The organism is Oceanospirillum sp. (assembly GCF_982874595.1).
In genome coordinates this window covers 171,943-229,613 of record NZ_CEYNZH010000001.1, presented here as the reverse complement: position 1 = coordinate 229,613, position 57,671 = coordinate 171,943, and the positions used below count along the sequence as shown (strand labels likewise).

At 50.0% G+C, this 57,671-nt stretch carries 47 protein-coding genes (1 of these 47 running past the window's edge); 32 read left to right on the top strand and 15 right to left on the bottom strand.

The genetic code is table 11. The annotated features are described in order from the left end of the window. From gyrB to dnaA, 4 genes are all read right to left on the bottom strand, one after another. Nucleotides 1–2,348 carry the 5' portion of a DNA topoisomerase (ATP-hydrolyzing) subunit B gene (gene gyrB, locus AC4GL5_RS01020; protein ID WP_490380922.1) on the bottom strand. Its footprint begins 73 nt before the window's first position, so only the first 2,348 of its 2,421 coding nucleotides appear in the window; its start codon is at nucleotides 2,346–2,348; the stop codon falls past the left edge of the window. 43 nt (nucleotides 2,349–2,391) lie between these two features. Next, on the bottom strand, nucleotides 2,392–3,498 hold the full coding sequence (recF, locus tag AC4GL5_RS01015) for a DNA replication/repair protein RecF (protein WP_490380921.1): 1,107 nt from the start codon (nucleotides 3,496–3,498) through the stop codon (nucleotides 2,392–2,394). A 138-nt stretch (nucleotides 3,499–3,636) separates the two neighbouring features. Then, nucleotides 3,637–4,749, bottom strand: a complete 1,113-nt coding sequence (dnaN, locus tag AC4GL5_RS01010; RefSeq protein ID WP_490380920.1) for a DNA polymerase III subunit beta — start codon at nucleotides 4,747–4,749, stop codon at nucleotides 3,637–3,639. Between the two features lie 94 nt (nucleotides 4,750–4,843). Beyond that, entirely contained in the window at nucleotides 4,844–6,370 is a 1,527-nt protein-coding gene (dnaA, locus tag AC4GL5_RS01005; RefSeq protein WP_490380919.1) for a chromosomal replication initiator protein DnaA, read from the bottom strand. A gap of 673 nt (nucleotides 6,371–7,043) precedes the next feature. On the opposite strand from dnaA, the gene rpmH reads away from it, so the two are divergent. From rpmH to AC4GL5_RS00980, 5 genes are all read left to right on the top strand, one after another. Further along, complete coding sequence (rpmH, locus tag AC4GL5_RS01000) at nucleotides 7,044–7,178, top strand: 50S ribosomal protein L34 (protein WP_490380918.1); 135 nt, start codon at nucleotides 7,044–7,046, stop codon at nucleotides 7,176–7,178. 27 nt (nucleotides 7,179–7,205) lie between these two features. Beyond that, entirely contained in the window at nucleotides 7,206–7,628 is a 423-nt protein-coding gene (gene rnpA, locus AC4GL5_RS00995) for a ribonuclease P protein component (protein ID WP_490380917.1), read from the top strand. A 111-nt stretch (nucleotides 7,629–7,739) separates the two neighbouring features. After that, nucleotides 7,740–9,404 carry a membrane protein insertase YidC gene (gene yidC / locus AC4GL5_RS00990; protein ID WP_490380916.1) on the top strand — a complete coding sequence of 555 codons (1,665 nt, stop codon included), beginning with the start codon at nucleotides 7,740–7,742 and terminating at the stop codon, nucleotides 9,402–9,404. A gap of 141 nt (nucleotides 9,405–9,545) precedes the next feature. Beyond that, nucleotides 9,546–10,922, top strand: a complete 1,377-nt coding sequence (gene mnmE, locus AC4GL5_RS00985) for a tRNA uridine-5-carboxymethylaminomethyl(34) synthesis GTPase MnmE (protein ID WP_490380915.1) — start codon at nucleotides 9,546–9,548, stop codon at nucleotides 10,920–10,922. A gap of 33 nt (nucleotides 10,923–10,955) precedes the next feature. Next, entirely contained in the window at nucleotides 10,956–11,819 is an 864-nt protein-coding gene (locus tag AC4GL5_RS00980) for a DMT family transporter (protein ID WP_490380914.1), read from the top strand. Between the two features lie 39 nt (nucleotides 11,820–11,858). Here AC4GL5_RS00980 and AC4GL5_RS00975 read toward each other — a convergent pair whose 3' ends face one another. Both AC4GL5_RS00975 and AC4GL5_RS00970 read right to left on the bottom strand, forming a co-directional pair. Further along, the gene (locus tag AC4GL5_RS00975) at nucleotides 11,859–12,311 is read right to left on the bottom strand and encodes a PaaI family thioesterase (protein WP_490380913.1); all 453 of its coding nucleotides are present in this window, start codon (nucleotides 12,309–12,311) and stop codon (nucleotides 11,859–11,861) included. A 122-nt stretch (nucleotides 12,312–12,433) separates the two neighbouring features. Continuing rightward, the gene (locus tag AC4GL5_RS00970; RefSeq protein WP_490380912.1) at nucleotides 12,434–13,699 is read right to left on the bottom strand and encodes a methyltransferase; all 1,266 of its coding nucleotides are present in this window, start codon (nucleotides 13,697–13,699) and stop codon (nucleotides 12,434–12,436) included. A gap of 432 nt (nucleotides 13,700–14,131) precedes the next feature. Here AC4GL5_RS00970 and AC4GL5_RS00965 point away from each other — a divergent pair, with 432 nt between their 5' ends. The 16 genes from AC4GL5_RS00965 (at nucleotide 14,132) to glmS (ending at nucleotide 31,540) form a co-directional block, all read left to right on the top strand. Further along, nucleotides 14,132–15,970 carry a DEAD/DEAH box helicase gene (locus tag AC4GL5_RS00965; RefSeq protein WP_490380911.1) on the top strand — a complete coding sequence of 613 codons (1,839 nt, stop codon included), beginning with the start codon at nucleotides 14,132–14,134 and terminating at the stop codon, nucleotides 15,968–15,970. A gap of 569 nt (nucleotides 15,971–16,539) precedes the next feature. Next, nucleotides 16,540–18,456, top strand: a complete 1,917-nt coding sequence (gene mnmG, locus AC4GL5_RS00960) for a tRNA uridine-5-carboxymethylaminomethyl(34) synthesis enzyme MnmG (protein WP_490380910.1) — start codon at nucleotides 16,540–16,542, stop codon at nucleotides 18,454–18,456. 35 nt (nucleotides 18,457–18,491) lie between these two features. Continuing rightward, a complete protein-coding gene (rsmG, locus tag AC4GL5_RS00955; protein ID WP_490380909.1) occupies nucleotides 18,492–19,136 on the top strand; it encodes a 16S rRNA (guanine(527)-N(7))-methyltransferase RsmG in 645 nt (214 codons plus the stop codon). Between the two features lie 54 nt (nucleotides 19,137–19,190). After that, nucleotides 19,191–19,964, top strand: coding sequence for a ParA family protein (locus tag AC4GL5_RS00950; protein WP_490380908.1), 774 nt, complete (start codon nucleotides 19,191–19,193; stop codon nucleotides 19,962–19,964). Between the two features lie 56 nt (nucleotides 19,965–20,020). Continuing rightward, nucleotides 20,021–20,941, top strand: coding sequence for a ParB/RepB/Spo0J family partition protein (locus AC4GL5_RS00945; RefSeq protein ID WP_490380907.1), 921 nt, complete (start codon nucleotides 20,021–20,023; stop codon nucleotides 20,939–20,941). 200 nt (nucleotides 20,942–21,141) lie between these two features. Further along, the gene (locus AC4GL5_RS00940; RefSeq protein ID WP_490380906.1) at nucleotides 21,142–21,525 is read left to right on the top strand and encodes an ATP synthase subunit I; all 384 of its coding nucleotides are present in this window, start codon (nucleotides 21,142–21,144) and stop codon (nucleotides 21,523–21,525) included. Between the two features lie 64 nt (nucleotides 21,526–21,589). Continuing rightward, on the top strand, nucleotides 21,590–22,411 hold the full coding sequence (gene atpB / locus AC4GL5_RS00935) for a F0F1 ATP synthase subunit A (protein ID WP_490380905.1): 822 nt from the start codon (nucleotides 21,590–21,592) through the stop codon (nucleotides 22,409–22,411). Nucleotides 22,412–22,480: 69 nt separating this feature from the next. Beyond that, nucleotides 22,481–22,738: a F0F1 ATP synthase subunit C gene (gene atpE / locus AC4GL5_RS00930; RefSeq protein ID WP_028299499.1), complete on the top strand. Its 258-nt coding sequence runs from the start codon at nucleotides 22,481–22,483 to the stop codon at nucleotides 22,736–22,738. 59 nt (nucleotides 22,739–22,797) lie between these two features. Continuing rightward, nucleotides 22,798–23,268 carry a F0F1 ATP synthase subunit B gene (locus AC4GL5_RS00925; RefSeq protein ID WP_490380904.1) on the top strand — a complete coding sequence of 157 codons (471 nt, stop codon included), beginning with the start codon at nucleotides 22,798–22,800 and terminating at the stop codon, nucleotides 23,266–23,268. A gap of 12 nt (nucleotides 23,269–23,280) precedes the next feature. Further along, a complete protein-coding gene (locus AC4GL5_RS00920; RefSeq protein WP_490380903.1) occupies nucleotides 23,281–23,814 on the top strand; it encodes a F0F1 ATP synthase subunit delta in 534 nt (177 codons plus the stop codon). Nucleotides 23,815–23,830: 16 nt separating this feature from the next. Further along, entirely contained in the window at nucleotides 23,831–25,375 is a 1,545-nt protein-coding gene (atpA, locus tag AC4GL5_RS00915; RefSeq protein WP_490380902.1) for a F0F1 ATP synthase subunit alpha, read from the top strand. A gap of 71 nt (nucleotides 25,376–25,446) precedes the next feature. Continuing rightward, nucleotides 25,447–26,304, top strand: a complete 858-nt coding sequence (gene atpG, locus AC4GL5_RS00910; RefSeq protein ID WP_490380901.1) for a F0F1 ATP synthase subunit gamma — start codon at nucleotides 25,447–25,449, stop codon at nucleotides 26,302–26,304. Between the two features lie 51 nt (nucleotides 26,305–26,355). After that, complete coding sequence (atpD, locus tag AC4GL5_RS00905) at nucleotides 26,356–27,729, top strand: F0F1 ATP synthase subunit beta (protein WP_490380900.1); 1,374 nt, start codon at nucleotides 26,356–26,358, stop codon at nucleotides 27,727–27,729. A 35-nt stretch (nucleotides 27,730–27,764) separates the two neighbouring features. Further along, nucleotides 27,765–28,190 carry a F0F1 ATP synthase subunit epsilon gene (locus tag AC4GL5_RS00900; RefSeq protein ID WP_490380899.1) on the top strand — a complete coding sequence of 142 codons (426 nt, stop codon included), beginning with the start codon at nucleotides 27,765–27,767 and terminating at the stop codon, nucleotides 28,188–28,190. A gap of 111 nt (nucleotides 28,191–28,301) precedes the next feature. After that, complete coding sequence (gene glmU, locus AC4GL5_RS00895) at nucleotides 28,302–29,651, top strand: bifunctional UDP-N-acetylglucosamine diphosphorylase/glucosamine-1-phosphate N-acetyltransferase GlmU (protein WP_490380898.1); 1,350 nt, start codon at nucleotides 28,302–28,304, stop codon at nucleotides 29,649–29,651. A 65-nt stretch (nucleotides 29,652–29,716) separates the two neighbouring features. Continuing rightward, complete coding sequence (gene glmS / locus AC4GL5_RS00890) at nucleotides 29,717–31,540, top strand: glutamine--fructose-6-phosphate transaminase (isomerizing) (protein WP_490380897.1); 1,824 nt, start codon at nucleotides 29,717–29,719, stop codon at nucleotides 31,538–31,540. A gap of 109 nt (nucleotides 31,541–31,649) precedes the next feature. Here glmS and AC4GL5_RS00885 read toward each other — a convergent pair whose 3' ends face one another. Beyond that, nucleotides 31,650–31,871, bottom strand: a complete 222-nt coding sequence (locus tag AC4GL5_RS00885; protein ID WP_490380896.1) for a PA3496 family putative envelope integrity protein — start codon at nucleotides 31,869–31,871, stop codon at nucleotides 31,650–31,652. A gap of 211 nt (nucleotides 31,872–32,082) precedes the next feature. On the opposite strand from AC4GL5_RS00885, the gene hexR reads away from it, so the two are divergent. Then, entirely contained in the window at nucleotides 32,083–32,934 is an 852-nt protein-coding gene (gene hexR / locus AC4GL5_RS00880; RefSeq protein ID WP_490380895.1) for a transcriptional regulator HexR, read from the top strand. Between the two features lie 86 nt (nucleotides 32,935–33,020). Here the strand turns inward: hexR and AC4GL5_RS00875 are convergent, their stop codons facing one another. Continuing rightward, a complete protein-coding gene (locus AC4GL5_RS00875; RefSeq protein ID WP_490380894.1) occupies nucleotides 33,021–35,948 on the bottom strand; it encodes an EAL domain-containing protein in 2,928 nt (975 codons plus the stop codon). A 181-nt stretch (nucleotides 35,949–36,129) separates the two neighbouring features. Between AC4GL5_RS00875 and uvrD the strand changes: the two genes are divergently transcribed. Both uvrD and AC4GL5_RS00865 read left to right on the top strand, forming a co-directional pair. Then, a complete protein-coding gene (gene uvrD, locus AC4GL5_RS00870) occupies nucleotides 36,130–38,388 on the top strand; it encodes a DNA helicase II (protein ID WP_490380893.1) in 2,259 nt (752 codons plus the stop codon). Nucleotides 38,389–38,641: 253 nt separating this feature from the next. Continuing rightward, a complete protein-coding gene (locus AC4GL5_RS00865) occupies nucleotides 38,642–39,757 on the top strand; it encodes a TRAP transporter substrate-binding protein (RefSeq protein WP_490380892.1) in 1,116 nt (371 codons plus the stop codon). Nucleotides 39,758–39,850: 93 nt separating this feature from the next. Here AC4GL5_RS00865 and AC4GL5_RS00860 read toward each other — a convergent pair whose 3' ends face one another. Continuing rightward, nucleotides 39,851–40,264 carry an acyl-CoA thioesterase gene (locus AC4GL5_RS00860; protein WP_490380891.1) on the bottom strand — a complete coding sequence of 138 codons (414 nt, stop codon included), beginning with the start codon at nucleotides 40,262–40,264 and terminating at the stop codon, nucleotides 39,851–39,853. Nucleotides 40,265–40,655: 391 nt separating this feature from the next. Between AC4GL5_RS00860 and AC4GL5_RS00855 the strand changes: the two genes are divergently transcribed. The 7 genes from AC4GL5_RS00855 (at nucleotide 40,656) to AC4GL5_RS00825 (ending at nucleotide 49,658) form a co-directional block, all read left to right on the top strand. Continuing rightward, a complete protein-coding gene (locus AC4GL5_RS00855) occupies nucleotides 40,656–41,639 on the top strand; it encodes a PstS family phosphate ABC transporter substrate-binding protein (RefSeq protein WP_490380890.1) in 984 nt (327 codons plus the stop codon). Nucleotides 41,640–41,795: 156 nt separating this feature from the next. Next, nucleotides 41,796–44,084: an ABC transporter permease subunit gene (locus AC4GL5_RS00850; RefSeq protein WP_490380889.1), complete on the top strand. Its 2,289-nt coding sequence runs from the start codon at nucleotides 41,796–41,798 to the stop codon at nucleotides 44,082–44,084. Nucleotides 44,085–44,111: 27 nt separating this feature from the next. Next, nucleotides 44,112–45,785 (top strand): phosphate ABC transporter permease PstA, encoded by a 1,674-nt coding sequence (pstA, locus tag AC4GL5_RS00845; protein ID WP_490380888.1) that lies wholly within the window; start codon nucleotides 44,112–44,114, stop codon nucleotides 45,783–45,785. 197 nt (nucleotides 45,786–45,982) lie between these two features. Continuing rightward, a complete protein-coding gene (gene pstB / locus AC4GL5_RS00840) occupies nucleotides 45,983–46,861 on the top strand; it encodes a phosphate ABC transporter ATP-binding protein PstB (RefSeq protein ID WP_490380987.1) in 879 nt (292 codons plus the stop codon). 151 nt (nucleotides 46,862–47,012) lie between these two features. Then, nucleotides 47,013–47,735 (top strand): phosphate signaling complex protein PhoU, encoded by a 723-nt coding sequence (gene phoU, locus AC4GL5_RS00835; protein ID WP_490380887.1) that lies wholly within the window; start codon nucleotides 47,013–47,015, stop codon nucleotides 47,733–47,735. Between the two features lie 308 nt (nucleotides 47,736–48,043). After that, on the top strand, nucleotides 48,044–48,811 hold the full coding sequence (gene cysZ / locus AC4GL5_RS00830) for a sulfate transporter CysZ (RefSeq protein ID WP_490380886.1): 768 nt from the start codon (nucleotides 48,044–48,046) through the stop codon (nucleotides 48,809–48,811). A 7-nt stretch (nucleotides 48,812–48,818) separates the two neighbouring features. Continuing rightward, nucleotides 48,819–49,658, top strand: a complete 840-nt coding sequence (locus tag AC4GL5_RS00825) for a response regulator (protein WP_490380885.1) — start codon at nucleotides 48,819–48,821, stop codon at nucleotides 49,656–49,658. Here the strand turns inward: AC4GL5_RS00825 and phoR are convergent. The 4 genes from phoR to AC4GL5_RS00805 all read right to left on the bottom strand — a co-directional run bounded on the left by phoR (nucleotide 49,623) and on the right by AC4GL5_RS00805 (nucleotide 53,452). Further along, the gene (phoR, locus tag AC4GL5_RS00820) at nucleotides 49,623–51,014 is read right to left on the bottom strand and encodes a phosphate regulon sensor histidine kinase PhoR (RefSeq protein ID WP_490380884.1); all 1,392 of its coding nucleotides are present in this window, start codon (nucleotides 51,012–51,014) and stop codon (nucleotides 49,623–49,625) included. The two genes, AC4GL5_RS00825 and phoR, sit on opposite strands and share 36 nt — an antisense overlap. Nucleotides 51,015–51,123: 109 nt before the next feature. Next, entirely contained in the window at nucleotides 51,124–51,813 is a 690-nt protein-coding gene (phoB, locus tag AC4GL5_RS00815) for a phosphate regulon transcriptional regulator PhoB (protein WP_490380883.1), read from the bottom strand. Nucleotides 51,814–51,955: 142 nt separating this feature from the next. Next, on the bottom strand, nucleotides 51,956–52,831 hold the full coding sequence (ubiA, locus tag AC4GL5_RS00810) for a 4-hydroxybenzoate octaprenyltransferase (protein ID WP_490380882.1): 876 nt from the start codon (nucleotides 52,829–52,831) through the stop codon (nucleotides 51,956–51,958). Nucleotides 52,832–52,882: 51 nt separating this feature from the next. Continuing rightward, a complete protein-coding gene (locus tag AC4GL5_RS00805; protein WP_490380881.1) occupies nucleotides 52,883–53,452 on the bottom strand; it encodes a chorismate--pyruvate lyase family protein in 570 nt (189 codons plus the stop codon). Between the two features lie 140 nt (nucleotides 53,453–53,592). Between AC4GL5_RS00805 and AC4GL5_RS00800 the strand changes: the two genes are divergently transcribed. Then, nucleotides 53,593–53,868: an HU family DNA-binding protein gene (locus AC4GL5_RS00800; RefSeq protein ID WP_078319698.1), complete on the top strand. Its 276-nt coding sequence runs from the start codon at nucleotides 53,593–53,595 to the stop codon at nucleotides 53,866–53,868. 120 nt (nucleotides 53,869–53,988) lie between these two features. Here AC4GL5_RS00800 and AC4GL5_RS00795 read toward each other — a convergent pair whose 3' ends face one another. Together AC4GL5_RS00795 and recG are read right to left on the bottom strand one after the other, a co-directional pair. Beyond that, nucleotides 53,989–55,350 carry an HDOD domain-containing protein gene (locus tag AC4GL5_RS00795; RefSeq protein WP_490380880.1) on the bottom strand — a complete coding sequence of 454 codons (1,362 nt, stop codon included), beginning with the start codon at nucleotides 55,348–55,350 and terminating at the stop codon, nucleotides 53,989–53,991. Between the two features lie 149 nt (nucleotides 55,351–55,499). Continuing rightward, nucleotides 55,500–57,632 (bottom strand): ATP-dependent DNA helicase RecG, encoded by a 2,133-nt coding sequence (recG, locus tag AC4GL5_RS00790; protein WP_490380879.1) that lies wholly within the window; start codon nucleotides 57,630–57,632, stop codon nucleotides 55,500–55,502. Nucleotides 57,633–57,671 lie beyond the last annotated feature (39 nt).

Sequence of the window (57,671 nt, the reverse complement as noted above, 5' to 3'; positions counted from 1 at the left end):
ATCAGGGTAGTAAAGATCTGATCAGCCGCTACCGCATCCTCAATATTAACCCGCAGCATTCGACGGGTATCAGGGTCCATAGTGGTTTCCCAAAGCTGGTCCGGGTTCATCTCACCCAGACCTTTATAACGCTGAATACTGAAACCACGGCGTGCTTCACCCAGCAACCATGTCAGGACATCGGAAAAGCGGCTGGCATCGTGCTTACGCTCTCCACGCTGAATAAAGGCACCCTCTTCCAACAAACCGTCCAAGCGGCCTGCAAGTTCGCTGATCGCTTTATAATCCTGTGACTTAAAGAAGTCCAAACCAAAGCGATAATCGGTCGGCACACCATGAGCAACGATTGTCACTTCGGGCAGATAAACGCTGCGTTCACTATCATGGGCAACACGCCACTCAAAGCGCATAGCCGGGTGGCGACCAGCATTCTCTTCCAGAACAGCTTTAAGCTGATCAATCCAAGCCTGAACTTTAGTTTCATCTGCCAGAGCGGCATCATCCAGCAGAGGCAGATCAAGCATCTGATCCAGAACAGGCTGCGGATAGGCCCGATACAGACGGGTTATACGGCGAATCACATCCTGATAACTGGAAACTAAACTACCTAAACCTTCACCACTGATACCCGGTGCCTGCGGATTGACATAAAGAGCTGCACCATCCAGAGCCGTGTTGGTCAAATACTCTTCCAAAGCCAGTTCATCTTTCAGGTATTGCTCATGCTTACCGCGCTTAATTTTATACAGCGGTGGTTGAGCAATAAAGATATGGCCCCGTTCGATCAACTCCGGCATCTGGCGGAAGAAGAACGTCAGCAGCAGTGTACGAATGTGAGAACCATCCACGTCAGCATCCGTCATGATGATAATGGAGTGATAACGTAGCTTGTCCGGATTAAACTCTTCACGACCGATACCGCAGCCCATTGCCGTAATCAGTGTGCCTACCTCAGCAGATGACAGCATCTTATCAAAACGGGCTTTCTCAACGTTCAGGATCTTACCTTTCAGTGGCAGAATCGCCTGAGTTTTACGATTACGTCCCTGCTTAGCAGAACCGCCTGCAGAGTCACCCTCCACCAGGTAAAGTTCAGACAGGGCCGGATCTTTCTCCTGACAATCCGCCAGTTTGCCCGGCAGACCGGCGATATCCAGAGCCCCTTTACGTCGGGTCATCTCACGGGCTTTACGGGCTGCCTCACGGGCACGGGCCGCATCCAGCATCTTATTGACGATTGCTTTGGCTTCGTTAGGTTTTTCCAACAGGTAATCCGCAAACAGGCGCCCCATCTCCTGCTCAACCGCAGACTTCACCTCAGAGGAAACCAACTTATCTTTGGTCTGTGAGGAGAACTTAGGGTCCGGAACTTTAACCGAGATAATCGCCGTCAGGCCTTCACGAGCATCTTCGCCGGAGGTATTGGCCTTATCTTTCTTAACCTTGGGGTCTTGTTCGATGTAGCTGTTCAATGTACGGGTCAGAGCTGCACGGAAACCTGCAAGGTGGGTACCACCATCACGCTGCGGGATGTTATTGGTAAAGCAGTAGATGTTTTCCTGGTAGGAATCATTCCACTGCAACGCCACCTCAACCCCCACACCATCTTCACGTTCAGTAGAGAAGTGAAAAACATCGTTCAACGCAGTCTTATTCTGATTCAGATAACTAACAAAGGCACTCAAACCGCCTTCATATTTAAAGTTATCCGTGCGACCAGAACGTTCATCCAGCAGTGTAATGCTGACACCTGAGTTCAGGAAAGAGAGTTCACGCAGACGTTTTGCCAAAATATCGTAGTGGAATTCTACGTTGGTGAAGGTTTCTTCAGACGGGTGGAAGCGGGTCTCTGTACCGGTTTTGTCAGTCTCACCGATCACTTTCAGTGGTTCCTGAGGCACACCGTGCACATAAACCTGTTCGTGCACCTTACCGTTACGCCAGATAGTCAGCGTTAGTTTTTCAGACAGAGCGTTTACTACAGAAACACCTACGCCGTGCAAACCACCGGAAACCTTATAACTGTTATCGTCAAACTTACCGCCAGCGTGTAACACCGTCATAATTACTTCGGCAGCTGACACACCTTCTTCTTCATGCATATCCACAGGAATACCACGGCCGTCGTCTGATACGGTGATCGACTCGTCCGGGTGGATAATAACTTTAATATCAGAACAGTGTCCTGCCAGTGCCTCGTCGATCGAGTTATCGACCAATTCGAACACCATATGGTGCAAGCCAGTTCCATCATCGGTATCGCCGATATACATCCCTGGACGCTTACGAACCGCATCGAGACCTTTAAGAACCTTAATGCTGGATGAATCGTATGATTGTTCGCTCATATCCTGTTCCTGTGTTTTACAGCTAACCCGATACCAGACAGTATCAGGTCGGGGTGTGTTCTAGCTGACCATGTTTCACGTGAAACACACTCATTGGCGTTGATGCCGACCAAGACGCGATCAGGGCATCCGCCTCCACACTGGTAATAAAAACCTGGCACTGCATCTCTTCCAGTACCCGGCATAAATAATTTCGGTGTTCACTATCAAGCTCAGCGGGCAGATCATCAACCAGATAGATACTTTGCTTCCCGGTCATTTTCTGCATAAGCCGCCCCTGTGCCAGTAACAGAGCACACACCACTAATTTTTGTTGTCCACGGGATAACACATCCACCGCTGGAAGTTTATTAACCCGAATCCTCAGATCCGCTCGATGCGGCCCTGATTGAGTAAAGCCTAAAGCCCAGTCCTTCTCACGATTCTGTCGAAGAACCTCAAGACAGCCAGAGCTTCTTTCCCAACCACGATAGTAACTCAGTGACACCTGATCAGAGAAAGACAACTCAGAAAGCGTCTGTTCAAATTCGGGAGTCAGTTGCTCAATGTATCGGGAACGGTACTGATCAATTTGTTCGGCATACCCGGCCAGGGACTTATCCCAGATGTCCAGCTGTGCAGAGCCCTGCATTTTACCATATTTCAGTAGTTTATTGCGCTGTTTGAGTGCTTTTTGCCCAGCCTGCCATACCGGGAAAAAACCATGTTCCACGTGAAACACACCCCAATCAACATACTGACGGCGCACTTTTGGGGAACCTTCGAGCAGCTGAAAGGATTCTGAGTTAATGGTCTGCACCGGTAATAGCTCTGCCAGCTGCGACGCCGATCGCGCCTGCTGACCAGAAATACGAATCTGCTGCTCGCTTAGCCGATTACGGGAAATGCCCACTGGAACAATCTGCTGGTGCTCTGCCAAGGCGTTAAAAACCTCTGCGAAGAGCGTGTAGGCATCCTGCTCAAAATTAATAATAGCGGGCGTTCGACTGGCCCGGAATGAGCGGCCGGTTGAAAGAACAGAAATAGCTTCCAGAATAGAAGTCTTTCCGGCACCGTTCTCACCGATGATGAGGTTAACTCCAGGAGCTGGCTGCAATCGAACCGATTGGAGATTCCGAAAATTTGCGATGTCTAGCCGTCGGAGACTCATTCAAAAATTCTCCGTGCCGGATATGAGCCGATAAAAACAAATAAAGCCTCACCGAGAATTCGGTAAGGCTTTATCTCAGTTCGAAAAAAAATCTGCATGTTCTCGCACAGACCAAGATCAAAACTAAAGTGATATGTCTTACAGACGCATCGGCATCACAACATAGAGAGAATCATCTTCGGTACCGAACTCTTCTATCAGGGCACTGCTATTTGCATCAGAGGCAGTGATTTTAACCTGGTCGTTATTCAGGACATCAAGCACGTCAAGCACATAAGTGACGTTGAACCCAATTTCCAGAGAATCGCCCTGGTAATTCACGCTGATATTTTCTTCCGCTTCTTCCTGCTCAGTCGGGTTATTAGCTGTAACTTCAAGATTACTGTCAGTCAGACAAAGCCTGACGCCACGGTATTTCTCATTAGAAAGAATAGAGGCACGATGCAACACTTCACGCAATTCCAGGCGGTCTGCAACAACAACTTTATTACCGTTACGCGGGATCACACGCTCATAGTCCGGGAACTTGCCATCAACCAGCTTAGAGGTGAAAACGTAGTCACCAGTTTTAACACGGATATGGTTACTGCCCAAGACGACCTGAACCGGCGTATCTGAATCATCAAACAGACGACCCAGACCGACAATCCCCTTATGAGGAACAATAGAGCGTACCACGCTGGTCGCTCCATGATCGATCGGCAGAGAACAGGTCGCCAGACGGTGGCCATCAGTGGCAACACTGCGCAGCATGCCGGGGCTCAGTTCTAACAACAGACCATTCAGATAATAACGAACATCGTTTTGTGCCATGGCAAAAGAGGAGCGATCCAACAGACGCTTGAACTCTTTCTGAGTCAGCTCGAAAGAGAGGTCCTGCTGACTCTCTTCCACTTTCGGGAATTCCGCTGCCGGAAGGGTTGAAAGCGAGAAGCGACTACGGCCTGAACGGATGATAACCTTTTGATCTTGAAGGGAAAATTCAATCTGAGACTGATCCGGAAGCGACTTACAGATATCAAACAGTTTCTTCGCGGGAACCGTTGTTGCACCAGGTACTTCCACTGCGCCATCAATAGAAAGGTGACTCAGAATTTCCACTTCCAGATCCGTACCTGTCAGAGACAGCCCCTGAGGATCGGCAACAACCAATACATTAGACAGTACTGGTAACGTCTGACGACGCTCAACAACACCATTCAAAAGTTGCAACGGGCGCAGCAGTGCTTCACGGGAGACGGTAAATTTCATAACAGGCTATTCCATAAACAGTTAACTGATGCCGAAACTAACAAGGCTCCGGTCATAGGTAAATTCTTTTTTCGTGAGAAATATTGTCCAAGATTTAGCTGGTCAATGCTCTTAACAAACTCTTGTAGTCTTCACGGATCTCAGCATTCTCTTCCTGCAGCTCTTTTACCTTACGACAGGCATGTAAAACCGTGGTGTGATCACGCCCGCCAAAGGCATCACCGATCTCGGGATAGCTGTGATTGGTCAGCTCTTTTGCCAATGCCATGGCTACCTGGCGAGGACGAGCAACAGAACGGCTACGGCGTTTAGAAAGAAGGTCCGGGACCTTAATACTGTAATACTCGGCAACCGTGCGCTGGATGTTATCGATACCCACCTGCTTATCCTGAACCGCAAAAAGGTCGCGTAGAGATTCACGAATAAAATCGGTGGTAATCGGCTGACCACGGAAATGCGAGTCCGCAATCACCTTCTTAAGAGCACCTTCCAGATCACGAACATTGGAGCGGATCTTCTGTGCAATAAAGAAGGCCGCATCATCGGACAGCAATACCCGCGCCTGATCCGCTTTTTTCTTCAGAATCGCAACACGGGTTTCCAGTTCCGGAGGGTCAATCGCTACAGTCAAACCCCACCCGAAACGGGATTTAAGACGCTCTTCCATGCCGCTGATCTCTTTCGGGAAGCGGTCACTGGTCAGAATCATCTGCTGACCACCCTCAAGCAGAGCATTAAAGGTATGGAAAAACTCTTCCTGGGAGCGCTCTTTACCGGCAAAGAACTGAATATCATCAATCAGCAAAGCATCAACGCTGCGATACAGACGTTTAAAATCATTGATCGCATTCAACTGTAGCGCTTTCACCATATCCGCCACAAAGCGCTCTGAGTGCAGGTACATCACCTTCGCATTAGGGTTTTGCTGTACCAGAAAGTTACCCACAGCGTGCATAAGGTGCGTTTTACCTAAACCGACACCACCGTATAGGAACAGGGGGTTATAGGCGCCACCGGGATTTTCAGCAACCTGACGTGAAGCCGCACGGGCCAGCTGGTTCGACTTACCTTCTACAAAGGTTTCAAAGGTGTGATTCGGGTTCAGGGCACTTTGGTGCTTAAGAGCACCATCAACCTGAACCGTACGCTCCGTTTTCATGCCGGAGCCGGAATGACTGTGACCGTATCCGGAAGATGCTGAACCGGAGCCTGAGGCATTCTGATTAGAGGACGGAGCCTTCGTAATGATCTCTACCGGAGGTTCATCACCGGGAGCTTCCGGTTCCTGAATAAAGTGAGGTCGAGGGGCAGCTGTACGCACAATAACACCGGGAGGTGTTGCTGGTTTCGCAGCGACATCCGGAGCTGCAGCAGTTCGCTTACTGCCGATCTCAAGAATCAGCTGAGGTGGCTGATTGTTACTCAGTTCATTGAGCAATTCAGAGATTCGCGCCAGATACTTATCAGAAACCCATTGGAGAACGAAACGGTTAGGCGCTAACAGTTTAAGACTTTGCCCTTCAGTGTCGGCCTGAAGAGGGCGAATCCAGGTATTAAACTGCTGCGAAGGCAGTTCATCCTGCAGGTAACCTAAGCATTTCTGCCAAAGAGCTAAAGACACAGTCGATCCCCAAGAAAAACAAAGCAGCATTTTATCGGTTAAGGCTCAGGTTATCCACACAGAGACTTTGAAATTACCGAATTTCATCGCTTTTGCTGCTGTGGATAACAGGGGTTGCTAGTAACATTGAGCCCTGGGGAGCAATCAAGGGATAATCTGGCATGTGCATAAGCCTTATTTTTATCCACAGCTCGCACCGAACATGCTGACAGTTAAAACCGTTTTTATCATCCTGCTTATACAATCCGTAAAGCCAGAGCTACCCTGAGCTGAAAGTCCTTATCCACAGAAAAGTCTTCCCTCTATATATATCACTACAATTATCTTTCTTTATTTAATAAATCTATATTGCTTCTGTTTAGAACTTTGGATAACTCAAGCCTGTACGATTTGAGTGGAATGAATCCCTGAAAATGTGAACCAGGAACAACCTTGGCAAATCTCATTGCAGACTTTTAAGATCCTGCAGAACGCTTTAGTCTGTTGAAATGGAATTTAATGTTTTAAATTCAGTCTGGTTACGCTTGTTTACGAGCTGAAAACTTATACACAACCACTTTTTCTTCAGGAAATATTTGAAGTCTCGGACTTAATTCACTAGAATCTCCGCCCTGATCAAAGACTAGGCGCACTTTCTGCGCCATTTTGAAAGTGAAAGTGTGGGAATACAGTCATGAAAAGAACTTTTCAACCAAGCGTTCTGAAACGCAAGCGCAACCACGGATTCCGTGCCCGTATGGCTACTAAAAATGGTCGTAAAATCATCACTCGTCGTCGTGCCAAAGGCCGTGCGCGTCTGAGTGCCTGATTTCTGGTCTGCTGATTTTTTAGCGTAATGACCAGTTACGGATTTCCCCGGAATGTCAGGTTATTGACAGCCGGGGATTACCGCTGCGTTTTTGATGACGTCCAGATCAAAGTATTTGGCCGTTGTTTTATGATTCTTGCCCGTCCTAATACTCTGCCCCACCCTCGCATCGGCCAGATTCTGGCTAAAAAAAATCTTCGTCGAGCAGTCGATCGAAATCGGATTAGACGTCTAACCCGCGAATCGTTCCGGTTGAATAAGCATCAGATGCCCGCGATGGATCTAGTATTGCTCACCCAGAAAGGTCTCAGCGATCTCTCTTCAGAAGAATATGCTCATCAGCTCGATTTGGCTTGGAAACGGCTAGAGACGTTATATCGCAAGAAGTCATCCGGTCAAAAGTCCGGCCACAACAATCGTGGTAAGCGGAAACCTCGTCCGGAAAAATAATAATCCTGATGCTATTTCTTAGATTTATCCTTGGTTTGGCTTGCCAGAGAGCAATGCCACACTCAAAATAGCATTTCATTTTTTCAACACGAATCCGGTAAGAGCATACCCATGGACGTGAAACGTTTATTTTTGATCATCTCCCTGGCCTTAGTGTCTTATCTGATGGTCGTACAGTGGAATAAGGATTATGGTCCTCAGGCACAGACGCCTGTGGTTCAGAATACTTTACCTTCTACTGACGCACCTTCAGCGACAAACTCGGGCAACGACGATATCCCACAAAATTCTGCCCGTGGCGATCTGGCCGTGAGCCCTGCTGAAGCCAGTACTTCACTGATTGAAGTGCATACTGATGTTCTGGATCTGCGCATTGATCCAAAAGGTGGTGACATTGTTTATGCCGCGCTACCTCAGCACACGGCTCGCGTCGATACCCCTGAGATTCCTTTTGTTCTGCTTGAGCGAAGCAAGGCACGTACTTACGTTGCTCAAAGTGGGCTGGCAGGTGTGAATGGGCCTGATGCTTCCCGTAAAGGGCGTCCATTATTCAGTACTGAGCAGTCCAGCTATCAGTTGAGCGAAGGCGCTGATTCACTGCAGGTTGATCTGAACTTCGTTCAGGAATCCGGTGTGCAGATCACTAAGCGCTTTACCTTAAAGCGTGACAGCTACAACATCCGTGTTGAATATCTGATCAACAATACCAGTTCAGAGGTTTGGTCCGGCTATCACTTTGCCCAGCTGAAACGGGATAATTCCCCTGACCCGACTCAGGCTGAAGGCATGGGAATGGTGTCCTATCTTGGTGCTGCGATCTCCACTCAGGCTGAGAAGTACGAGAAGATCACTTTTAAAGATATTCAGGAAAAAGACGTCAAGCGTGAGTCCGTGGGTGGCTGGGTCGCTATGATTCAGCATTACTTTGTCAGTGCCTGGATTCCGGATCAGAGTGCTAAACAGGAATACAGCACCCGTAGTACTTCCCGTGGCGATAATATTGTTGGTTTCTCAAGTCCTGAAACGGTTCTGCAGCCGGGTGAACAAACCACACTGGGTAGTAATCTGTTTGTCGGTCCCAAGGTTCAGGAACGTCTGGAGGCCGCTGCACCTAACCTGGAGCTGACGGTAGACTTCGGCTGGTTGTGGTTTATCGCACAGCCTCTGTTCTGGATGCTGAACCTGATTCACGGTTTCCTGGGCAATTGGGGTTGGGCCATTATTATCCTGACGGTGATGATCAAAGCCGCTTTCTTCCATCTGTCCGCATCAGCGTACCGCTCCATGGCTAATATGCGCCGTGTGGGTCCTGAACTGCAGCGCATGAAAGAGAAGTACGGTGACGATCGCCAGAAAATGTCTCAGGCGATGATGGAGCTGTATAAGAAAGAGAAGATCAATCCGATTGGTGGCTGTCTGCCAATTCTGATCCAGATGCCGGTATTTATCGCGCTGTACTGGATGCTGATGGAAAGTGTAGAACTACGTCATGCGCCGTTTATGCTCTGGATTGACGATCTGTCCGTTAAAGATCCGTACTTTGTACTGCCGATCATCATGGGCGCATCCATGTTTATCCAGCAGTTGCTGAACCCGACACCTCCTGATCCGATGCAGGCGAAACTGATGAAGATGCTGCCAGTGGTCTTCACGGTATTCTTCCTGTGGTTCCCGGCGGGTCTGGTTGTTTACTGGGTTGTGAATAACATTCTGTCGATTGCCCAGCAGTACGTGATTACCAAACGTATTGAGCAAGGTGATGGTAAGAAAGCTTAGCGTCAGTGAAGACTGAGTTTTAGCTTCAGAAAACAGCCCCTTCGGGGGCTTTTTTCGTTTTATCCACATACACTTTTGATTTAAACCCCTCTTCGCCGGATAATGCGGCAACTATTCAGACAGGGTCTAACGGGAGACGCCATGACACAGGCTACGGCATCCAGCATCGATACCATTGCAGCACAGGCAACGCCACCGGGACGCGGCGGTGTTGGAATTATCCGTATCTCAGGCCCTGAATCTGCCCGGGTGGCTGAAACCCTATTGGGAACACTGCCTAAGCCACGCTTTGCTCACTATGGCCCCTTCTATGGTGAAGACGGTGCGGTTATGGATGAAGGTATTGCGCTCTGGTTCCCCGGACCTAACTCCTTCACCGGGGAAGATGTTCTGGAGCTTCAGGGTCACGGCGGCCCCATCATTATGGATATGATGCTGAAGCGTGTGCTGAGCTGTGGAATTCGTATGGCGCGACCCGGTGAATTCTCTGAACGCGCCTTTCTGAATGACAAGATGGATCTGGCTCAGGCGGAAGCGATCGCTGATCTGATCGACAGTGTTTCTGAGCAGGCTGCTCGTAATGCCGTTCGTTCTTTGCAGGGGGCATTCTCCGATAAAGTCCATCAGCTTGTGGATAAGCTCACTCACCTGCGTATGTACGTAGAAGCCGCTATCGATTTCCCTGAAGAGGAGATCGACTTTCTGGCGGATGGCAAAGTGATGGCGGATCTGGAAGCGATTCAGGCAGAGCTGCAGGCGGTTCAGAACAGCGCCAGCCAGGGCGCACTGATGCAGGAAGGTATGACCGTGGTAATCGCCGGTCGCCCGAATGCCGGTAAATCCAGCCTGCTGAACTGTCTGTCCGGTAAAGACAGCGCCATCGTCACCGATATTGCCGGTACTACCCGGGATGTGCTGCGGGAACAGATCCATATCGACGGTATGCCGCTGCATATTGTTGATACCGCAGGTCTCAGGGAAACCCCGGATCAGGTGGAGCAGATCGGTGTGGAACGGGCCTGGAATGAGATCAAACAAGCCGACCGTGTACTGCTGATGGTCGACAGTACCGCGACTCAGGTTAACGACCCCCACACCTTATGGCCGGAGTTTATCGACCAGCTGCCCCCTTCCGTACCGGTAACCGTCGTCCGCAACAAGATTGACCAGAGCGGTGAAACAGCAGGCATTGATTTATCCACAGAGCGACCGGTGATCCGGCTTTGTGCCCGTTCCGGCGAGGGTGTGGATAATTTGACGCAGCACCTGAAGGAAACTGTGGGTTATACCGGCAGTACCGAAGGTGGTTTCAGTGCCCGTCGCCGTCATCTGGATGCACTGGAACAGGCAGGTGAGTTTATTAATAACGGCCACTATCAGCTACTGAATATGGGCGCGGGTGAATTACTGGCAGAAGACCTGCGCATGGCGCAACAGGCTTTGGGCGAGATCACAGGTCAGATGAGTGCCGACGACCTGCTGGGTAAGATCTTCGGTTCCTTCTGTATCGGTAAATAAACGATTAATAGATTAAGACAAGGAAGATAAGTGATGGCATTCAGTGCACCTGTTCGCGCCGCTTTCTGGATGTCCGGTGCACTCCTGTCCTTTATGGCGATGGCGGTTTCCGGGCGGGAGCTGTCCGCAGCCTTTGAGACCTATCATATTCTCTTCTACCGCAGTGTGATTGGTGTCGTTCTGATCGGTGCTCTAATCGCCTGGAAGGGAACGCATCTGCTGAAGACCGAACATCTGATGCGCCACGGCCTGCGCAATATCGCCCATTACGCCGGTCAGTACGGCTGGTTTTATGGGCTGGCCTATATCTCATTGGCGGAGGTGATCGCCATTGAATTTACAACACCGGTCTGGACCGCGCTGTTTGCCTTCTTTCTGCTGGGTGAGCGACTTACACCGGCACGACTTATGGCTCTGGTGCTCGGCCTGACCGGGCTGGTCATGATATTAAGACCCACAAGTGAAGGTCTTAATCCCGCTGCTTTTGCGGTTCTGGCAGGAGCCGTTGGCTACGCTTTTTCGTATATCCAGACCAAGGCGCTTTCCGCCACTGATTCCCCGCTGACGATCCTTTTCTATATGACACTGATGCAGTTGCCTTTCGGCATGGTGCCCAGCGTTTTGGACTGGCAGTCTCCAAGCTGGGAGATGATGCCCTGGATTGTTCTTGTGGGGGTAACGGCGATGAGTGCTCATTACTGCATGACCTGCGCCTTTAAACTGGCAGATGCCACCGTGGTTGTGCCGATGGATTTTCTGCGTTTGCCGCTGATTATGTGTGTCGGTTATCTGTTGTATCAGGAATCGGTGGATATCTGGGTACTGGCAGGTGCCGCCGTGATGCTCAGCGGCAACCTGATCAATGTGCGGGCCGAACAGAAGAAACTGAAAGCCTGACACCTGCCTTCCGGCAACACGCAACTTAAAACATCAGATCTATACAACCGCCAGCGTTACCGTCGCTTTTGCTACCAGGGTGCGCTGGTTATCCTTATCTGCCCAAAGCTCAGACTCGACAATCGTGAGTGTATTGCCGGGCTTCAGTACCTCGGCTTTACAGATCAGAACGTCACCGGATGCGGGACGCAGCAGATTGATTTTAAACTCAGCGGTCAGTACACGTTTGCCTTCCGCAATCAGGGTTGCTCCTGCAGCACCAGCAGTATGGTCACAAAGAGTGGCCTGAACACCGGCATGGACAAAACCATCCTGTTGCTGATGATCTTGTCTGATCCTAAGCCGGGTATCGCATATTCCCGGTTCGATACGCTCCGCTTCCATACCGAGTGACTGAATAAAGGGCGCGCTGTTAAGTACCCGTTCGACTTCCTGACGGTAATGTTCATTTTTAGGGGCAAACGGGTTCTTGTGGAGAGGTGCTGAGCTCATAGGATGCCTTCTTGTATTTATAGTGTGCTGACATACTAGAGGCTCAACGGGAGTTGGTGCAGTGTCCTGTGTGAATACCGGGTCGAACGGGTACCACGGGCAGCATCTAATAACACCATGTTTTATCGCGTAGCTCTGATCAGCAGATTTCTGGGGCTGACAGACTTGTCGCAGAACTGATGAAGTTCCACGTGAAACCCCGCTTCCTGAAGTGCCAGTGCCCGGTCCGCCACCAGCCAAATTTCCAGCACTCGGCGAAAATGGCTTTGCAACCATTCCAGCTTACGAACCATAAGCTGTTTTTCTGCCCCTTGCGCTAAGGCTTGAGATAGTTCGGTTTCACCGATAGGTAAGTTATCGCAGGCTTGATCATCGCTTAGTAGCTTGCGATTAATCAGGGCCCAGCGAACAAACTCTTTGAATCCACCGGAGAGCAGTTTCTTCGGGAAAGCCGGAAGAGGTTTATAGTGAGTTTCCCCTGTCAGAGACTGGCGTAAAAAGTCGAAGCTTAAACGCCAGTGCAGTTCAATATCCCGTAAGCGGCTGACACGCTGACCACCGGTCACGGTTTCCTGCAGCGGAATTTTCAGATCCTGACGACTAAGGCGTAACCGGCTGCTCTGCCCCACCTTTGACAACGGCTGATAAAACGCATCTGCGGTCAGATGATAACAACAGGGAGCAATAGCAAGCTGTTTGACTGTTTGCGAAGCGTTGCAACACAGAGTGATCAGTCGGGTATGAAGATCGCCACAGGCATGAAGGGCAACTGCTGCATGATGCTGGTGTAAAAGTTTTTCGGCTTGATTCGAAAGAGCATCACCCTGCAGTAATGATTGCCGCAATTGTGGATAACGCTTTTTTTGCTGAGAAACCAACACGTCTCCCTGAGCACAGAGGCTTTGCTGCCATTCGAGACTTGTGACCTGATAACCTTGTCGAATCGACAGCAGCCGGCCCAGATGGCCTTTGCCGGCACACCATTCGAGTAATTTGCGCTTCGGATTGTCTTCAGCCATTGGTAGAAAACAAGCAAACTGCTCAATCTGACTCCATTTGCGTCCGGGAACTCCTGTGCTCAAATGTTTTATCCACATCGGGTCCTGCGGAGAGGATTTTTTTGAGTTATCCACACCAGGAATGCCTTGCTGAATCTGTTCTAACTCGTCAAGACAAGGAATCCATCTCTCCAGCCACTGCTGTCCTGCTTCATGATGGCCACTTAATTGTTCGAACTGATCCGAATCCAGTTTCTCCAGCTCTGTCAGAAGACCTTCCGGTAACTGACGACACTCATTGAGTTGCTGAACATGGAACGGCTGCATCTGCCAGTAGGAGCGATATTGAGTAAGTAGTTGATCAGCATGAAGAAAAAGAGAGTGCAGCACATCAACCTCAGAAATGCGGTAAGAAAAGACAAACCTACCCGTACAGGGCTAAAAATCAGCTCTGGGAACAGGAAAATTTAATTTTACCGCTTAAAGGCTAAATAAGTGCCGATAAATGGAAACTAAATTGGATTTTACCCCCAAATGCAGGCACAATGCGTGCCCCTCAGGGTGTAAACAGCTGTTTTCTCCGTATCTGATCCTCGAATCAGCCCCGATTGCGCACAGCGCGTACCCTGCCATATGAGATAGCCATTTTCAGGCTATATGAAATTGTGAGTAGCCGGGCACAACAGAATGTGTGCCGCTGACTCCATGAAGCGAAAGTGGAACCCGTAATTGATATTGAGCGATATTTTTCCGCGTCAGTATGCTTGGATGAGATGCCAGGGGTTCCGTCATTTATACCTTAACGACTCAGGTAACCCTTGAATGTCATCAGAAGAAACTGTTGTATCCAGCTTTGATGAGCTGGGCCTTCCCGAAGCACTTGTTGCGACTGTAAAAGAAATTGGCTACGAAACACCTTCCCCTATTCAGGCCGCGAGTATTCCGGTTCTACTGAAAGGCGACAGCTTATTAGGTCAGGCACAAACCGGTACGGGTAAAACCGCATCTTTTGCTCTGCCTCTGCTATCCCGCGTGGATATCCGTCAGAACAGTCCTCAGGTATTAGTCCTGACCCCCACCCGTGAATTGGCGATTCAGGTCGCAGAAGCGTTCCAACGCTATGCACGTGATATGCGCGGATTCCACGTACTGCCAATTTATGGTGGTCACAGCATGACCCTTCAGCTGAAGCAGCTGAAACGTGGCCCACAGGTGATTGTGGGTACTCCAGGTCGTGTCATGGATCACCTGCGTCGTGGCACGCTGGACACCTCAACCATGAAAGCTGTGGTTCTGGATGAAGCCGATGAGATGCTGAAAATGGGCTTCATCGACGACGTAGACTGGATTCTGGAGCAGGTTCCGCAGCCACGTCAGGTTGCTCTGTTCTCTGCCACGATGCCGAACGAGATCCGTAAGGTGGCTCGTCGTCATATCCAGGGCGCTCAGGAGATCAGTATCGCGGCGAAAACCTCAACCGTTGATACCATCAACCAGCGTTACTGGCAGGTAAGCGGCGTTAACAAAATGGACGCCCTGACCCGCATTATGGAAACCGAAGATTTTGATGCGGCGATTATCTTCGTACGTACCAAAACCGCTACGGTTGAGCTGGCTGAGAAGCTGGAAGCCCGTGGTTACAGTGCCTCTGCACTGAACGGTGATATGAATCAGTCGCTGCGTGAGCGTACCGTTAATCAGCTGAAAAACCGTAAGCTGGATATCGTTATCGCAACAGACGTTGCTGCCCGTGGTCTGGACGTTGAGCGTATTACTCACGTTATCAACTACGACATTCCTTATGACACCGAAGCTTACGTTCACCGTATTGGCCGTACCGGTCGTGCGGGTCGTATCGGTGATGCGATTCTGTTCGTAACGCCACGTGAGCGCGGCATGCTGCGTGCTATTGAACGTGCTACCCGTCAGCGCATTGAGCGCATGGATCTGCCAACCCGTGAAATGGTGGCTGATCAGCGTGTTAAGCAGTTCAAAGACAGCGTTGTTGAGATGTCTGCAGCCGTTGGCGCTGAGATGGATTTCTTCCGTAAGCTGGTTCAGGAGCTGACCGAAGAGAACGAAATGTCTCTGGAAGATATCGCTGCGACTCTGGCATGGAAGGTTCAGGAGAAGCGTCCGCTGATTCTGCCACCAGAGCCTGAGCGTCCGCATCGTGAGCGTAACGACCGCCGTGATCGTAACGAACGTGGTGGAGAGCGCGGCGAGCGTCGTCCACGCCGTGAGCGTCCTACAGACGTTAACTTTATCCGTTACCGTATCGAAGTAGGCCGTGGTGATGGTCTGCAGCCAGGTGATGTTGTTGGTGCTATCGCTAACGAAGCGGGTATCGAGAGCAAGTACATCGGTAATATCCGTCTGTACGATCAGTTCAGTACCGTTGAGCTGCCGGAAGGCATGCCTCAGGACGTTCTGAACCACCTGCAGAAGACCCGTGTACGTCAGGTAGCAATGAACATCAGCGTGGATAAAGGTCCGGCTCCTAAAGATGAGCCACGTGGTGACCGTCCGCGTCGTCCACGCAATGATCGTCCACGTGGCGACCGTCCTCGCGGTGATCGTCCACGTGGCGACCGTCCTCGCGGTGATCGCCCACGTCGCAACGATGGCCCTCGTAAGCCTCGTAGTAACGACGAAGGCTAACCGACATCTGAGCTGAATCAGATGGCTGTTGCCGTTTAAAACCTTTCAGGTTTGAGAAACCCGCCCTTAAAAAGGCGGGTTTTTTTTCGTCTGAAGAAAAGTTTTTGGCTTAAATAACATAAAAACCGGACGGTATAAGAGCTGTATCACTGTGCTTAAAGTCTTGGGATAAACCGCGCATAAATACGTCTGTTGATAAGTCGCTTATTTACCCACAACATCCACTCAGGATACCCCTAGGCAGTCCTTAGGAAACCCGATGACTTAAACACAAGGTTAAACCCCTCTATAACGGGAGATTGCCAGGGTTATCCACAGATTTTATCCACACAATAACAATCACTATAATCATCTAATTAAATAAATGACTTTAATGATGTTAATTGTTAGCAAAAGGCAAAAAATCTTCACGATGACAGCATTTACAACCCTTCTCATTTGCGCAGGCAGGTATATACTTGTCCCCCTTCGCGAAACCAGCCACTTGTGCATTGTCCGCTCTTGTTTAGAAACAACAGCCTGAAGGCTCAGCCAGACAAGGGCACAACCAGATAGTTAGAGGTGATATTGTGGATTATCCAACCCGCTTTGATGTAATTGTGATCGGTGGAGGTCATGCGGGAACGGAAGCCGCTCTGGCATCAGCACGGATGGGCTGTGCAACCCTTCTGCTGACCCACAATGTTGAAACCCTGGGTCAGATGTCCTGCAATCCGGCTATCGGTGGTATCGGCAAAAGTCATCTGGTGAAAGAGATTGATGCCCTCGGCGGTGCTATGGCGCTGGCAACGGACAAAGGTGGTATCCAGTTTCGTGTCCTGAACAGCCGTAAAGGCCCTGCCGTTCGGGCAACCCGCGCGCAGGCAGACCGTATTCTGTACAAAGCGGCCATCCGTACCATTCTGGAAAATCAGGAAAACCTGACGATATTCCAGCAGGCAGCTGATGACCTGATCATGGATGGCGATAAGGCAGCTGGTGTCATCACCAGTTCCGGTATCCGTTTCCATGCTGAAACCGTGGTGCTGACCGCAGGGACCTTCCTGGGGGGGGTCATCCACATTGGTCTGGAAACCCAGTCCGGTGGTCGTGCCGGTGATCCGCCATCCATTACGCTGGCTAATCGCCTGCGGGAGATGCCGTTCCGCGTTGGTCGTCTGAAAACCGGAACACCACCGCGTATCGATGGAAAATCCGTCGACTTTTCCCAGATGGAAGCTCAGCCCGGTGATACCCCAACGCCTGTGATGTCGTTTATGGGTTCTCAGGAAGACCATCCTGAGCAGATCAGCTGCTATATCACCCACACCAACGAGCGTACCCACGATATTATTAGTTCAGGTCTGGACCGCTCACCGATGTATACCGGTGTGATCGAAGGTGTCGGCCCGCGTTACTGCCCGTCTATCGAAGATAAGATTCACCGTTTCTCGGACAAAGACTCCCATCAGGTGTTTATCGAGCCGGAAGGTCTGACCACCCATGAGTTATATCCGAACGGCATCTCCACCAGTCTGCCGTTTGATGTTCAGCTGGAACTGGTCCGCTCGATTCGCGGCATGGAAAATGCGCACATCATGCGTCCGGGTTACGCCATTGAATATGATTACTTTAATCCACAGGATCTTAAGCATACGCTGGAGACAAAATTTGTCCCCAACCTGTATTTTGCCGGACAGATCAACGGCACCACAGGTTACGAAGAAGCCGGTGCACAGGGTTTGCTGGCGGGTCTGAACGCCGGTCTGCGGGCTCAGGGCAAAGAAGCCTGGTATCCGCGCCGTGACGAAGCCTATATCGGTGTGATGGTGGATGACCTGATCACCCACGGCACCAGTGAGCCGTATCGTATGTTTACCAGTCGTGCGGAATACCGCCTGATTCTGCGTGAAGATAACGCTGATCTTCGCCTGACCGAAAAAGGTCGTGAGCTGGGACTGGTGGATGACCTGCGCTGGGCGGCCTTCAGCGCGAAAAAAGAACAGATCGAGCAGGAAACCCGTCGCCTGAGTGGCACCTGGATTCAGCCGAAAACGGAACAGGCGGCTGCGGTTGAAGCAAAAACCGGACAGCCGATGACCCGTGAATACAATCTTCTGGATCTGCTGAAGCGTCCGGAGCTGGAATATGATGATCTGGCCAGCCTGAAAGGTGAGCCTGTGGATAATCCACAAGTGGCGGAACAGGTACAGATTCAGGTGAAATACGCCGGTTATATCAGCCGCCAACAGGACGATATCGAAAAGCTGCGCCGCCATGAAGATACCGAGCTGCCAGTGGAGATGGATTACGACAGTATCGAAGGTATGTCGAAAGAGATTCGTCAGAAGCTGGGTGAGAATCGTCCGGAAACACTGGCTGCTGCCAGTCGTATCCCTGGGGTGACACCGGCTGCGGTTTCACTGCTGCTGATTCATCTGAAAAAACGTGCAATGGCGACTAACAACCAGCTGAACACGAAAACGAATCCCAAAACACCGGCCTGATATCAGGCCAGATTCAGATTGAACGGGTAAAGACTTTGAACGACAACGCTCTGGACAACCAATTACGCCGTGGCATTGAGGCGATGGGCCTGGAAATCAGCGATCAGCAACAGGGATTACTGATGGATTACCTTCGCTTACTGGAAAAATGGAACAAAGCCTTTAATCTAACGGCTGTGCGTGATCCGGCGCAGATGGTAGACCGCCATCTGCTGGATAGTCTGAGTATTCTGCCTTACATCAAAGGTCCTAACTGCATTGATGTGGGTTCCGGTGGTGGTTTGCCGGGTATTCCAGTCGCGATTGTACGGCCGGATCTGAACATTACGCTGATGGACAGTAACGGTAAGAAAAGCCGTTTTCAGTTTCAGGCGGTCACCGCCCTCAAACTCGACAATGTAACCGTTGTGAATAAGCGGGTTGAGCAGTATCAACCTGAGCAGCGTTTTGATCAGGTAATGAGTCGCGCATTCAGCTCATTGCAGGATATGATGCAGTGGACACTACATCTGGGTACCGAAAACGCTGAATGGCTGGCCATGAAAGGCGTTTACCCTGAAGATGAACTGCAACATCTGCCGGAAGGTGTGATCTGCAAAGAGGTTCATCGCCTGGATGTTCCCGGTTCTGATGGCGAACGCCATCTGGCACTTCTGAAGCGTAGCCAGGCATCAGCATAACCGGCCACAGGCAGCAACTGATCCTAATCAGAAACTGATAGCAGGAAGAAACGGATGACAAATGTATTCGCAGTAACCAACCAGAAAGGCGGTGTGGGTAAAACAACCAGCTGCGTTAATCTGGCTGCATCACTGGTTGCGACCCGTCGCAAAGTACTGTTGATCGATCTGGACCCCCAGGGCAATGCGACCATGGGTAGCGGTGTGGATAAAAATGAATGCGATTACTCCGTTTGTGACCTGCTGTTGGGTGAAGCCAGCATTGATCAGGTTCGGGTGAAAACCGATCCTGCCGGATATGACCTGTTACCGGCAAACTCCGATCTGACCACGGCAGAAGTTCAGTTACTGCAAATTGAAGCGGGTAATTTCCGCCTTAAGCGTGTACTTGCCGAATTAAGTGATCAGTATGACTATGTCCTGATCGACTGCCCGCCGTCGCTGAATATGCTGACGGTTAATGCGCTGACCGCCTCGGATGGTGTGATTATTCCGGTGCAGTGTGAGTACTATGCCCTTGAAGGTCTCTCCTCTCTGATGGAAACGATCCAGCAGATTCAGGAGACGGTGAACCCTGATCTTCGCGTCGAAGGCTTGCTGCGAACCATGTATGATCCCCGCAACAGCCTGACTCGGGATGTATCACAACAATTGATTCAACACTTTGATGACCGGGTCTATAAAACCGTGATACCGCGTAATGTTCGTTTGGCCGAAGCACCAAGCCATGGTGTGCCTGCGCTGATCTATGACGAAAAATCTAAAGGTAGTCTTGCCTACCTTGCCTTGGCTGGCGAACTGATCCGTAAAACCAGTCAGGCCGCCTGATACCGAACATTTTTTAATCACTTAATGCTGCACGCTTTTACTTAACGGGAGAATCCATGTCGGCGAAAAAACGAGGTTTAGGTCGTGGACTTGATGCATTGTTAGGCTCTGGTTCTTCCAGTCTGACGCAGCCCCGTGAAGTCTCTGTGGTTCCGGAAGTAAAAGCAGAACAGCCTGAAGCATCGGTTAAAAAAGAAACTCTGGATGGTGAAATGCGCCATCTGCCGGTGGAGTTTCTGACCCGTGGACGTTATCAGCCCCGTCGGGATATGGATCCTGAATCTCTGGAAGAGCTGGCCAGCTCGATTCGGGCCCAGGGCATTATGCAGCCGATTGTGGTTCGTCCGATCGAAAAAGAGCGTTTCGAAATTATTGCCGGTGAGCGTCGCTGGCGTGCGGCTCAGTTAGCTGAGCTGGATCAGGTGCCGGTCATTATTCGTGATGTCAGTGATGATGCTGCGATCGCGATGGCACTGATCGAAAATATCCAGCGTGAGAACTTGAATCCGGTGGAGGAAGCTTTTGCTCTGCAGCGTCTTCAGCAGGAATTTGAGCTGACTCAGCAACAGGTTGCTGATGCGGTGGGTAAATCCCGTTCAGCGGTAACCAATCTGCTTCGCCTTATTGCACTGCCGGATGATGTGAAGAAGATGCTCGAGTATGGTGATCTGGAAATGGGCCATGCCCGTGCGATTCTTGGCCTGGAGAGTAACGAACAAAGCTCGGCAGCAAGAACTGTTGTTGCCAAGGGGATGTCGGTTCGTCAGACCGAAGCCTATGTGCGTAAGCTGCAAACACCGGTAGAAGAGAAAGAAACTCAAACACCTCAGGCTGACGTTGAGTTTCTGCAGCGCAAGCTGGCGGAAACACTCGGTGCAGCCGTGCAGATCAGCCACAATAAAAAGGGCAAAGGTAAGCTTGTGATTAATTATTCCAGTCTAGAAGAGTTGGATGGCATCCTTTCTCATATCCAATAAATTTACCTCGGTAATTCTCCATCCTAAGACTAATAAAGCTTATCTATTGGTCTTAGATCAGGTTTTGAGCGGGTAATTCAGTTGAACGGGTTGCCTAATCAACCTATAATCCTGCGGTCACAAAATGACGTTACTCTGAATCTGTTCTGTGTCTTACACAGTAAGCAGGGTTTTTACGCGCAGATAGTTTAGGAGAGAAAATGGGCGCCAAAAGCGCACAGTTGAAACGACCTAAGGTTTTACGGGTTGTCGGACTGCAGGTTTTGGTCACTCTTCTGGTATCGGGCGGATGCTATCTGTTCGGTAATTTGACTCTGGCGTATTCGTCTCTCTTAGGTGGTATGGTTTGTTTTGTACCGAACCTGTACTTTGCCTGGCAGGTTTTTCTGCATCAGGGTGCGCAGGCGGCAAAACAGATTGTGAAATCCTTCTATAGAGCTGAAGCAGTGAAGTTTGGTTTAACGGCCGTATTATTTGCACTGGTATTTATCTTAGTGCGTCCCTTAAACCCAATTTCCTTTTTTTTAACTTACGCGGTAGTTCAGGTTGTTCATTGGCTCGCGCCTTTAGTTATCAAGCGCTAACACGCTTGGAACTAAAGTGAGCAAGGGATAACTAACAGCTACTACAAAAATTTCGAGGAAGACAATGGCAGGCGCAAATCCGACACCTTCCGAGTATATTCAACACCACCTTCAGAATCTGACCTTTGGTCTGCACCCTGATGGCACTTTGGGCTTTGCTCACGGCGCGAAGGAAGCAGCTGAAATGGGTTTCTGGGCGGTTCACGTAGATACTCTGGGCTGGTCCATATTTTTAGGACTTATCTTCACTTTCCTGTTCCGCAAAGCCGCTAAAATGGCGACAACTGGTGTTCCCGGTGGTCTGCAGAATTTTGTGGAAATTCTGGTTGAATTCGTTGACCAGAGTGTGAAAGACACCTTCCACGGCCGCAGCAGTCTGATTGCTCCGCTGGCTCTGACAATTTTCGTCTGGGTTTTCCTGATGAACCTGATGGATCTGGTGCCGGTAGACTTCCTGCCTGCTCTGTTCATGGCCATGGGTGTTGATTACATGAAAGTCGTACCAACGACTGACGTGAATGCCACCCTAGGAATGTCTCTGTCTGTGTTCTTCCTGATTATTTTCTACAGCATCAAAGTCAAAGGTGTGAGCGGTTTCGTTGGCGAACTGACTCTGCAGCCTTTTGGTAAGTGGATGATGCCGTTTAACCTGCTGCTGGAAGGTGTAGGCCTGATCGCCAAGCCTATCTCTCTGGCACTGCGTTTGTTCGGTAACCTGTATGCTGGTGAACTGATCTTTATCCTGATCGCGATTATGCCGTTCTGGATTCAGTGGGCACTGTCTGTGCCGTGGGCTATCTTCCACATTCTGGTAATCGTACTGCAGGCATTCATCTTTATGATGCTGACCATTGTTTACCTGAGCATGGCTTGCGAAGACCACTAATTTAACGATTTTGCTTTAACTTTAACTTAACTTTCTTAACTTTAACTTGAGAAAAACTGGGAGAAAAAAATGGAACAAGTACTGGGTTTAACCGCCGTTGCTGTTGCTCTGCTGATCGGTCTGGGTGCACTGGGCACCGCGATTGGTTTTGGTCTGCTGGGTGGTAAATTCCTGGAAGGCGCTGCTCGTCAACCAGAAATGGTACCTATGCTGCAGGTGAAAATGTTCATCGTTGCTGGTCTGCTTGATGCTGTGACCATGATCGGTGTTGGTATCGCGCTGTTCTTCACTTTTGCGAATCCGTTCGTAGCTCAACTTGCTGGTTAATCTTTAAGCTGGTTTTTTAACCCTTAATAGATCAACACTGGAAAGCAAGGGGTGATGGCGTGAATCTGAACTTAACACTGATAGGACAAGCCATCTCGTTTGCGATCTTTGTCTGGTTTTGCATGAAGTATGTATGGCCTCCAGTAATGGAAGCAATGCAGGCTCGCCAGAAAAAGATTGCAGATGGTTTGGATGCTGCAAGTCGTGCCGCACGTGACCTGGAACTGGCTCAAGAACAAGCCGGAAAACAGTTGCGTGAAGGTAAAGAACAAGCAGCCCTGATTATAGAGCAAGCAAATAAGCGAGCTAATCAAATCGTTGATGAAGCAAAAGAGAACGCACGTTCTGAAGGCGCACGTTTACTTGCTGCTGCTCAAGCTGAAGTTGAGCAAGAAGTAAACCGTGCGAAAGAAGAGCTTCGCGCCCAGGTGTCTGCATTGGCACTTAAAGGTGCTGAGCAGGTTCTTAACGCTTCTATTGACGAAAAAGCCCACGCTGAGCTTGTAGAGAAACTCGCAGCTGAGCTTTAAGCGAGGTGACCGATGGCTGAATTAAGCACTGTTGCCCGGCCGTATGCAAAAGCTGCATTTGAGTATGCTTTGAGCCAGGGCAAATTGGCCGAATGGTCTAAAATGTTGGGTCTGGCAGCGCAAGCTGTATCGGATTCAGCAGTTCAGAATGTTCTGGGCAATCCGGCAATCGCTCAGGAGCAGAAAGCAGAGATCGTTATGGATATCTGCACTGGCCTGGACGACAACGGGAAAAATTTTGTACAGACACTGAGCGAAGTAGGCCGTTTGCCTCTGTTCCCTCAAATTGCTGAGCAATTTGAAACGCTGAAAGCAGAACAGGAACAAACGGTTGAGGTAGATATTACTTCTGCCTATGAGCTGACAAGTGAACAGCAGACCAAATTGGCACAAGCTCTGCAAAAGCGTCTGAATCGTGAAATTAAAATCCAGACTCAGGTTGATCAAAGCCTGATCGGCGGCGTACTTATCCATGCTGGCGACACTGTTATTGACGGTTCAGTACGTGGGAAGCTTGCGAAATTGGCCGAGGCAATGAATTCCTGAGTTTGAGGGACATGGCATGCAGCAACTGAATCCATCTGAGATCAGCGAAATTATCAAGAAGCGCATCGAGAATACCGATGTCTCTTCTGAAGCCCGCACTGAGGGCACCATTGTAAGTGTATCTGACGGTATCGTAACCGTTCATGGTCTGGCAGACGTAATGTACGGGGAAATGATTGAGTTCCCTGAAGGCGTCTTTGGTATGGCGATGAACCTGGAGCGTGACTCCGTAGGTGCAGTAGTGCTGGGTGATTACCTGTCACTGCAAGAAGGCATGACTGCCAAGTGTACTGGCCGTATCCTGGAAGTACCGGTAGGTTCGGAACTGAAAGGCCGTGTTGTTGATGCACTGGGTAACCCTGTTGATGGCAAAGGTCCAATCAATGCCAAACTGACAGATGCCGTAGAAAAAGTTGCACCGGGCGTTATTGCTCGTCAATCGGTAGATCAGCCAGTTCAGACTGGTTATAAAGCGATTGACGCAATGGTACCGGTAGGTCGTGGTCAGCGTGAGCTGATTATTGGCGACCGTCAAATTGGTAAGACTGCTATCGCAATTGACGCGATCATCAACCAGAAAGACTCAGGTATTACCTGTGTTTACGTTGCGATCGGTCAGAAGCAGTCTACGATTGCAAACGTTGTACGTAAGCTGGAAGAGCACGGCGCGATGGAGAACACCATCGTTGTTAACGCGGGTGCATCTGACCCTGCAGCAATGCAGTTCCTGGCTCCGTATGCCGGTTGTACCATGGGTGAATACTTCCGTGACCGCGGTGAAGATGCTCTGATCGTTTATGACGATCTGACTAAGCAGGCTTGGGCATATCGTCAGATTTCCCTGCTGCTGCGTCGTCCGCCAGGCCGTGAAGCATACCCAGGTGACGTTTTCTATCTGCACTCCCGTTTGCTGGAACGTGCATCCCGTGTGAACGCTGAATATGTTGAGCAGTTCACTAATGGCGAAGTGAAAGGTAAGACCGGCTCTCTGACCGCTCTGCCGATCATTGAAACCCAGGGTGGTGACGTATCTGCATTCGTACCAACTAACGTAATCTCCATCACCGATGGTCAGATCTTCGTTGAAACCAGTATGTTTAACGCAGGTATCCGTCCTGCAATGAATGCTGGTATCTCCGTATCCCGTGTTGGTGGTGCAGCTCAGACCAAACTGATTTCGAAACTGGGCGGCGGTATTCGTCTGGCTCTGGCTCAGTACCGTGAGCTGGCAGCATTCTCCCAGTTTGCTTCTGATCTTGACGAAGCGACTCGTAAGCAGCTTGAGCATGGTCAGCGCGTAACAGAGCTGATGAAGCAGAAGCAGTACTCTCCAATGTCCATTGCTGAAATGGGTGTTGTTCTGTACGCCGCTAACGAAGGTTACCTGGACGATGTACCAGTTAACAAAATTGGTGACTTTGAAGCAGCAATTCTGGCTTATTTCAACTCTGAAAAAGCTGATTTCATGGCTGAAGTTAACCAATCTGGCGCTTTCAACGACGAAATCAAAGCTGGCTTTAAAGCTGGTGTTGAGCAATTCAAAGCAACTCAAACCTGGTAAGTCGTTTGCCCACGGCGGAAGCTGTGGGCCATTACTGAGTTAAGTTTGTTTTTTGAATAAGGCGAGATGCTATGGCAGTCGGAAAAGAGATTAAAAACCAGATCGCGAGCATCGGTAACACGCGCAAGATTACGAGCGCGATGGAAATGGTTGCCGCGAGTAAGATGCGCCGTGCACAGGATCGCATGGCCGCCAGCCAGCCTTATGCCAAGCAGATTCGTAAAGTTGTAGGCCATATTGCGAATGCAACTCCGGAATATCGCCACCAGTACATGGAAGAACGTGATGTAAAACGTGTGGGTTACATCGTTGTTGCTTCTGATCGTGGTCTTTGCGGTGGTTTGAACGTTAACTTGTTCAAAGCCATGCTGAAGACCATGAAAGAGTGGAATGAGAAAGGTGTAGAACAGAAGTTCTGCGCAATCGGCTCTAAAGCCGTTACTTTCTTCCGCTCATATGGCGGTGAAGTTCTGGCAACCAAGACTGGGCTCGGTGATGCCCCGGTTGCGAGCGATCTGATTGGTAGTGTCAAGGTAGTACTTGATGCGTACGATGCCGGCGAACTGGATCGTGTTTACCTAGTTTATAACAATTTTGTAAACACCATGACCCAAAAGCCCCTTGTACAGCAACTGCTGCCTTTACAGGCTGAAGAGGAAACCACCTCTGATCACTGGGATTACCTGTACGAGCCAGATGCGAAAGAGCTTCTGGATAAGTTACTGGTACGTTATGTGGAATCTCAAACGTATCAGGCAGTGGTCGAGAATAATGCTTGTGAACAATCTGCGCGTATGTTGGCGATGAAGAACGCGACCGATAACGCAGGTGACCTGATTAATAGTCTTCAGTTGGTATACAACAAGGCCCGTCAGGCTGCGATTACGCAGGAAATTTCCGAGATTGTTGGTGGTGCTGCAGCGGTTTAATCCTCTGGCACACACAAGCAGGTTTCAATTACAGGTTTAAGAGGAACCAAAATGAGTAGCGGACGTATCGTTCAGATTATCGGCGCTGTAATCGACGTGGAATTCCCACGTGATTCTGTGCCAAAAGTTTACGACGCGCTGACGGTTACTAACACCGAGATTACTCTTGAAGTTCAGCAGCAGCTGGGTGACGGTGTTGTACGTACTATTGCGATGGGCTCTACCGAGGGTCTGAAGCGCGGACTGGAAGCAGTCAACACAAATGCTCCGATTTCTGTACCGGTTGGTACACAAACTCTGGGTCGTATCATGGACGTTCTGGGTCGCCCTATCGATGAGAAAGGCGAGATCGGCGAAGAAGAACGTATGCCAATCCACCGTACTGCTCCGACTTACGCGGAACAGTCAAACAGCACTGAACTGCTGGAAACCGGTATTAAGGTTATCGACCTTGTTTGCCCGTTTGCTAAAGGTGGTAAAGTTGGTCTGTTCGGTGGTGCGGGTGTAGGTAAAACTGTAAACATGATGGAGCTGATCCGTAACATCGCGATCGAGCACTCCGGTTTCTCTGTGTTTGCAGGTGTTGGTGAGCGTACCCGTGAAGGTAACGATTTCTACCACGAAATGACCGACTCTAACGTACTGGACAAAGTATCTCTGGTATATGGTCAGATGAATGAGCCACCGGGCAACCGTCTGCGTGTAGCTCTGACCGGTCTGACTATGGCTGAGAAGTTCCGTGACGAAGGTCGTGACGTACTGTTCTTCGTAGATAACATCTACCGTTACACTCTGGCCGGTACTGAAGTATCCGCACTGCTGGGCCGTATGCCTTCTGCAGTAGGTTACCAGCCGACTCTGGCTGAAGAAATGGGTGTTCTGCAGGAGCGTATTACGTCAACTAAAACCGGTTCTATTACCTCTATTCAGGCGGTATACGTACCAGCGGATGACTTGACGGATCCATCTCCGGCAACAACCTTCTCTCACTTGGACGCGACTGTTGTACTGTCCCGTGATATCGCCTCTCTGGGTATTTACCCAGCGGTAGATCCACTGGACTCTACTTCTCGTCAGCTGGACCCTCTGGTTATCGGTCAGGAGCACTACGATGTAGCTCGTGGCGTACAGGGTACTCTGCAGCGTTATAAAGAGCTGAAAGATATTATTGCGATTCTGGGTATGGATGAGCTGTCTGATGAAGATAAGCAAACTGTATCCCGTGCACGTAAGATTCAGCGCTTCCTGTCTCAGCCGTTCTTCGTTGCTGAAGTATTTACCGGTGCACCTGGTAAGTACGTGTCTCTGAAAGACACTATTAGTGGCTTCAAAGGCATTCTGGAAGGCCAGTATGACGAACTGCCTGAGCAGGCGTTCTACATGGTTGGCAGCATCGATGAAGCAGTAGAAAAAGCGAACAAATAAGTTCGTTTTTTCCCGGAAGTAAGAGAGGCAAGACCATGGCTATGACCGTCCACTGCGATATCGTAAGTGCCGAGGAGTCGATTTTCTCCGGCCGTGTGGATCTGGTTGTTGCCGCCGGTGTGCTGGGTGACCTGGGTATTACACCAGGCCACGCACCATTACTGTCGGAACTACAACCGGGCCCTGTCCGGGTAAACAAGCAGAGTGGTGGAGAAGAGATTTTCTACGTGTCTGGCGGTTTCATTGAGGTTCAGCCGAACCGTGTAACCGTGTTGGCAGACTCTGCTGTTCGTGCAAAAGAGATTGATGAGGCAGAAGCTGCTGAAGCAAAAGCAGCGGCTGAACGCTCTCTGAACAATCAAACCTCTGAGTTCGAATACTCCAAAGCTGCGGCTGAACTGGCTCAGGCTGCTGCGCGACTGCGCACAGTACAGCAGTTACGTCGAAAGCTGGGTGCGTAACAGTACCAAACAAAAAGGCGGCCTAGGCCGCTTTTTTTTGTCTTCAATTTAGCCTACTCTACCCCTCCCCCATTTTATCTTAGTACTTTTATTTTCGTTAAGGACCAACATATGGTGACTGATGTTGTAATTCTGGCTGCGGGTCAGGGCACAAGGATGCGCTCAGATAAACCGAAAGTCCTGCACGCCATTGCAGGCAAACCTATGGTTCAGCATGTACTGGATCAGGCACAGCAGCTTGAGAATTGCCGAATTCATCTGGTCGTTGGTCACGGTGGGGATCGGGTGCGTGAGGCGCTAAAAGGTCAGGACATTAACTTTGTTGTTCAACATGAGCAGCTGGGGACTGGACACGCGGTTGCCCAGGCACTTCCAGACCTAAACGTGGATAGTAAGGTGCTGATTCTATACGGTGATGTACCTTTGGCTCCTTTTTCTTTGTTCAGCACGCTTATTGAACAGGTTTCCGGATCGGCCATGTCCCTTATGACGGTACATCTTGATAACCCAACGGGCTATGGGCGGATTGTACGTAATCATGATGACCAGGTTACTGCCATTGTTGAGCAGAAAGATGCGAATGCTGAGCAGCTTGCTATCTCAGAAATCAATACCGGTATTATGGCTGTGTCTCAACGCCATCTGGCGGACTGGTTGCCCAAACTGTCCAGTGACAATGCCCAGGGTGAGTATTACCTGACTGATGTTATTGCGATGGCATCGGAATCCGGTATAGCGATTCAAACCGTACAACCTGAACATGAGCAGCAGGTCCAGGGCGTGAATAATCGTCAGCAACAAGCGGAACTGGAGCGCTGGTATCAGGGGCAGCTAGCGGAGCAGCTGATGGTTGATGGGGCCAGCTTGGCGGACCCGTCACGTATTGATATCAGAGGTAATCTTACGGTGGGTCGTGATTGCTTTATCGATGTCAACACGATTTTTGAAGGCGATGTCACTCTGGCTGATGGCGTAGAAATTGGTCCTAATTGTGTCGTCAAAAATTCTAACCTCGGTGCAGGTACCAAGGTAGAGGCTAATAGTGTGATTGATGGTGCTCAGATTGCTGAAAACTGTGCGATAGGTCCCTTTGCCCGCATCCGCCCTGCCAGTGAGCTGAAGGCCGGTGCTAAAGTCGGTAACTTCGTTGAAACCAAGAAAAGTGTGATAGGTGCTGGTGCAAAAATCAACCATCTGACTTACATTGGTGATGCTGATATCGGCGCTAAAGTGAATGTTGGCGCAGGAACCATCACCTGTAACTATGATGGCGTGAATAAGTTTAAAACCGTGATTGGCGATGGTGCTTTTATTGGCTCTAACAGTTCTCTGGTTGCCCCTGTCACGATTGGTGTAAATGCGGTCGTGGGTGCCGGGTCAACCATCTCTAAGGATGTTGAAGCGAACGCCCTTGCTGTTGGTCGTGGTAAACAAGTTATCAAGACCGGTTGGAAAAAATAGTAAACCTGAATTCAGCTTTGGTTCTATCGTCAGGTTAAATCATTGTTTTAGGAGAGTTGTCCCCGATGTGTGGCATTGTAGGTGCGGTAGCACAAAGACCTGTTTCCGGAATTTTATTAGAAGGCCTGCGTCGGCTTGAATATCGGGGATACGACTCAGCGGGTTTAGCTGTATTTGAAGGCGAACAAATTACGCGGCTTCGTCGTGCCGGTAAAGTTGAAAATTTAACTCAGGCAGAACAGGAAACACCTCTTAAAGGGCATAGTGGTATTGCCCACACCCGTTGGGCGACACACGGTAAGCCGACCGAGAACAATGCACACCCGCATATGTCCGGGGATGATCTTGCGATCGTTCATAACGGCATTATTGAGAACTTCGAACCTCTTAAGCAGCAGCTTCAGCAAGATGGTTTTATCTTCACTTCAGATACCGATACCGAAGTCATTGCTCATCTGGTTGTCCGTGCAGTTAATCAGGGGAAAAACCTTCAGGAGGCTTTTCTGGAAACGGTTTCCCACCTAGAGGGAGCCTTCGCTCTAGGTGTATTGCATAAAGACTATCCAGAACAGATTCTTGCATCCCGAAAGGGAAGCCCTCTTGTTGTAGGCGTCGGTATTGGTGAGAACTTTATTGCTTCTGATCAGATGGCTTTGTTACAGGTTACCGATCGCTTTATCTATCTGGAAGAAGGTGACTTCGTTCAGGTAACATCGGATAGCCTGACTATCTGGGATGCTGATTTGAAGCTCGTTGAGCGCCCGGTCAAGACATTCGAGCATAGCCTGTCTGCTGCGGATAAAGGTGAATTTCGTCACTTTATGATGAAAGAGATCTACGAGCAGCCCGAAGTGGTTAAAGCAACGCTTCAGGGACGTATTTCTGACAAGCACCTATTGGAACAGGCTTTTGGCAGCGAAGCAGCGTCTGTTTTTGATGAAGCAAAACATGTGCAGATTATCGCTTGTGGCACCAGCTTTCATGCTGGTTTGGTGGCTAAATATTGGTTAGAGGATCTTGCCGGTATTCCCTGCGCTATCGAAGTCGCCAGTGAGTACCGCTATCGTAAGCATGTGATTCCTGCAAACACTCTGTTTGTGACTATTTCTCAATCCGGAGAAACAGCAGATACGTTAGCCGCCTTACGAGCCGTAAAAGACAAAGTGTTGGCGAGCCTTACAATTTGTAATGTACCCGGGAGTTCACTGGTACGGGAATCTGATCTTTCCCTGATGACCAATGCTGGGCCTGAGATTGGTGTGGCGTCGACCAAAGCTTTTACCACTCAGTTGGTTGCTCTTCTGATGCTTACCGTTGCATTAGCTCGCCGTCACGGACTGACTGAGGCCCGGGAAACTGAAATTGTTCAGGCGCTACATAAGTTACCGGCGCTACTATTGGCGGCAGTAAAACTGGATCAAGAAATTGAGCAGCTTTCGCAGGATTTTGCAGAGAAGCATCATGCTCTTTTCCTAGGTCGGGGCCCACTCTATCCGGTAGCGATGGAAGGTGCTCTTAAACTAAAAGAGATCTCCTACATTCATGCTGAAGCATACGCTGCCGGTGAGTTGAAGCACGGCCCGTTAGCGTTGGTGGATAAAGAAATGCCGGTTGTTGCTATAGCACCAAATAACGCTTTACTGGATAAACTGAAAGCTAATCTGCAGGAAGTAAAGGCCCGAGGGGGGGAACTCTTTGTCTTTGCCGGTGCGGATCATGTAAGACCTGAAGATGGTCTTAAAGTAGAGCAGATGCCTGATGTGCCGGAGATTCTTGAGCCCATTGTCTATACCATTCCATTGCAATTACTGAGCTATCACGTTGCTGTATTGAAAGGGACGGACGTGGATCAACCTCGTAACCTGGCTAAATCGGTCACTGTGGAATAGGTGTGCTGGATTCTGAATTGAGCTTTGCGAAACTTAGTCCAGCTTTAGACTAAAAAAGATCGTCCGCCTTTGAGGACGATCTTTTTTAATAAACGTCATAGGTAAGGCGTTAGTGATTGATATCCTCTTCAAGGGTGTAATCATCCAGTTCTTCCACCAGACGTTTCTTCTCAAAGTGCTTTTCAATCCCCCTTCGGGCTTCCAGTTGTTTCAGCGCCTCACTTTTTTTGCGCTGTTCATGTTCTTCCACTTCGATGGACATGAAAATATCAAAAATCTCGTCTTTAACCTGATCAAGCTTGCCATGATCAGCGGTTGGGTTGTGTCTCATATCAGCATCCTCCCTCAGGCTTTCCTTGAGGATTGGTTCAGAATCAAGTGACAACCTATAGCGATTTAGGGCTATTATCTTAATATAGCGCGTATGAAATTCCTGTGACAAGCTTGTAATTTTTCGTGCTGGGAATAAAAAATGACGTTGCGATCAAGTTGCAGGTAAAATGAAATGCTATCTAAGAGCTTAATTAACCAGTGGTAAACCGGTGAAAGAAAACATCCTAGAAAAGATACATCACTCCAAAACGCAGTTCCGGCGTTCTGAGCAAAAGGTAGCAGACTATGTTCTCAACCATGCTACTGATGTCATTCATATGCGCATCGTTGATCTGGCGACAGAGGCGAATGTTAGTGAACCCACGGTCGTTCGTTTCTGCCGGGCTCTGGGCTGTGATGGTTTCCAGGACTTTAAACTGCGTCTGGCTCAGGTTCTGGCAAAAGAAACCCGTTTTGCCCAGTTTTCAATGAATGAAGACGATTCTGTTAGCGACTTTACTAACAGTATTTTTGATACCACAGCCAGTGCGCTGTTGGGCGTGAAGAACCGAATTAATACGGATCGCGTTCAGGAGGCAATTGCTGCACTGAGTAGTTCTGATCGGGTTGAGTTTTTTGGTTTTGGTGCATCAGGTGCTGTTGCTACTGATGCTCAGCACAAATTTTTCCGTCTGCAGATGTCCACAGCAGCTTATTCCGACCCGCACATGCAAAATATGTCGGCGGTGACCCTTTCAGATACCGATGTTGTTGTTGCTATTTCTCAGACGGGGCGCACAAAAGCTCTGCTGCAGAGTATTCAGCTGGTGCGTGAGGCTGGCGCTAATGTGATTGCGCTTTGTCCAAGTGGGTCTCCTTTGGCTGAGCTGGCGACGATCCCGCTTTATATTGATGTTCCGGAAGATACTGAAATTTATACTCCGATGACCTCCCGTATCGCCCATCTGGTGATGATTGATGTTCTTGCGGTTGGGGTTGCCAAAATGCGTGGCCCAAAGCTGGCGGAGCATCTTAAAGCGGTAAAACGCAGCCTTCACTCCCTTCGCCTGACGGACAGTTAACCAGGTTGTAAAAAGTTGATGATAAAAAACGGAGCCCATGGCTCTATGGCTCCGTTTTTTCTTGTCGTGGAAAGTGGCAGTCCCCTTTAGACACCATTGTGGTTCTCTACCAGCTCGAAAAATGTTTGCGGTGGAATCGGTGGGCTTATGTAGAACCCCTGAGCAAAGTCGCACCCCTGTCGGCATAAAAATTCCAGCTGAGCACGTGTTTCGACACCTTCGGCAACGATCTTCATCTCCAGATTATGGCCCAATGCAATAATGGCTTTTGTTAGCGTTGCTTGTTGCGGATCCGGGCTATGAATCTGTTTCAGGAAACTACGGTCAATTTTCAGAATATCCAGCGGGAAGCGTTGCAGATAGCTCAAAGAGGAATAACCGGTTCCAAAGTCATCAATCGCCAGAGTGATGCCCAGTGCCCTAATCTGATCCAGTATCGTAACGGTGCGCTCAGGGTCATCAATCAGGGAGCTCTCGGTCAATTCCAGTTCGATCAGATGATGAGGAATGCCAGCCTCTCGGATTGTTTGGTCAATAAAGCTGACCAGGTCATTATGCAGCAGTTGTTGTGCTGAGAGGTTGACGGAAACCTTAATCTCCAACCCTTTATCGAGCCAGGCTCGAACCTGGTGGCAGGATTTGACCAGGACCTGCTCTCCCAGCGGGGCCACCAAGCCTGTTTCCTCAGCGATAGGAATAAAAGAACCCGGAGAAATCAGTCCCGATTCGGGGTGGTTCCAGCGAACCAGGGCTTCAGCTTCATAGATTTTATTGTCACCCAGTGAAACCTTAGGTTGATAATAGACACAGAGTTCATCCCGTTGTAGCGCTTTTCGCAGGTCGCTTTCCATTTTCAGGCGTTCCAGAGAGCCTGTTTGCAGCTCTTCAGAATAGAACTCAAAACCAGAGCCCCCGATCTGCTTAACCTTATTGCGTGCCAGATCAGCCTGATTGACCAGAATATTGAGTCCCCGGGTATGCTTGGGAAATAAACTGATACCCATACTGCAGGAAACAATCAGTTCATGCTCTTCAATCATGACGGGTGTGTGAACCAGCTTAAATATCTGTTCGGCCAGCTCTGTCACTTCTGATTGCAGTTCATACTGGTCGAGAATCAGAGCAAACTCATCGGCACCTAAACGAGCAATCGTATCCACACCCTGAAGTTGATGGGTTAGTCGGTCAGCTAGTTCTCTGAGTAGCTGATCGCCGACATCATGACCTAACGTATTGTTAATCGCTTTAAAGCGATCAATATCCAGTAGAATCAGGGCCATTTTCCCGCGGTTCAGGCGCGCCTGTGAAATAGCGATGTGCAGGCGATCTTTAAAGAGATTGCGATTGGCAACACCGGTCAGATCATCGTAGTTGGCCAGATAGCTGAGTTTCTCTTCTGCTTTCTTCCTTTGAGTCAGGTCGGAGAACATACCCACATAGTGAGAGCTTTCGCTCTGCTGGGAGGGGACACGATAGATCTTTAGCCATTCAGGGAATTTATCCCCGTTTTTTCTTTGCTCGATCAGCTCCCCTTCCCAGGCACCCAGCTGGATCAGTTGGTCTCTGATTCGCAGATTCAGTTCCTGATCCAGCTGCCATAATGGCCCCTCATCGAAACGGGTATCTTTTAGCTCTTTGCTCGTGTAGCCCGTGATCTGATAAAAAGCCTCGTTATGAGTTGTGATGATAAAATTCTCATCAAGAATAAAAATCGCCTCACTGGAGCTTTCAAAGGCTTGCCAGGCAAGGCGCAGCTTTTCATCTTTTGCAATCTGATCAGAGATATCCCGACGAGTACCTATCATTCTTAACGCTTTGCCTGATAACGGATTGCGGTCAATTACCCGGCCAGTGTCTTCCAGCCAGCGCCACTGGCCGCTTTTGTGTCGAATGCGGAACTGAATCTTAAACTGGCTGGTAATCCCCTTCAGAGTTTCTACCAGCGCTGTGCGAAGAGCGGGATAATCCTCTTCATGAACTAAAGGTTTCAGGTGCCCCATAAAGTGGGGAACCTCATGCTCTGAATAACCGAACAGTTGCTCAAAGTGGGAATGATAGATCTCGTCGGTGGTCAGATCCCACTCCCAAAGCCCCAGATCACTGGCTTCAATCGCTTTTGAGTAGCGTTGTCGGTTTCTTTCCAGATTGAGACTGGTTTGCCGCTGCTCTGCTACAGCTTTTTTTAAGCGCTCGTTGGTCTCAGAAAGTGCCTGAGTTCGTTCCTTAATCTGAGCTTCAAGATTTATCTGTGCTTGTTGAAGCAACTGTTCAGCTTCTGAGCGAATGTTTGCTTCCTGCTCAAGTTGCTGATTGAGTTGATGGGTGATTTCCTGTTCATGGGTTACCTGATCCAGTAATAAACGATGATGAACATTTTTACTTAGAGAGGTTTTTAAAAGCAGATGGTTTCGCCAGGCGCTGTAGATCAGAAAGGTCAGAAAAACGGTAATGACCGCTGGTGAAATTAATGGCTCAGGGCTCTGATATTCCAGCAGCATCAAAGGAATGAAAGCAGGCAAAATAAAGCCAAGGTAACTGATGAGTAGTGCAGAAAAAATGGCACTGGCATATAAGGCAAGGCCTGTCATGGCAAGAACAACAACCGATTGAACCAGTGCATTGTCCTGAGGTGTCAGCCATATAAGAAGTGCTCCCCAGCAACTTCCTATAAAAATGCCGCCCAAAGTGAACAGATGTCTCCATTTTGCCAGACTTTTTGGGTTCGCTTCCTGGCTGGAATGATGACTGTTGAGAAGATATGTCTGAAACCGGCTATTGAGGCTGATCCCCCCCCAGGTCAGCAGGGCATAGATCAGTAGCCAGAGACCAAGAAGCGCGCTGTTAGTGTGATTCCATAAAAGGGTGCAACAGACCAGCGCGCAGCCCATACCCAGCCGGTAATAAGCGGTAGAATCGCGATACAAAAGAGTGAGTTGCTCGCATAGGAGCTCCTTGCCGAAAGAGGCAGCATCAGTCTGCCCCTGAAGCATTGACTGCTGTTCAGGGTGGGTCATGGTCGATGAGTACTCAGATTTTGTCTTATTTTTGTTTTGCAGAGCTTAATTCCCTTAAGCCCCCGATGGTTAAAAGATACCAGATGACCTGAGTGCAGAATAGGCAGATAACAGTTTTCAGTAACATATTGTGCTAAAGTTGGCGGCTTAAAATAGGCTCGAAAGCCTGCTCGGATATTCGATGAGCGCTTGCCTGAACCTTTGCCTGAATGACTGGAATGCTATGGAAGTCACACACCTTATTGATGCTCTGAATGACGCGCAACGTGAAGCCGTCACCGCCCCTGCCCAACATATGCTGGTTCTGGCCGGTGCCGGGAGTGGCAAGACACGGGTTCTGGTGCATCGGATTGGTTGGCTGATTCAGGTTGAGGGCGTATCACCCCACAGCATTATGTCGGTGACCTTTACCAATAAAGCCGCAGCAGAGATGCGAACCCGTCTGGAAGCGTTACTGGGCCTGCCGATGCGTAACTTCTGGGTCGGGACTTTCCACGGTATCGCCCATCGTCTGCTACGTACCCACTGGCGTGATGCCAAGCTGCCGGAAAACTTCCAGATTCTCGATTCTGATGACCAGCTGCGCCTGATCAAGCGTCTGATGAAAGATCATGGTATTGATGATGAGCGCTGGCCTCCCCGACAGGTTCAGGGGTATATCAATGGTCAGAAAGATGAAGGCCGTCGTGCCGGTTACTTTATGGATACCGGTGACCGTTTTACCGCGACGATGAATCATCTTTATAGTCTTTATGAAGAACATTGTCAGCGTACCGGGCTGGTGGATTTTGGCGAACTGTTGCTGCGGGCCCACGAGTTATTGCGGGATAATCCTCTGCTTCTGAAACACTACCAAGACCGATTCCGTCACATTCTGGTGGACGAGTTTCAGGATACCAACACTATCCAGTATGCATGGCTGCGTTTGCTGACATCCGGTAGTAACAACTTACTGACTGTGGTCGGGGATGATGACCAATCAATCTATGGCTGGCGCGGTGCCAAGGTCGAGAATATTCATCAGTTTGCCGATGACTTTGCCGACAGTAAGACGGTTCGGCTGGAGCAAAACTACCGTTCCACAGGTACCATTCTGGAAGCGGCGAATAGCCTGATCGCTAATAATTTTGACCGCATGGGTAAAGAGCTCTGGACCGAAGGTAACGAAGGTGAGCCTATCTCTCTGTACGCGGGGTTCAATGAGCAGGATGAAGCGCGCTTTATTGTTGATACCATCGAGAAGTGGGTGCAGGAAGGGGGCACCCGTTCCGAAACGGCCATTCTCTACCGATCCAACGCACAGTCACGGGTACTTGAAGAAGCTCTGATTCGTGCCGGAAGTCCCTATCGTATCTATGGTGGTCAGCGTTTCTATGAGCGACTGGAAATCAAAAATGCCCTAGCCTACCTTAGGTTGATTCAGAGCCGTAATGACGATGCAGCTCTGGAGCGTGTGATCAATACGCCAACCCGTGGCATCGGTGCTAAAACCATCGATACCCTGCGTGAACTGGCCCGTAACGAAGGTTGCTCTTTGTGGGAAGCCGCTGGGCACTGTATCGCCAACAAGATTTTGCCTGCACGGGCGTTGTCCGCATTGAGTGGTTTTATGGCATTGTTGGACCAGCTGGAGGATTCCGCCCATGAACTTAGTTTGCATGAGCTGGTTGACCATGTGAATGAAACCACAGGTCTGGTGGAGTTTCATCGTCAGGAAAAAGGCGAAAAAGGCCAGGCCCGGGTAGAAAACCTTGAGGAATTGGTCACCGCAGCCCGTGGTTTCACACCTGCGGAAGATCCTGCGGCAACCGATGAAGATGAAGGCGCAGATACCCTGATTATGCTGCAGAGCTTCCTGTCGGAAGCAGCACTGGATGCCGGCGAGCAGCAGGCGGATGAATATGAAGACGCGGTACAGCTGATGACACTCCACTCCGCCAAAGGTCTGGAGTTTCCGCTGGTGTTTATGGCGGGTGTGGAAGAAGGTCTTTTCCCGCATAAAATGTCGATGGAAGATCCTTCCCGACTGCAGGAGGAACGTCGTCTCTGCTATGTGGGTATCACCCGTGCCATGCAGAAGCTTTACATTACTTATGCTGAGATGCGTCGCCTGCACGGGCGCGAAACCTACAACACCCCTTCCCGCTTTGTGCGTGAGATTCCAGACCGACTTCTGGAAGAAGTGAGGTTACGGGGCCAGATCTCCAAACCCGTCACCAGTAGCCGTCCCGGTTCTCAGTGGAAACCGACAGAAGCACTGGATAGCGGTGGGGATGGTCCTACACTGATGGTAGGGCAGCGGGTGAATCATGCTGTTTTTGGTGAAGGCATTGTACTAAATTACGAAGGTCAGGGACCAAAAGCCCGCATTCAGGTCAGTTTTGACAGTGAAGGCGAAAAATGGCTGATGGCAGGTTTTGCCAAACTGGAAGCGCTGTAAGTGCCTTGCAAAGGTCTCAGAGGCGGCTCGACCGGTGGCATTAACGGACAGATTGACCAAAGAAGATACGTCCGCGATAACCCTGTTTAAAAAAGGGCTATCAATGAGAAAAAATGCCTCTGGAATGGGCGTTTAACTCTGTTGATGATTGATAACTCCGGAATAGTGTAACCCGACAGAAAATCTGATAATTTTAATTGGGATACACTAAAAAAATGAAAACAAGAATATAAAAAATCAGGAGCTAATAAGCATGAAGCGTCGTGAGTTTGTTACCGCACTGGGTGTGGGCGCAGCAGGTGCTGTACTGGCTGGTTGTACCGGTTCTGAATCGGGCAGCGAAAAACAGCAGGCCAGCGCCAAGCAGGAAACGATCAAATGGAAGATGGTGACTACCTGGCCGAAGAACTTCCCGGGTCTGGGTACTGCAGCGAATAGTCTTGCAGAAAAGATCACCAAAATGAGTGGCGGTCGTCTGGAAGTTAAAGTGTATGGTGCCGGTGAGCTGGTTCCTGCATTTGGCGTGTTTGATGCCGTATCCAGTGGCACCGCACAGATGGGACATGGTGCTTCTTATTATTGGAAAGGTAAGGCACCGGCGGCTCAGTTCTTTGCGGCAGTACCTTTTGGTCTGAACGCACAGGAAATTGCCAGCTGGATCTACTACGGTGGCGGTATTGAGCTGTGGAAAGAAGTTTATGAGCCGTTCAACCTGATTCCTACTGCAGTAGGTAACACAGGTGTTCAGATGGCGGGTTGGTTCAACAAAGAGATCAACTCCCTTCAGGACCTGAAAGGTCTGAAAATGCGTATCCCGGGCCTGGGTGGTGAAGTGATTAACCGTGCTGGCGGTACAGCGGTAAGCCTGCCGGGTTCCGAGTTGTTTACCTCTCTGCAGACTGGTGCCATTGATGCGACCGAATGGGTTGGCCCATACAACGATAAAGCCTTCGGTCTGTATAAAGCGGCTAAATACTACTACTACCCAGGCTGGCATGAGCCAGGTACCGTTCTGGAAGGTATGCTGAATAAGCAGGCGTTTGAAGCGCTGCCAGCAGACTTGCAGGAAGTGGTTATGGTTGCGACCCGTGCGGCTAACCAGGACATGATGGACGAGCTGACGTACCGTAATGCTCTGGCTCTTAAAGAGCTGGTTAACGATCACGGTACAGAACTGCGTGAGCTGCCTTCCGATGTTTATCAGGAGCTACGCACCATCTCAGACGAAGTGGTGTTTGAAGAAGCGAAGAAAGACGATCTGTCACGTCGCATCTACGATTCTTTCATGAACTTCCGCAGTCTTTCTGAGGAATATCAGAAGATTTCTGAGTACGCCTATCTGCACGGTCGTATGATGACCAGCAAATAAGCTGATATCTTTTCGCCTCCTTCCGGGAGGTGAAAAAAAAAGAGGCCGGTTTAACCGGCCTCTTCTTTTTGTCATACCTGACATTTTACCCTATCAGGACTCCGGAACTGCCCGGATACGTCCGTTAGCGTCGATCGCCACCATCACAAATTTAGCGTCGGAGACTTTGAACATCTCCAGCTCATCACTTTCAAACGGTGGTTGAATCCAGGCTTCAACACGGACGCTGATTGAGCTATGGCCCACCTCTTCCACATGGGTATAGATACCCACCGTTGAACCAATACGAATCGGGCAGAGAAAATCCATCTCACTGATAGCAACGGTTGCTGTCCGACCTTTAGCCAGTTTGCCTGCGCTGATCTCAGCGGCCAGGTCCATTTGAGAAACCAGCCAGCCCCCGGCGATATCACCGTAAATATTCGTGTCCTGAGGTGTTGCCGCAATTTTTAGCGTCAGATCACCCAGCGGTGAAGGAATATCCTCAATATTATCCACGTTGCTCATTAGCTTTTCTTATTTGTCTGAGTGGGTTTGTCAGGTAGACCTGAATAAATGAACTCTGGTTCGTGTTGCGTTGTTACCGATTAACAGCAGGTTCATGGATCTTAAGTCTGTCAGGCGCAGACTATCACTAAATCCTTTAACTATCACTATTCCCTATGACTGTTCGGGCAGTTGATGGCAGAGGCTGTGGTATTTAACGGAGCGGCTTAAGAGTAAAATCAGAGACAGGCTATTGATTGATAAAGTGAGTTACAAAAAGAGTTTGTGAGCTAAATATGACATTCATATAACTGTCACAAAGCGTCCCTATAGTTATCCCCATCGCAAGACGACTGAGTTAACAAAATCTTATCTGGTAACAGAAAATCGGACGTAATGTTCAGGAGATAACATGAAAATGAAGAAGATGATTGCAGCGGTATCTATCGTTGCTGCAAGTGCTGTAACAGCAACCGTAGCCAACGCTGCAGCGGAACTGGATTCAGGCCTGCCGGTTTACAAAAAAGCGAGCGGCGTGTCCGGTAACCTGTCTTCCGTAGGTTCTGATACCCTGGCAAACCTGATGACACTGTGGGCTGAAGAGTACAAGCGTACCTACCCTAACGTGAATATCCAGATTCAGGCAGCGGGGTCTTCTACTGCGCCACCAGCTCTGACCGAAGGTACCGCTAACCTGGGTCCAATGAGCCGTAAAATGAAAGATAAAGAGCTGGAAGCTTTTGAAAACAAACATGGCTACAAGCCGGTACCGGTACCAGTAGCGATCGATGCTCTGGCAGTGTTTGTACACAAAGATAACCCAATCAAAGGTATGAGCATCAAAGATGTTGATGCTGTGTTCTCTTCTACCCGTAAGTGTGGTGCGGCAAACGACGTATCAACCTGGGGCGATCTGGGTCTGACCGGTAACTGGGACAACCGCAGTGTTCAGCTGTTTGGTCGTAACTCGGTATCCGGCACCTACGGTTACTTCAAGAAGAAGGCCCTGTGTAAAGGTGACTACAAGAACAGCGTAAACGAGCAGCCAGGTTCTGCTTCTGTTGTTCAGTCTGTGAGTACCTCTATCAATGCGATCGGTTACTCGGGTATTGGTTATAAAACATCCAGTGTTCGTGCGATTCCTCTGGCTAAGAAAGAGGGTCAGCCGTTCATTGAAGCAACACCTGAAAACGCTGTAACCGGTAAATATCCACTGTCCCGCTTCCTGTACGTTTACGTGAACAAGAAGCCTAACCAGCCGCTGCAGCCACTGGAACGTGAATTCATCAAAATGGTGATGTCTAAGCAGGGTCAGGAAGTGGTTGTGAAAGACGGCTACATCCCTCTGCCGGCTGCAGTCGTTGAGAAAACGCTGAAGGCTCTGGACATCAAATAATCCGGGCCGGATAGACGTAAACAAGGATGTTCAGCGCTAATGTGCTGAAGAATAAGCTGAAGAAAGGGCGGGCGCTGAGTCTGCCCTTTTTTCTATCCCGTTGAACGCCTGTCTGGTGTCATACAACTGTCATATAAGTGCAGTATTTTTTCCGCTATGAAAGAAAATAGCCCAAACGCCCCTGTAATCGATTTTGATACTCCGGCACTTCGTATGCACCGGAAGATCAGATCGTACAAAGACAAAGTTGCCGAAGTTGGTGTCGGTGTTGGTGGTATTAGTGTGATCGTTGCGATCCTGCTGATCTTCCTTTACCTGATGTATGAGGTTGTACCTCTGTTCAAATCGGCGAGTGTTGAACCTGTTGCGGAGTACCAGGTACCTGCGACCTCTGTACGTCCCGATGACGCGAAAACCCTCTATCTGGCAACAGAAGAGCAGGGAGAAGTGGCGATTCGTCTGACAAGTGTCGGCGAAGTCGTTTTCTTCAACGCTGCTAATGGCCAGGTGATTGATCGCGTGCAACTCAACTTGCCGGAAGGCGTTGAAGTGACATCGGTACAACCCGAAGGACCCGCGTCCACGCTAATGGCTGTTGGCCTGTCTAATGGTAACCTGCTGATTATCCGGGATCGTTATCGTATTACTTACCCGGACAATGAGCGTCTGATCACGCCCCGCATCGAATACCCTTACGGTGAAGAACCTATCGTAATCAGCGAAGCGGGCCAGGCTGTTAATAAAGTTGCTATCAGTGATGCAGAAGAAAGCATGCTGATATCTGCAGTAACTGCAGACAAGAAAGCGCACATGGTGCAGTACCTGAAAGAAGAATCTCTTTTTGGTGACGAAGTTACCCTGACGCGGAACGAAATTACTCTGCCGGTTGTTGAAGGCAACCTGCACAGCATTCTGATCTCACCGGATCAGCAGTGGGCGTATCTGGCCAGTGATAAAGGCACGATTGATGTGCTGGATTTGCGGGACAAAGATGAGCCTAAACTCAATGCGCGCCTGAAAGTTACCGAGCAGAACAGTGAGATTGGCGATGTCACCTTCCAGCTGGGCGGAATCTCAGTACTGGTGGGCGATAAGACAGGTCACCTGTCGCAGTGGTTCCTGGTTCGCGATGCGCAGAACGAATGGGCGCTGACAAAGATCCGTAGTTTTGACCATGACGCCACACCGGTTGAGCTGATTATTCCCGAGCACCGCCGTAAAGGTTTCCTGATGATGGATGCCAAGGGTGAGTTGGGTATCTACAGCACCACGGCACACCGGACAATGCTGACTGAAAAATTGCTGGATCAGAAACCGGTTGTCGCCGCGATCAGCCCCCGTGCGGATCTGCTGATTATCCAGCGCCAGGACAATGTGATTCAGACCTTTGAAGTGCACAACGAGCACCCTGAGGTTTCCTGGAAAGCATTGTGGGACAAAGTTTGGTACGAAAGTTATGAAGAGCCGGAATATACCTGGCAGTCTTCGGCTTCCACCAATGACTTTGAGCCTAAGTTCAGCCTGATGCCACTGGCATTCGGTACTCTAAAAGCCGCTTTCTACGCCATGATCGTGGCAACACCGCTGGCAATTTGTGGTGCTGTCTTTACGGCTTACTTTATGGCACCAGCTATGCGTCGCAAAGTGAAGCCGATCATCGAACTGATGGAAGCACTGCCAACGGTTATTTTGGGCTTCCTGGCGGGGCTGTTTTTGGCACCCTTTGTCGAAGGCAATCTACCGGGTATCTTCGCACTCCTGCTACTTTTGCCGCTGGGTATGGTGGCCTTTGGCTTCGCCTGGGCACAAATGCCGGACAAAGTTCGTCACGCCATTCCTGATGGTTGGCAGGCCGCTCTGTTGATCCCCGTGGTGCTGCTGGTGAGCTGGTTTGCTCTGGGTATGAGCTCGCATCTTGAAATTGTTCTGTTTGGTGGCGATATGCGCACCTGGCTGAGCAACGATCTGGGCATTCCTTTCGATCAGCGTAACGCGCTGGTGGTCGGTCTGGCGATGGGCTTTGCGGTGATTCCGACGATCTTCTCGATTACTGAAGATGCGATCTTCGCAGTGCCTAAGCACCTGAGTTATGGCTCGCTGGCGCTGGGTGCGACTCCGTGGCAAACCCTGACCCGCGTAGTACTGCCTACGGCCAGTCCGGGGATCTTCTCCGCGGTCATGATCGGTATGGGTCGTGCGGTTGGTGAAACCATGATCGTACTGATGGCCACCGGTAATACGCCGATTATGGACGCTAATATCTTTGAAGGTATGCGGACTCTGGCAGCCAATATTGCGGTGGAAGTACCTGAATCTGAAGTGGGTAGCTCTCACTATCGAATCTTGTTCCTCGCAGCCTTCGTGCTCTTTATGTTTACCTTTGTTGTGAACACGATTGCTGAGATGGTTCGTCAGCGACTGCGCAGAAAATACGGCGCTCTGTAAGCGATCCAGGAGAGAAAGGAAAAAGTTATGCGTGAATCTTTTGGTAGCTGGGCCCGTAGTGGTTCCCCCTGGGTCTGGCTTAATGCAGGGGCCGTAGCGATCAGTGTGGTGATGGTTATTGGCCTGCTGATATTGATTGCTGCCCGTGGTCTGGGTCACTTCTGGCCTGCCTCCATTCTGGAAGCGGAAGTGCGCTCAGGCGACACCGCCTACCATCTGGTGGGTGAAAAAGTTGAAACCGTGTCGGTCCCTGTTGAACAGGTACAGGCTGCGGGTATTAAACTGGAAAGTGATGAAGAAACAGTTGAGCGTTACCTGATCAAAACCGGTAACCGCGATGTTTATGGTTCAGACTTTCGCTGGGTTCTGGCGCCTTTTGTTCAGGAAGTGACTTACCCGGAAAACCTGATCGCTGTTGAGCGTCGTGAGTGGGGTAACTTTTACGGTTATCTGCTGGCGCTGAAAGAAAAAGGCGAAACGGTAGCCGTTCAGGCTGCTGGCGAAAATGGCATCTGGTCTGAGTTTGAAAAGCGTATTGAACGTGCTCTGAATATTCATGATGAGATCTACCAGATCGAAAAGCATGAGATTGGGCGCATCAACTACACCATCGAACGACTACGCCTGAAGCAGCGCCGTCTGGAACTGGATGGTCAGGATACGCCGGCGGCAATTGCAGAGATTGATGCGGAACGTGCGGTGCTGAACGCGGAATATGAAGTTCTGCAGAAGCAGTTGGCCGATCTGTACGTTGAGGCTAACCGCGACAGCTTTGTCGCTAAAGCAATGAATGGCAGTGAAGTTGAAGTTTCCCTGAGCAAGGTGGTGCGTGCTTATCAGCCAAACCGTATGGGTGTGATGGAGAAGATGGGTTTCTATGGTGCGAAACTGTGGGAATTCCTGAGCGATGAGCCTCGCGAAGCGAACACGGAAGGCGGTATCTTCCCGGCGATCTTCGGCACCGTCATGATGGTGATCCTGATGTCGATTCTGGTAACGCCATTTGGTGTGGTCGCGGCAGTCTATCTGCGTGAGTACGCCAAGCAGGGCTTTATTACCCGGATGATCCGTATCGCGGTAAACAACCTGGCTGGTGTTCCTTCCATCGTATACGGCGTGTTTGGTCTGGGCTTCTTCGTTTACTTCCTGGGTGGCCATGTGGATGAGATGTTCTTCCCGGAAGCGCTGCCGGCACCAACTTTTGGTACACCGGGTCTGATGTGGGCTTCCCTGACGCTTGCACTCTTGACTGTACCGGTTGTGATTGTAGCTACTGAAGAAGGTCTGGCCCGAATCCCACGCTCGGTACGGGAAGGTTCTCTGGCGCTGGGTGCAACCAAAGCAGAAACCCTGTGGCGTGTGGTACTGCCGATGGCAAGCCCTGCCATGATGACTGGTGTGATTCTGGCCGTTGCCCGTGCCGCAGGTGAGGTAGCCCCGCTGATGCTGGTAGGTGTTGTGAAACTGGCACCGAGTCTGCCGCTGGATGGTAACTATCCGTTTATCCATCTGGATCAGAAATTTATGCACCTGGGCTTCCATATCTACGATGTGGGCTTCCAGAGTCCGAACGTTGAAGCAGCCCGCCCATTGGTTTATGCCACTGCACTGCTGCTGGTGATTGTGATTGCTCTGCTTAACCTGAGTGCTATCGCTATCCGTAACCATCTGCGTGAGAAGTACAAGTCTCTGGAGATGTAACTCCGCTTGGCCTCGGATTGAATCTGTGCCGCTGGATTAAGCCGGCGGCACTTAATAAACCGATTAGCCACTGGCAGAAACGCAGTTAGACTGAATAACGAATTAAAGAGAGTGTTCCTATGGAAGCTCAGACTGAAAAGACAACTACCGCAGTGCCGGTAAATGCTGAAACGGCAAACACAGTAACAGGTTCTGATATGACTGAAACTCAAAACGTGACCGGCACTCAGGATCAAACAGCCGCACACGAAACCAAAAGCCATAGTATCGATATTAGCTCTATGAACCGTGGTGACGGTGCTGCACTTTCTCTGGAACAGGAAACGACCTGTCTGGAAGTGCGCAATATGGATCTGTACTACGGTCAGAAGCAGGCGCTGTTTGACGTCAATATGACGATTCCTAAGCAGCGTGTAACCGCGTTCATTGGTCCGTCAGGTTGTGGTAAATCCACACTGCTGCGTAGCCTTAACCGCATGAACGATCTGGTTGATGGCTGCCGTATCACCGGTGAAATCAACATGGAAGGTCAGAACATCTACCAGAAAAACGTCGATGTGGCTGAGCTGCGTCGCCGTGTCGGTATGGTGTTCCAGAAGCCAAACCCTTTCCCAAAATCCATCTACGAAAACGTGGCTTATGGTCTGCGTATTCAGGGCATCAACAAAAAGCGTGTGCTGGATGAAACCGTAGAATGGGCGCTGAAATCTGCAGCCCTGTGGGATGAGGTTAAAGATCGTCTGCATGAGAGCGCATTGGGCATGTCCGGTGGTCAGCAGCAGCGTCTGGTGATCGCCCGTACCATCGCGGTAAAACCTGAGGTGTTGCTGCTGGATGAACCGGCATCGGCACTGGATCCTATCTCCACGCTGAAGATCGAAGAGCTGATCTATGAGCTGAAAGATAAGTTCACCATTGCTATCGTAACCCACAACATGCAGCAGGCGGCGCGTGTTTCTGACTACACCGCCTTTATGTATATGGGTAATCTGATTGAGTTTGGTAACACTGATATGCTGTTTACCAACCCGAAAGAGAAGAAAACCGAAGACTACATCACTGGTCGTTACGGTTAACAGATAACCCGGGCGAAGCTGTTTCAGCTTCGCTTTCCGGTTTCTGGCCGGTTATTTGACCATCGATTTTGTAACGTCTCACTGGTTTTTAACTCACCCTTGCCCCTCTCCAGACTAGGCCAAGGGTTAAAACGCATATAAAGGTATTGCCATGGAAATCACAACTGAAACCCATAGCCATCACATTTCCCAGCAGTTCAACAACGAGCTGGAAGACCTGAAAACCCACCTGCTGGCCATGGGTGGCCTGGTAGAGAAACAGGTTCAGGACGCCATCTACGCACTGACCGAAGGCGACAGTGCTGTTGCGGAAGAGGTTCGTGCCAACGACCGTAATATCAACGAGATGCAGATCAGCATCGATGAAGAGTGCACCCGCATTCTGGCTCGTCGTCAGCCTGCCGCCAGTGACCTTCGTCTGGTGATGGCGGTAACCCGCGCGACTTCAGATCTGGAGCGCATCGGTGATGAGGCTTCTAAAATTGCCCGTCATGCGATTCAGTTGGCAGAAGAAGGTGAGCCGCCACGGGGTTATATCGAAACCCGTCATATCGGTAATCATGTTCGCAATATGGTGAAAGATGCTCTGACCTCTTTTGCCCGTTTCGATACTGATCTGGCGCTTTCGGTCGCTCAGGAAGATAAAGCGGTGGATCTGGAATACCGCTCAGCAATGCGTGCATTGGTGACTTTTATGATGGAAGACCCGCGCTCTATCAGCCGTGTGCTGAATGTGATCTGGGTATTGCGTGCATTAGAACGTATTGGTGATCATGCTGATAATATCGCTGAGTATGTGATCTATCTGGTGAAGGGGATGGATGTTCGTCACTCATCGCCTGAAACCATTGAGCAGCGCCTGAGCAACGAGTAGCTTATCGGCATAACAGATACTGTCTGTTCAGTACCTCATCGAAATTCTTGTATAACGGGTTTCTTTGATGGCAAAAAAGGAGCTTCGGCTCCTTTTCTGTATCTGGGCGTTTCTTTTTGCTCTGGCTAAAAACTGTCAATTTCCACTTCCTGATTGATTAAAAAGTGTCATTTACCCCCCTGTTTTGTCAAAACAACATCGGCTGGAACTTTATTACCACTTGCAGGTAGAGTTAATATCCCTGCGGGAGCTTTGTGCGTAAATCGGGCTGCTTCCGATTGAATGATTAATGCTTAAACTGAGGTTTTATGACACATATCTTTTCAGGCCCCGCTGCCATTGCTGCAGGTTTTCGGCTGATCACTACACCGGGTATGAAGCGTTTTGTTCTGGTGCCTCTGTTAAGTAACATTGTGATTTTATCGGCTTTTATCTGGTTTGTTCTGGGGCTACTGGGTGGCTGGGTAGACAGTCTGGTCGCTACTCTTCCGGACTGGCTGAGTTTTATGAGCTGGTTGCTGTGGCCTTTGGCGCTGGTTGCGATTCTGGGGTTTGTTGTCTATGGCTTTAACGCCACCACAGCTCTGATTGCTGCTCCCTTTAATGGCCTCTTAGCGGAGAAAGTAGAGCTCAAATTGCGGAATGGCCAGGTTAGCTTTCCTGCTGAGACCTTCTCTGAAATGGCGATACGTTCGTTGCAGCGAGAGCTGCAGAAACAGTGGTTTTTCCTCAAGCGGGTTCTCTTGCTTGTGATTATCAGTTTTATACCCGTTGTTAATCTGATAAGCCCAGTTTTGTGGTTCCTGTTTTCAGTTTGGATGCTGTCTGTTCAGTATATGGACTATCCGATGGATAACCATAAAATTGACTTTCATGCGATGCAGCGGCGTCTGAAGCAGAATTGGTGGCACTCGCTCAGTTTTGGAATGGTGTGCTATCTGCTGATGTTTGTCCCCTTCATCAACCTGATCTTTATGCCGGCAGCGGTTGCTGGTGCAACCTGGCTTTGGGTCCGGCAGGTGTCCATCTATCCTGATGAAGCACTTGCGCTACCGACTGGCATGAAGGATATCTGAGAGAATTATGAAAACCGCCCGAATACTTGTTGTTGATGACGCCAAATTTACCCGTGACCTGATGGTTAAAGCGGTAAAGGCAGAATATCCCCAGTTTGAAGTAGAAACCGCTCAGGATGGCCGTAAGGCCCAAAAAATACTGGAAGTCGGTCGCTTCGATCTGGTGCTATGTGATTGGGAGATGCCGGAGATGTCCGGTATCGAGTTGTTAAGCTGGTTACGTGAACATGATGACAGCCGCAACAAAAATGCGCCTTTTATCATGGTGACCTCCCTTGGGGATAAAGAATACGTTGTGGAGGCTGCTCAGCATGGTGTAACAGACTATGTGACTAAGCCGTTCAACAATGACCAGCTGATCAATAAGGTAACCAAACATCTGGTTAAGTCCGGAATCATCTCCCGTGAAGAGCTTGCTGAGATCATGAATCGCCGCAACCGGGTTATGGGCGGTGGAAGCATGGCTGATGTACTGACCAGTAAGCAAGGTATGCAGCACGCACCCTCTTCTTCATCGGGTCCCCGTCGTGTCAGGGGCAAGGCGATGCTGATGTTCGGGGAGAATAAACTTCCGGTGGTGATTCGTGAGCTGAACACTCAGGAAGTCGTCGTTATGGCTAAAAGAGGGCAGGCTATTCCTGAACTGTTTGAAGAGCTGTCCGTCGGTTTTATCGCCGGTCAGGGTGAGCAGCAGATGCGCCTGACCACTAAAGGCAGCGTGATCATGCTGCAGGCCCAGGAAAAACGAACCAACGCAGAAGCGGTCTACGTTGGTGTGCGTTTTATCGATATGGACCCGAAGTCAGGGCAGTTACTGTCGAAAATCATCGCCCGACTGAGCAGCTAGGTCTGAGAGTTCAGGACTGCGGGCCGGCGCATCAAGTTGCTGTCTGGCTCCCTCCCCTGGCCAGACCAGCCTGAGGTCGGGGAAAATACAGGTAAAGCGTGTGCCTTTACCGACTTCACTCTTAATATCCAGTTTGGCGTTATGCCTCAGTAGAACATGCTTCACAATCGCCAGTCCGAGGCCCGTGCCCCCGGTTTCAGCAGAACGTCCTTTATCGACCCGGTAGAAACGCTCCGTCAGACGTGGCAAGTGGCGGGCGTCGATACCTTCACCGTTATCTTCAACAATCAGAACGGCCCCTGTGCTTTGCGGAAGTTCCTGCCAGGTCATACTGATCGTTGATCCGGGCGGTGTGTATTTCACGGCATTAAACACCAGATTCGAAATAGCGCTACGTAGTTCGTTTTCAGAACCAACAACCTGAGCCTGAGTGTGCAGGTCGATCCGGATAACGTGCTCTTTATCGCCGCTGAGTAACTCGGCATCCTGGCGGATGCTCTCCAGCATAACGCCAATTTCAATATGTTGTTGCTGACCTTCGATATCGGTGGTTTCCAGTCGGGAAAGTAGCAGAAGGTCATTGATAATATTCTGCATGCGCCGGGACTGTTGCTGCATCTGGTTGGTCGCGCGTCCCCAGCGTGGTGGTAACTGATCACTGTAATCGGCAAAGGTTTCCAGATAGCCGTTGATCACCGTCAGAGGGGTTCTCAGCTCGTGAGATACATTGGCAACGAAGTCTTTGCGCATCTGTTCCAGGCGATAAAGGCGGGTGATATTACGCACCAGCATCAGTCGCTCATTGCGGCCGAAAATGGTGATCTGGTACTCCAGCATCAGGTTATCATCCATGGGTGAAGTCAGTACCAGAGGGTCCTGATAATCCTGCTTGTCGTAATAACTGATAAAGCGTGGATCCCGCAGTAAGTTGGTTAAGGCCTGACCTTTATCTGAGGGCGAGCGAAAACCGAGCAGACCCTCGGCGGCACGGTTCCACCATTCCAGACAGCCGTGCTGGTCAATCATGACAACGGCATCACGCAGCGCACCACTGGAGCGTTGTACTTTGTTGATAATTTCTGTCAGACGCTGTTGTTGTTGCTGGTAGCGACGCTGATGGCGATACATCTTGTCGAAGAGGTATCCCCAGATGCCCCAGCTTTCCGGTGGCTCTTCATTGGCATTGTGTTCCAGCCAGTAGTCGAGGCGTTGTAAAAAGCGCAGTGCGAAAACAATGTAGATTCCCATCACGGATGTCAGCGCCCAGGCGATAGAGCCTGAAAGCCAGCCAATGACCGCTGCAAACAAGGCGATGTAAACGATCCGTGTGAGTTCAGCTTGCCAGATTGGAGTCACAAGCGATTACCTTACTTCTTGCCCGTGGAAGCTGAACCATTGGGAAAACGGCCTGATCCGCAGTGACAGATCAGGCCGTTTCAGTGTTCAGCAGTTGATTGCTCTGGTATCAGACCTTAACGGAAAAACGATAACCTGTCCCGCGTACCGTCTGAATCAGTTGTTCATGTTTATCCCCCAGTGCTTTACGCAGGCGACGGATATGAACATCGACGGTCCGTTCTTCAACATACACGTTACCGCCCCATACCTGATCCAACAGCTGGTTACGGGTGTACGCCCGTTCCTGGTGAGTCATAAAGAACTGCAGCAGACGGAACTCTGTCGGGCCGATCTCCAGTGGTTCGCCATCGGAGGTGACGCGGTGGCTGGCCGGATCCAGAATCAGGCCATCCACATTAACCGGGTCTTCAATACCTTTAGGCGTAGTCCGGCGCAGAACAGCTTTTAAGCGGGCAACCAGTTCCCGTGGAGAAAAGGGCTTGGTGATGTAATCATCTGCCCCGGCTTCCAGCCCCTGAACTTTGTTATCTTCTTCACCTTTGGCGGTTAGCATGATTACCGGTGTTTCCGCGGTGACCGGGTCGCGTTTCAGGCGGCGGGCCAGTTCGACACCACTGGTTCCGGGCATCATCCAGTCCAGAAGAATAAGGTCCGGGCGTTTGTCGATTACCATCGCATGGGCCTGCTGAGCATTTTCTGCTTCCAGACAGGTGTAGTCTGCCATCTCAAGGGCAACCGCGATCATTTCCCTGATCGGGGCTTCGTCATCTACAATCAGGACGGTTTTTCCTGTCATTTCCGTGTTCCCGTCTAAGTCGGTTATGTCATCAGTAATACCGTTATTACAGCGAGTAAATATGACAATAAGATGACATGATGACGTTTGTGTGAACTTCTTGCGGATACCGGCAGCTGAACTCTGATTCGTCAGATGCGGGTTACTTCAGAGCATAGTCCAGAATAATGCCCAGCAAAATAAGCATCCCAACCCAGTGATTGTTCAGAAAGGCTTTAAAACAAGCTTCTCTTTTGCGGTGGAACGTCAGTTTTGCCTGATAGACAAACAGCGCAATAGCAGCGGTAAGCCCGGTATAAAACCAAGGCCCCAACCCTTTTTCGGCGGCAACAATCAGCAGCGCGATAACGGCCAGCAGCTGCAGTAACGCAATAATGTGCCGGTCCAGTTCGCCGAACAGAATGGCGGTGGATTTGACTCCGATTTTGACATCATCGTTACGATCGACCATGGCATATTGAGTGTCGTAAGCGACGGTCCAGAGCATTTTGGCGGTGAACAGTAGCCAGGCTTCAACCGGAACGCTATTGGTCTGCGCGGCATAGGCCATGGGAATGGCCCAGGAGAACGCGGCCCCCAGTACAACCTGTGGCAGATGGGTATAGCGTTTCATAAAGGGATACATAAAAGCGAGCATGATCCCGCCTAAAGACAGTAGAATCGTCAGCGGGTTGGTCATCAGAACTAACCCGAATGAGATCAGTCCCAGCACAATAAAGAGTGCTATCGCCTCTTTCGCAGTGACGTCGCCTGTAGCCAACGGTCGTGCTTTGGTGCGTTCCACATGACCATCGATTTTTCGATCGGCAAAGTCGTTAATGACGCAGCCTGCAGCCCGCATGCTGTAAACACCCAGAACAAAAATCACCAGAACGTCCCAATCCGGTACGCCTTCTGCCGCGATCCAGAGCGCCCACAGGGTTGGCCAGAGCAGCAGATAGGTACCGATGGGGCGGTCGATCCGCATCAGTTTGATGTAATGGGGAAACTGCTGCTGAATAAAGGCAATGGATGACATCAGAAGATTCCTCAGCTTGTGCTTGGGCAATATCAGTAAATTACGGGGCAATCAGCGAGTCAGGTGCAGATAATCGCGGAACGGCTCCAGAAACAGTTCAGTAACCAACAGTGGTGCCTGACCAATTGCAAAGGTTGAGCGTCTGCCCCAGATAAAAGGCGCACAGAAATCAGGATGGCTCCGGGTGATCTCCTGAGAGGTGCGTCGGGTGTGGGCATTCTTGAACAGTACGCTACCCAAAGAGCGGTTGCCGAGCAACATCAGGTGACGATTACCCTGATTCAGCGTCGACAGCGGAATAACCGTACGGGCGAATACCCAGGGCTGGTTAACGCCATGGAGTATCACTTGCCGCACCAGTGCATGCTCCTGAGGCCCTATGCCCAGTACTTTGCATTCATTCAGTGCAGGCTTTAACAGACGCTGCTGTAAAAGCTGAACACGGAATTGCTGGTCGCTGATCTGAGTCAGGCGTTTTGTCAGTGAAGTGCTGTCTGTGAGCCAGTCAAGCCACGCCATATCCGGTTGCGCTTTTCCCGGTGTATGGGGACGCGTCCAGTTGAGTTGTTCCCATTCCGGGCGGGATGCTGCCCGCAGAGATGTCAGTTGCTGTGGATCCAACACATGCCTCTTTATTCCATCTTTTGAAGGTGTGGAATTCTATCACAGACCGGGAAAAAACCTTTGCATCCCGCATGGCAGGCTGATTAAATGTTTGCGGTCTTATACGGATTAAACAGCAATAATAAAGAGGATAACGCATGCGTAAGCCTGAACTGGCAGCAGCCATCGCGGAAAAAGCGGAGCTGTCTAAAGATAAAGCGAATGAAGTTCTGAATGCGATGTTGGATGAGATCACTGGTGCGGTAGCCAAAGGTGATTCTGTATCTCTGATCGGTTTCGGTACTTTCTCTGTACGAGAGCGTAGTGCTCGTAAGGGTAAAAACCCTCAGACTGGTGAGCCGATGGATATTCCGGCAAGCAAGACGGTTGGCTTCAAAGTTGGTAAGAAACTGAAAGATGCTGTTGACTGCTAAGCCATAGAGTTAATAAAAAAACCCGCAATGCATAACACTGCGGGTTTTTTTATATCTGATGTGAGGTTGATTGCCCTGCCCCCCTGAAAAGCAGAGTCTTGCAGGTTCAATCGCTTCGTCCTATTTGCTGGCTTTTTCCAGCATTTCCGCCAGAGTATTGAGCTCTTCGTTGAAGCTGCTGATATCGGCAACGGCTTCTTCGATTTTGGATCTTTCCAGATGCAAACGGCTCAATACGGTTTCCGGTAACTTGCCAAGCCGGACCTCTCCATCACTTTGTACCAACTGGTTTACAATATAGAGCAGGTTCGCATACTCATGATGCAGGCCTTCGTAAGAGGCGTTGTGCAGGTGACGGATTGCACTGCAAACCTCATCCGGAATCCCCCAGGTCTGAAACAGGAAGCTGCCAATCTGCTCTCTTGTAATACCGAACAGAAAGCGTTCGATATACATTGCAGGTACGTGAGGATTGGCTTCCTGATAGCGGCAGTAAAGCGAGAAATACGGTGGAAACACCTCTGCAATAATCAGATAACCAAAGTTATTCACCAGCCCGGACAGGTAACTCAGACCGACAAAAGGCCGGTGTGCTGCGGGTATCTGTTTTACTAATCGCTCCATCAGCATCGCTTTCATTACGGCTTCGCGCCAGTAGTTGCGGTAGCCGAAAACACCATCGCTGGGCATTTTGATATTCTTACCCATCGACAAACCCAGCGAGAGGTTCATGGTCAGGTCAAAACCCAGTACCCGAATCACGGCATCTTCAATAGAGCGAATTTGTCCGGGCAGGCCGTAATAGGGCGAGTTTGCCCAACTGATCACCTGTGATGCCAGGCTTGGATCAGACTCCACAATAGATGCCAGTTCTTCTGCTCCGGCGTTCTCATCAGCCCGTAACATAATGATGTTATGGGCACTTAGCGGCAGGGGTGGAATTTCGATGCTTTCCGCCAGGCGAGTACGAATGCGGCGGGATGTGATGGTTTCTACGGCCGCCTTAATTTCCATCTCATCCTGATCAACAGCGGTCAAATTCGGACGAATTGATACCAGAGGGATCGCAAACTGCTCAATACGTGAACAGTTACTGAAGGCTTCGATCAGCGCTTTATACTCATCGCTGGAAAACTCCAGCAGCCAAGCCGGGTCACCGGATTCGGTAAAGACGGTCTCGTTATCGAAGCAGCGGGCATCCACAACCAGATCGTAGTCGATTGCTTCAGGTATCGCCGGGACGGATTGTATTTTCTTGCGTTTCAGAAGGGCGTGTTTGGCATCCGGAGAGATGGCACGATAGTTCTGATAGAGCTTCATATCCAGCAGGCAGTGTGCCGGAAAAGCAAACAGATGGCGAACACCATCAGGATCTTCCAGAACCGAGGATCGAACCAGCTGCTTGGCTGTGGCCCGGTTACGTGGAACCAGTCGGCTTTTGATGAGCTGAGGAAAGTCTTCCGATGAAACGGACTGAGACATACTCTCCTTAAGGGACTGAACTAATCCTTGAAGGGACATGGTGAACTCCAACTAAAAACTCCTGTAATTATACCTACTATGCCTTACAGCACGATATATGAACATGATTTAAAACATGTATTTTCAATGGGTTAATCAATAATTCAGGATTAAACCTGAGCGTATTGCTCTGCCCCTCCCAGCCAACGTTCAACCAAGGGACTCAGGTTCTCAGGGTAGTGCTGAATCAGCTGATTTGCTGCATTATTGACTTCATTGAGCAGGTACTGGTCCCGAACCAGATCGGCAATTTTCATCTGAGCCAAGCCTGTTTGCCGGGTTCCGAGTACTTCCCCTGGCCCCCGTAGCTCAAGATCTTTTTCAGCAATCTTAAAGCCGTCCTGTGTTTCCCGCATCACAGCAACACGGGCTTTACCATTTTTTGATAAAGGCGTGTGATAAAGCAGAACACAATAGCTTTGCTGATCTCCACGACCCACACGACCCCGCAGCTGGTGCAATTGGGACAGGCCCAGACGTTCCGGGTTCTCAATCACCATTAACGTGGCATTGGGTACATCAACGCCGACTTCAATAACGGTTGTGGCGACCAGAAGTTGCAGTTCATTCGCTTTAAACCGGGCCATAATATCGGCTTTTTCCTGGGCCTTCATACGTCCGTGAACCAGGCCGACATTGAGTCCCTGAAGACGTGTTTGCAGGTCCTCAAAAGTGGATTCAGCCGCCTGACATTGCAGCGCTTCAGAATCTTCAATCAAAGTGCAGACCCAGTAAGCCTGTTTACCCTGATAGCAGGCTGCAGCGATACGCTGAATAATCTCATCCCGACGGGTATCGGCCAGAGCAACCGTCTCAATCGGTGTTCGCCCGGGTGGTAGCTCATCGATAACCGACGTATCCAGGTCTGCATAAGCACTCATCGCCAGTGTTCGGGGGATCGGTGTGGCGGTCATAATCAGCTGGTGGGGATATAAATCGCCCTGTTGTCCTTTTTCACGCAGGCTAAGCCTTTGATGTACCCCGAACCTGTGTTGTTCATCGACGATAATAAGTCCGAGTTTTTCAAAAATGACACTCTCCTGAAACAGTGCATGGGTGCCCACAACCATAGGGGCTCCTCCTGCGATCTGCTCCAGCTGAGTCTGACGGGCTTTGCCTTTTAATTTGCCTGCCATCCAGGCGACATTAATGCCCAATGGTGCAAACCATTGAGTGAAGTTATTAAAGTGTTGTTCAGCAAGGATCTCAGTGGGTGCCATTACCGCAACCTGAAAACCAGCCTCAATGGCCTGAAGCGCAGCCATCGCAGCCACCAGTGTTTTTCCGGCGCCGACATCACCCTGAACAAGCCGTAGCATGGGGCTGCCCTGCTGGATATCCTGCCGTATCTCTTCTATTACCCGGTTTTGAGCCCCAGTGAGAGGAAACGGGAGCTGATTCAGCAGTTGCTGACTGAGCATTCCCGTGCTGTGGAACACCGGGGCTGTGTGGTGCTTGTGTTGCTGCCGCAGCTTTAGCAGGCTGAGTTGTTGGGCGATCAGTTCTTCCAGGATCAGCCGATGCTGACTGGGGTGTTTGTAGTCCTTCAGATCATAAACCGGTGCATCCGGTGGCGGTTCATGCAACAGCAGTAGGGATTCTTTGAGCGATGGCAGATTAGGAAACAAGCTTTGGGGGAGCCAATCAATGACCTCAGCCTGCTTCAGCTCCTGGAGGGCAAGATGAATCAGCTGGCGCAGTCGGTTCTGGGTCAGTCCCTCCGTCAGGGGGTAAATAGGCGTCAGATGATCATCCATCTCAAGGGGCTGATCCTGCGCCACCAGCCGATATTCCGGATGGTACAGCTCAAGACCACTGGCGCCCGGTCGGGCTTCGCCATAACAACGAACCAGGGCCCCCTTCTGAAACTGATTTTTCTGTGCCATATTGAAATGAAAGAAACGTAACGTGATGCTGCCTGTGCCGTCGGAAAGGCGCACCACTAATGCTCTGCGACGACCTTTCGTGACATCTGCCAGAGCAACCTGCCCGACAATGACAACCTCGTCTCCACGACGAACGGACCCCATGGGAGTGACCCGTGTCCGGTCCTGATACCGTAAAGGGAGATGGAACAGCAGATCTTCGACAGAATGAATCCTCAGTTTGGCCAGTTTTTCTGCTAATGCGGCACCAACACCCTTCAGTACTGTGACCGGCTGTGAGAGCTGATCTGAGCCCAGTCCTGTTTTTTTAACAACAGGGTTGGCTACAGTTTTTATAGCGGTTGATGTGGTTGGCATATTCTGTCCATCTGCTGGGTGAGGCGATATTTATCCGGT

Coding starts and splice junctions, on each gene's coding strand:
- recF (WP_490380921.1), bottom strand. CDS start 3,498: ATGAGTCTCCGACGGCTAGACATCGCAAATTTTCGGAATCTCCAATCG.
- dnaN (WP_490380920.1), bottom strand. CDS start 4,749: ATGAAATTTACCGTCTCCCGTGAAGCACTGCTGCGCCCGTTGCAACTT.
- rpmH (WP_490380918.1), top strand. CDS start 7,044: ATGAAAAGAACTTTTCAACCAAGCGTTCTGAAACGCAAGCGCAACCAC.
- rnpA (WP_490380917.1), top strand. CDS start 7,206: ATGACCAGTTACGGATTTCCCCGGAATGTCAGGTTATTGACAGCCGGG.
- yidC (WP_490380916.1), top strand. CDS start 7,740: ATGGACGTGAAACGTTTATTTTTGATCATCTCCCTGGCCTTAGTGTCT.
- mnmE (WP_490380915.1), top strand. CDS start 9,546: ATGACACAGGCTACGGCATCCAGCATCGATACCATTGCAGCACAGGCA.
- AC4GL5_RS00980 (WP_490380914.1), top strand. CDS start 10,956: ATGGCATTCAGTGCACCTGTTCGCGCCGCTTTCTGGATGTCCGGTGCA.
- AC4GL5_RS00975 (WP_490380913.1), bottom strand. CDS start 12,311: ATGAGCTCAGCACCTCTCCACAAGAACCCGTTTGCCCCTAAAAATGAA.
- AC4GL5_RS00965 (WP_490380911.1), top strand. CDS start 14,132: ATGTCATCAGAAGAAACTGTTGTATCCAGCTTTGATGAGCTGGGCCTT.
- AC4GL5_RS00950 (WP_490380908.1), top strand. CDS start 19,191: ATGACAAATGTATTCGCAGTAACCAACCAGAAAGGCGGTGTGGGTAAA.
- AC4GL5_RS00945 (WP_490380907.1), top strand. CDS start 20,021: ATGTCGGCGAAAAAACGAGGTTTAGGTCGTGGACTTGATGCATTGTTA.
- AC4GL5_RS00940 (WP_490380906.1), top strand. CDS start 21,142: ATGGGCGCCAAAAGCGCACAGTTGAAACGACCTAAGGTTTTACGGGTT.
- atpB (WP_490380905.1), top strand. CDS start 21,590: ATGGCAGGCGCAAATCCGACACCTTCCGAGTATATTCAACACCACCTT.
- atpE (WP_028299499.1), top strand. CDS start 22,481: ATGGAACAAGTACTGGGTTTAACCGCCGTTGCTGTTGCTCTGCTGATC.
- AC4GL5_RS00920 (WP_490380903.1), top strand. CDS start 23,281: ATGGCTGAATTAAGCACTGTTGCCCGGCCGTATGCAAAAGCTGCATTT.
- atpA (WP_490380902.1), top strand. CDS start 23,831: ATGCAGCAACTGAATCCATCTGAGATCAGCGAAATTATCAAGAAGCGC.
- atpG (WP_490380901.1), top strand. CDS start 25,447: ATGGCAGTCGGAAAAGAGATTAAAAACCAGATCGCGAGCATCGGTAAC.
- atpD (WP_490380900.1), top strand. CDS start 26,356: ATGAGTAGCGGACGTATCGTTCAGATTATCGGCGCTGTAATCGACGTG.
- AC4GL5_RS00900 (WP_490380899.1), top strand. CDS start 27,765: ATGGCTATGACCGTCCACTGCGATATCGTAAGTGCCGAGGAGTCGATT.
- glmU (WP_490380898.1), top strand. CDS start 28,302: ATGGTGACTGATGTTGTAATTCTGGCTGCGGGTCAGGGCACAAGGATG.
- glmS (WP_490380897.1), top strand. CDS start 29,717: ATGTGTGGCATTGTAGGTGCGGTAGCACAAAGACCTGTTTCCGGAATT.
- AC4GL5_RS00885 (WP_490380896.1), bottom strand. CDS start 31,871: ATGAGACACAACCCAACCGCTGATCATGGCAAGCTTGATCAGGTTAAA.
- AC4GL5_RS00875 (WP_490380894.1), bottom strand. CDS start 35,948: ATGACCCACCCTGAACAGCAGTCAATGCTTCAGGGGCAGACTGATGCT.
- uvrD (WP_490380893.1), top strand. CDS start 36,130: ATGAGCGCTTGCCTGAACCTTTGCCTGAATGACTGGAATGCTATGGAA.
- AC4GL5_RS00865 (WP_490380892.1), top strand. CDS start 38,642: ATGAAGCGTCGTGAGTTTGTTACCGCACTGGGTGTGGGCGCAGCAGGT.
- AC4GL5_RS00860 (WP_490380891.1), bottom strand. CDS start 40,264: ATGAGCAACGTGGATAATATTGAGGATATTCCTTCACCGCTGGGTGAT.
- AC4GL5_RS00855 (WP_490380890.1), top strand. CDS start 40,656: ATGAAAATGAAGAAGATGATTGCAGCGGTATCTATCGTTGCTGCAAGT.
- AC4GL5_RS00850 (WP_490380889.1), top strand. CDS start 41,796: ATGAAAGAAAATAGCCCAAACGCCCCTGTAATCGATTTTGATACTCCG.
- pstA (WP_490380888.1), top strand. CDS start 44,112: ATGCGTGAATCTTTTGGTAGCTGGGCCCGTAGTGGTTCCCCCTGGGTC.
- pstB (WP_490380987.1), top strand. CDS start 45,983: ATGACTGAAACTCAAAACGTGACCGGCACTCAGGATCAAACAGCCGCA.
- phoU (WP_490380887.1), top strand. CDS start 47,013: ATGGAAATCACAACTGAAACCCATAGCCATCACATTTCCCAGCAGTTC.
- cysZ (WP_490380886.1), top strand. CDS start 48,044: ATGACACATATCTTTTCAGGCCCCGCTGCCATTGCTGCAGGTTTTCGG.
- AC4GL5_RS00825 (WP_490380885.1), top strand. CDS start 48,819: ATGAAAACCGCCCGAATACTTGTTGTTGATGACGCCAAATTTACCCGT.
- phoB (WP_490380883.1), bottom strand. CDS start 51,813: ATGACAGGAAAAACCGTCCTGATTGTAGATGACGAAGCCCCGATCAGG.
- ubiA (WP_490380882.1), bottom strand. CDS start 52,831: ATGTCATCCATTGCCTTTATTCAGCAGCAGTTTCCCCATTACATCAAA.
- AC4GL5_RS00800 (WP_078319698.1), top strand. CDS start 53,593: ATGCGTAAGCCTGAACTGGCAGCAGCCATCGCGGAAAAAGCGGAGCTG.
- AC4GL5_RS00795 (WP_490380880.1), bottom strand. CDS start 55,350: ATGTCTCAGTCCGTTTCATCGGAAGACTTTCCTCAGCTCATCAAAAGC.
- recG (WP_490380879.1), bottom strand. CDS start 57,632: ATGCCAACCACATCAACCGCTATAAAAACTGTAGCCAACCCTGTTGTT.